54 protein-coding genes and 2 pseudogenes (1 of these 56 running past the window's edge) are annotated in these 56,267 nt (G+C 65.0%); 23 read left to right on the top strand and 33 right to left on the bottom strand.

Annotated features, from left to right (window positions below):
- On the top strand, positions 1–448 hold the final stretch of the coding sequence (locus FZ033_RS22695; RefSeq protein ID WP_210247942.1) for an NADP-dependent oxidoreductase. Its footprint begins 569 nt before the window's first position; only the last 448 of its 1,017 coding nucleotides appear in the window; its start codon lies off the left edge, out of view; it ends in the stop codon at positions 446–448.
- Positions 449–474: 26 nt separating this feature from the next.
- Here the strand turns inward: FZ033_RS22695 and FZ033_RS22690 are convergent, their stop codons facing one another.
- The 6 genes from FZ033_RS22690 to FZ033_RS22665 form a co-directional block, all read right to left on the bottom strand.
- Positions 475–816, bottom strand: coding sequence for a helix-turn-helix domain-containing protein (locus FZ033_RS22690; RefSeq protein ID WP_149578334.1), 342 nt, complete (start codon positions 814–816; stop codon positions 475–477).
- A gap of 124 nt (positions 817–940) precedes the next feature.
- Entirely contained in the window at positions 941–2,185 is a 1,245-nt protein-coding gene (locus FZ033_RS22685) for an acetyl-CoA hydrolase/transferase family protein (RefSeq protein WP_149578333.1), read from the bottom strand.
- A complete protein-coding gene (locus FZ033_RS22680) occupies positions 2,182–3,072 on the bottom strand; it encodes an HpcH/HpaI aldolase/citrate lyase family protein (protein WP_149578332.1) in 891 nt (296 codons plus the stop codon). The genes FZ033_RS22685 and FZ033_RS22680 overlap by 4 nt, the downstream gene beginning before the upstream one ends.
- A complete protein-coding gene (locus FZ033_RS22675) occupies positions 3,069–3,530 on the bottom strand; it encodes a MaoC family dehydratase (RefSeq protein ID WP_149578331.1) in 462 nt (153 codons plus the stop codon). The genes FZ033_RS22680 and FZ033_RS22675 overlap by 4 nt, the downstream gene beginning before the upstream one ends.
- 162 nt (positions 3,531–3,692) lie before the next feature.
- Positions 3,693–5,240: a long-chain-fatty-acid--CoA ligase gene (locus FZ033_RS22670; RefSeq protein ID WP_149578330.1), complete on the bottom strand. Its 1,548-nt coding sequence runs from the start codon at positions 5,238–5,240 to the stop codon at positions 3,693–3,695.
- Between the two features lie 244 nt (positions 5,241–5,484).
- Positions 5,485–6,171, bottom strand: a complete 687-nt coding sequence (locus FZ033_RS22665; RefSeq protein WP_149578329.1) for an OmpW/AlkL family protein — start codon at positions 6,169–6,171, stop codon at positions 5,485–5,487.
- 471 nt (positions 6,172–6,642) lie between these two features.
- Here FZ033_RS22665 and FZ033_RS22660 point away from each other — a divergent pair, with 471 nt between their 5' ends.
- Positions 6,643–7,752 carry an alkane 1-monooxygenase gene (locus FZ033_RS22660; RefSeq protein ID WP_149578328.1) on the top strand — a complete coding sequence of 370 codons (1,110 nt, stop codon included), beginning with the start codon at positions 6,643–6,645 and terminating at the stop codon, positions 7,750–7,752.
- Between the two features lie 42 nt (positions 7,753–7,794).
- The gene (locus FZ033_RS22655) at positions 7,795–8,949 is read left to right on the top strand and encodes an NAD(P)-dependent alcohol dehydrogenase (protein ID WP_149578327.1); all 1,155 of its coding nucleotides are present in this window, start codon (positions 7,795–7,797) and stop codon (positions 8,947–8,949) included.
- Positions 8,950–9,010: 61 nt separating this feature from the next.
- Here FZ033_RS22655 and FZ033_RS22650 read toward each other — a convergent pair whose 3' ends face one another.
- The 11 genes from FZ033_RS22650 to FZ033_RS22600 form a co-directional block, all read right to left on the bottom strand.
- Positions 9,011–11,806 (bottom strand): LuxR C-terminal-related transcriptional regulator, encoded by a 2,796-nt coding sequence (locus FZ033_RS22650; protein ID WP_149578326.1) that lies wholly within the window; start codon positions 11,804–11,806, stop codon positions 9,011–9,013.
- A 307-nt stretch (positions 11,807–12,113) separates the two neighbouring features.
- Complete coding sequence (locus FZ033_RS22645) at positions 12,114–13,217, bottom strand: 2Fe-2S iron-sulfur cluster-binding protein (protein WP_149578325.1); 1,104 nt, start codon at positions 13,215–13,217, stop codon at positions 12,114–12,116.
- 129 nt (positions 13,218–13,346) lie between these two features.
- Positions 13,347–14,789: a coniferyl aldehyde dehydrogenase gene (locus FZ033_RS22640; protein ID WP_149578351.1), complete on the bottom strand. Its 1,443-nt coding sequence runs from the start codon at positions 14,787–14,789 to the stop codon at positions 13,347–13,349.
- 282 nt (positions 14,790–15,071) lie between these two features.
- Entirely contained in the window at positions 15,072–15,872 is an 801-nt protein-coding gene (locus tag FZ033_RS22635) for an enoyl-CoA hydratase (protein ID WP_149578324.1), read from the bottom strand.
- A 31-nt stretch (positions 15,873–15,903) separates the two neighbouring features.
- Positions 15,904–16,692, bottom strand: a complete 789-nt coding sequence (locus FZ033_RS22630; protein WP_149578323.1) for an enoyl-CoA hydratase/isomerase family protein — start codon at positions 16,690–16,692, stop codon at positions 15,904–15,906.
- A gap of 19 nt (positions 16,693–16,711) precedes the next feature.
- Complete coding sequence (locus FZ033_RS22625; RefSeq protein WP_149578322.1) at positions 16,712–17,602, bottom strand: SDR family oxidoreductase; 891 nt, start codon at positions 17,600–17,602, stop codon at positions 16,712–16,714.
- An 86-nt stretch (positions 17,603–17,688) separates the two neighbouring features.
- A complete protein-coding gene (locus FZ033_RS22620; protein WP_149578321.1) occupies positions 17,689–18,615 on the bottom strand; it encodes a BKACE family enzyme in 927 nt (308 codons plus the stop codon).
- A gap of 124 nt (positions 18,616–18,739) precedes the next feature.
- A complete protein-coding gene (locus tag FZ033_RS22615; protein ID WP_149578350.1) occupies positions 18,740–19,519 on the bottom strand; it encodes an enoyl-CoA hydratase-related protein in 780 nt (259 codons plus the stop codon).
- A 41-nt stretch (positions 19,520–19,560) separates the two neighbouring features.
- Positions 19,561–20,031 carry a PaaI family thioesterase gene (locus FZ033_RS22610; RefSeq protein WP_149578320.1) on the bottom strand — a complete coding sequence of 157 codons (471 nt, stop codon included), beginning with the start codon at positions 20,029–20,031 and terminating at the stop codon, positions 19,561–19,563.
- A 3-nt stretch (positions 20,032–20,034) separates the two neighbouring features.
- The gene (locus FZ033_RS22605; RefSeq protein WP_210247941.1) at positions 20,035–20,811 is read right to left on the bottom strand and encodes an SDR family oxidoreductase; all 777 of its coding nucleotides are present in this window, start codon (positions 20,809–20,811) and stop codon (positions 20,035–20,037) included.
- Between the two features lie 92 nt (positions 20,812–20,903).
- A complete protein-coding gene (locus FZ033_RS22600; protein WP_232847625.1) occupies positions 20,904–22,118 on the bottom strand; it encodes an acyl-CoA dehydrogenase family protein in 1,215 nt (404 codons plus the stop codon).
- Positions 22,119–22,266: 148 nt separating this feature from the next.
- Here FZ033_RS22600 and FZ033_RS22595 point away from each other — a divergent pair, with 148 nt between their 5' ends.
- From FZ033_RS22595 to FZ033_RS22545, 11 genes are all read left to right on the top strand, one after another.
- Positions 22,267–23,700 (top strand): 3-oxoacyl-[acyl-carrier-protein] synthase III C-terminal domain-containing protein, encoded by a 1,434-nt coding sequence (locus FZ033_RS22595; protein WP_188079646.1) that lies wholly within the window; start codon positions 22,267–22,269, stop codon positions 23,698–23,700.
- Entirely contained in the window at positions 23,700–24,911 is a 1,212-nt protein-coding gene (locus tag FZ033_RS22590) for an acetyl-CoA acetyltransferase (RefSeq protein WP_149578318.1), read from the top strand. Before FZ033_RS22595 ends, FZ033_RS22590 begins: the two co-directional genes overlap by 1 nt.
- A gap of 210 nt (positions 24,912–25,121) precedes the next feature.
- Entirely contained in the window at positions 25,122–25,358 is a 237-nt protein-coding gene (locus tag FZ033_RS22585) for a hypothetical protein (protein ID WP_149578317.1), read from the top strand.
- Positions 25,355–26,539: an acyl-CoA dehydrogenase family protein gene (locus FZ033_RS22580; protein ID WP_149578316.1), complete on the top strand. Its 1,185-nt coding sequence runs from the start codon at positions 25,355–25,357 to the stop codon at positions 26,537–26,539. The genes FZ033_RS22585 and FZ033_RS22580 overlap by 4 nt, the downstream gene beginning before the upstream one ends.
- Before the next feature lie 69 nt (positions 26,540–26,608).
- Complete coding sequence (locus FZ033_RS22575) at positions 26,609–27,520, top strand: SDR family NAD(P)-dependent oxidoreductase (protein ID WP_149578315.1); 912 nt, start codon at positions 26,609–26,611, stop codon at positions 27,518–27,520.
- 4 nt (positions 27,521–27,524) lie between these two features.
- Positions 27,525–28,382 carry a MaoC/PaaZ C-terminal domain-containing protein gene (locus tag FZ033_RS22570; RefSeq protein ID WP_149578314.1) on the top strand — a complete coding sequence of 286 codons (858 nt, stop codon included), beginning with the start codon at positions 27,525–27,527 and terminating at the stop codon, positions 28,380–28,382.
- Positions 28,379–29,362, top strand: coding sequence for an NAD(P)H-dependent flavin oxidoreductase (locus tag FZ033_RS22565; RefSeq protein ID WP_149578313.1), 984 nt, complete (start codon positions 28,379–28,381; stop codon positions 29,360–29,362). Before FZ033_RS22570 ends, FZ033_RS22565 begins: the two co-directional genes overlap by 4 nt.
- 92 nt (positions 29,363–29,454) lie before the next feature.
- Entirely contained in the window at positions 29,455–30,804 is a 1,350-nt protein-coding gene (locus FZ033_RS22560) for an enoyl-CoA hydratase-related protein (RefSeq protein WP_149578312.1), read from the top strand.
- A gap of 31 nt (positions 30,805–30,835) precedes the next feature.
- Complete coding sequence (locus FZ033_RS22555) at positions 30,836–31,585, top strand: electron transfer flavoprotein subunit beta/FixA family protein (RefSeq protein ID WP_149578311.1); 750 nt, start codon at positions 30,836–30,838, stop codon at positions 31,583–31,585.
- A 1-nt stretch (position 31,586) separates the two neighbouring features.
- Entirely contained in the window at positions 31,587–32,522 is a 936-nt protein-coding gene (locus FZ033_RS22550) for an electron transfer flavoprotein subunit alpha/FixB family protein (protein WP_149578310.1), read from the top strand.
- 101 nt (positions 32,523–32,623) lie between these two features.
- Positions 32,624–33,769 (top strand): acyl-CoA dehydrogenase family protein, encoded by a 1,146-nt coding sequence (locus FZ033_RS22545; protein WP_149578309.1) that lies wholly within the window; start codon positions 32,624–32,626, stop codon positions 33,767–33,769.
- Between the two features lie 104 nt (positions 33,770–33,873).
- Here FZ033_RS22545 and FZ033_RS22540 read toward each other — a convergent pair whose 3' ends face one another.
- The 3 genes from FZ033_RS22540 to FZ033_RS22530 all read right to left on the bottom strand — a co-directional run bounded on the left by FZ033_RS22540 (position 33,874) and on the right by FZ033_RS22530 (position 35,539).
- Positions 33,874–34,311: a MarR family winged helix-turn-helix transcriptional regulator gene (locus tag FZ033_RS22540; protein ID WP_210247940.1), complete on the bottom strand. Its 438-nt coding sequence runs from the start codon at positions 34,309–34,311 to the stop codon at positions 33,874–33,876.
- A 331-nt stretch (positions 34,312–34,642) separates the two neighbouring features.
- Positions 34,643–34,987: a hypothetical protein gene (locus FZ033_RS22535; RefSeq protein ID WP_149578307.1), complete on the bottom strand. Its 345-nt coding sequence runs from the start codon at positions 34,985–34,987 to the stop codon at positions 34,643–34,645.
- A gap of 168 nt (positions 34,988–35,155) precedes the next feature.
- On the bottom strand, positions 35,156–35,539 hold the full coding sequence (locus tag FZ033_RS22530; RefSeq protein ID WP_149578306.1) for a hypothetical protein: 384 nt from the start codon (positions 35,537–35,539) through the stop codon (positions 35,156–35,158).
- Between the two features lie 340 nt (positions 35,540–35,879).
- Here FZ033_RS22530 and FZ033_RS22525 point away from each other — a divergent pair.
- The 4 genes and pseudogenes from FZ033_RS22525 to FZ033_RS24695 form a co-directional block, all read left to right on the top strand.
- Positions 35,880–36,044, top strand: a pseudogene (locus tag FZ033_RS22525) (IS5/IS1182 family transposase); the annotation flags it as partial.
- A 5-nt stretch (positions 36,045–36,049) separates the two neighbouring features.
- On the top strand, positions 36,050–36,265 hold the full coding sequence (locus FZ033_RS22520) for a hypothetical protein (RefSeq protein ID WP_149578305.1): 216 nt from the start codon (positions 36,050–36,052) through the stop codon (positions 36,263–36,265).
- 418 nt (positions 36,266–36,683) lie between these two features.
- A complete protein-coding gene (locus FZ033_RS22515) occupies positions 36,684–37,079 on the top strand; it encodes a site-specific integrase (protein WP_188079645.1) in 396 nt (131 codons plus the stop codon).
- Positions 37,080–37,371: 292 nt separating this feature from the next.
- Positions 37,372–37,680 carry a LysR substrate-binding domain-containing protein gene (locus FZ033_RS24695; RefSeq protein WP_149578347.1) on the top strand — a complete coding sequence of 103 codons (309 nt, stop codon included), beginning with the start codon at positions 37,372–37,374 and terminating at the stop codon, positions 37,678–37,680.
- A 225-nt stretch (positions 37,681–37,905) separates the two neighbouring features.
- On the opposite strand, the gene FZ033_RS24135 is transcribed toward FZ033_RS24695, so the two are convergent.
- Complete coding sequence (locus FZ033_RS24135) at positions 37,906–38,082, bottom strand: hypothetical protein (protein ID WP_188079643.1); 177 nt, start codon at positions 38,080–38,082, stop codon at positions 37,906–37,908.
- A 68-nt stretch (positions 38,083–38,150) separates the two neighbouring features.
- Between FZ033_RS24135 and FZ033_RS22505 the strand changes: the two genes are divergently transcribed.
- A complete protein-coding gene (locus tag FZ033_RS22505) occupies positions 38,151–38,330 on the top strand; it encodes a hypothetical protein (protein WP_131833504.1) in 180 nt (59 codons plus the stop codon).
- A gap of 72 nt (positions 38,331–38,402) precedes the next feature.
- Here FZ033_RS22505 and FZ033_RS22500 read toward each other — a convergent pair whose 3' ends face one another.
- The 12 genes and pseudogenes from FZ033_RS22500 to FZ033_RS22440 all read right to left on the bottom strand — a co-directional run bounded on the left by FZ033_RS22500 (position 38,403) and on the right by FZ033_RS22440 (position 49,828).
- Positions 38,403–39,155, bottom strand: a complete 753-nt coding sequence (locus FZ033_RS22500) for a hypothetical protein (RefSeq protein ID WP_149578303.1) — start codon at positions 39,153–39,155, stop codon at positions 38,403–38,405.
- A 472-nt stretch (positions 39,156–39,627) separates the two neighbouring features.
- Entirely contained in the window at positions 39,628–39,912 is a 285-nt protein-coding gene (locus FZ033_RS24690; RefSeq protein ID WP_408068506.1) for a thermonuclease family protein, read from the bottom strand.
- A 79-nt stretch (positions 39,913–39,991) separates the two neighbouring features.
- Complete coding sequence (locus FZ033_RS22490; RefSeq protein WP_149578302.1) at positions 39,992–40,969, bottom strand: LysR family transcriptional regulator; 978 nt, start codon at positions 40,967–40,969, stop codon at positions 39,992–39,994.
- Positions 40,970–40,976: 7 nt separating this feature from the next.
- On the bottom strand, positions 40,977–41,885 hold the full coding sequence (locus FZ033_RS22485; RefSeq protein WP_149578301.1) for an HpcH/HpaI aldolase/citrate lyase family protein: 909 nt from the start codon (positions 41,883–41,885) through the stop codon (positions 40,977–40,979).
- Positions 41,882–43,087, bottom strand: coding sequence for a CaiB/BaiF CoA transferase family protein (locus tag FZ033_RS22480; RefSeq protein ID WP_149578300.1), 1,206 nt, complete (start codon positions 43,085–43,087; stop codon positions 41,882–41,884). The genes FZ033_RS22485 and FZ033_RS22480 overlap by 4 nt, the downstream gene beginning before the upstream one ends.
- A gap of 10 nt (positions 43,088–43,097) precedes the next feature.
- Positions 43,098–44,231 carry a zinc-binding dehydrogenase gene (locus tag FZ033_RS22475; protein ID WP_232847624.1) on the bottom strand — a complete coding sequence of 378 codons (1,134 nt, stop codon included), beginning with the start codon at positions 44,229–44,231 and terminating at the stop codon, positions 43,098–43,100.
- A 19-nt stretch (positions 44,232–44,250) separates the two neighbouring features.
- Entirely contained in the window at positions 44,251–45,534 is a 1,284-nt protein-coding gene (locus FZ033_RS22470; RefSeq protein ID WP_149578298.1) for a TRAP transporter large permease, read from the bottom strand.
- A complete protein-coding gene (locus FZ033_RS22465) occupies positions 45,525–46,082 on the bottom strand; it encodes a TRAP transporter small permease (protein WP_188079642.1) in 558 nt (185 codons plus the stop codon). Before FZ033_RS22465 ends, FZ033_RS22470 begins: the two co-directional genes overlap by 10 nt.
- A gap of 28 nt (positions 46,083–46,110) precedes the next feature.
- Positions 46,111–47,115 carry a TRAP transporter substrate-binding protein gene (locus FZ033_RS22460; protein WP_149578296.1) on the bottom strand — a complete coding sequence of 335 codons (1,005 nt, stop codon included), beginning with the start codon at positions 47,113–47,115 and terminating at the stop codon, positions 46,111–46,113.
- 51 nt (positions 47,116–47,166) lie between these two features.
- Positions 47,167–48,615 carry an aldehyde dehydrogenase family protein gene (locus FZ033_RS22455; RefSeq protein WP_210247939.1) on the bottom strand — a complete coding sequence of 483 codons (1,449 nt, stop codon included), beginning with the start codon at positions 48,613–48,615 and terminating at the stop codon, positions 47,167–47,169.
- A gap of 105 nt (positions 48,616–48,720) precedes the next feature.
- Positions 48,721–48,882, bottom strand: a pseudogene (locus FZ033_RS24435) (DUF3363 domain-containing protein); the annotation flags it as partial.
- A gap of 301 nt (positions 48,883–49,183) precedes the next feature.
- Positions 49,184–49,828, bottom strand: a complete 645-nt coding sequence (locus tag FZ033_RS22440) for a hypothetical protein (protein ID WP_232847622.1) — start codon at positions 49,826–49,828, stop codon at positions 49,184–49,186.
- Positions 49,829–49,987: 159 nt separating this feature from the next.
- Here FZ033_RS22440 and FZ033_RS22435 point away from each other — a divergent pair, with 159 nt between their 5' ends.
- The 4 genes from FZ033_RS22435 (at position 49,988) to FZ033_RS22420 (ending at position 56,042) form a co-directional block, all read left to right on the top strand.
- A complete protein-coding gene (locus FZ033_RS22435; RefSeq protein ID WP_210247938.1) occupies positions 49,988–50,224 on the top strand; it encodes a helix-turn-helix domain-containing protein in 237 nt (78 codons plus the stop codon).
- A gap of 654 nt (positions 50,225–50,878) precedes the next feature.
- Complete coding sequence (locus FZ033_RS22430; protein WP_149578293.1) at positions 50,879–53,140, top strand: hypothetical protein; 2,262 nt, start codon at positions 50,879–50,881, stop codon at positions 53,138–53,140.
- Between the two features lie 312 nt (positions 53,141–53,452).
- Complete coding sequence (locus FZ033_RS22425) at positions 53,453–54,742, top strand: phosphoribosyltransferase-like protein (protein ID WP_149578292.1); 1,290 nt, start codon at positions 53,453–53,455, stop codon at positions 54,740–54,742.
- A gap of 160 nt (positions 54,743–54,902) precedes the next feature.
- Complete coding sequence (locus FZ033_RS22420) at positions 54,903–56,042, top strand: reverse transcriptase family protein (protein WP_149578291.1); 1,140 nt, start codon at positions 54,903–54,905, stop codon at positions 56,040–56,042.
- The last annotated feature ends 225 nt before the right edge of the window (positions 56,043–56,267 follow it).

Here is a 56,267-nt window from a genome sequence, read left to right as displayed (position 1 = left end):
CGAGGACTTCGGCTTCGATGCGGCCATCGACTATAAGGCCGGTCCCATCGATGCCGCGCTTGAGGCAGCCTGCCCGTCCGGTATCGATGTCTATTTCGACAACGTCGCCGGCGCCATCAGCGATGCCGTCTATCGTCAGCTCGCGCTGCGCGCCCGCGTCGTGGTATGCGGCACTGCCTCCGTCGCCGACTGGACCGACTGGCCGAGCGGGCCACGCGTGGAGCGTATCCTGCTGACGCAGCGCGCGCGCATGGAAGGCTTCATTATCTTCGACCATGCGGCCGACTATGAGGGCGCCGTCGCGCGCCTCGCCGGATGGGTCCGCGACGGCCGTCTCACCTATCGTGAGGACATTCTGGAGGGGATGGAGGCGTGCCCGGACGCGCTCGCCGGCCTCTATCGCGGCGAGAACGAGGGCAAGCGGCTGATCCGGCTGGTCCCGGCCTGATCCCCGCTGCCGGGATGCAGGTCCCCTCAGACCACCCTCAGGCGCCGGTGCCGCCCGTCCTGCCCCGGGAGCAGGGTGGAGGGGGTGACGCGCCGCACCTCGGCGAGGGCACCTTGCACCGGTGCGGTATCCTGCATCCCCCCGATCTGGCGGGCGACCTCCACGAGAATGTCGCGTACCGCCTTCTGGGTCGGCCCGAGCGGGCGGCTGTTCAGGCTCGCCACCGACATGATGCCACGCATGTCTGCATCAAGGTTGGACAGGTGCACGCTGAGGGCTGGTTGCGCGACATGGAGCCGTTCAGCAGCCTTCATCAGGCTGCCCGTCTCGGCCATGGCCACGAAATAACGCAGGTGGCGAATTTCCATCACTTCGAATATATCGTGAATAATATACGCCAGCGTTTCGGCTCTAAGCCCATTTTTTACGCGCGCGACGAGGAAAAATGAAGTAATACTTACCGTATTTCGTAAGGCGCCCGGGGCCTCAAGACTACAGCCGCTCGAGCATCTTGTGCCAAGACGCCTCCAGTTCCTCGCGGAACTGCGGTGCGGCGATGGAGGCAAGGGCGCCCCCTTTTTCGACAACAGAACAGCCGCGCAGATCTGCTGCGCCGAATTCGGTGACGACGATATCGATGTCGGTCCGCGGCAGGGTGGCGACCCCTGGAGCGGAGAGGGCCGGCACGATGCGGGAGCGCGTGCCGCGGGCGGCAGTCGCCGGCAGCGCGACCATGCTGGCGCCGTGCGGGCTCATCCGTGCCGCCCGGGCGAAATCAGGCGCCCCGCCCGCTCCGCTGATGGCCGCGCCGCCCGCATGCTCCAGCGCCGCCTGCCCCCAGAGGTCCACCTCGACGGCGGAATTGACGGCAAAAAAGGCCGTTAGCCCGGCGAGCGTCTCTGCCCCGTGCGTGATCTCGCATCCGGCGAGGCCGAGGCGGTTCTGCTGCCCAGCCCAACGATAGAGTTCCGGCTGCCCGACGAATACGCAGGCCCGGTGCGGCCAATCCGTGTCGAGCGCTCCGGCGCGCACGAGTTCGACGACGCCATCACCGAACATGCCACCGTGGAGGCGAAGGCCGCGGCGGCGGGTGAGGGCCTGCATCAGCGCCGCGGGAGTCTTGCCGAGCCCAACCTGTAACGTGGCCCCATCCGGAATGAAGGGTGCAATGTGCTCCGCAACGCGGCGAGAGGCGTCGTCGATCGCACCGGTATCATAGGTAGGCAGTGGAGTGTCGACTTCCGCGATGGCGACAAAATCATCCGCGGCCACGCTTTTCGAGGCGGAAAGCACCGGCGTCCCCGCATTGGCCAGCCCCACCACTTCCCGGGAACGGCGCAGGGCCAGGGGAAGAAATTCCACCGCCGGCCCCATGGAGCACCGTCCCTTTTCCGCGGGGGCGACCTGCGCGACGCACACGTCGAAAGTCAGGTCCTCGGCAAGCATGCGGGCGAAGCCGGCGTAGGAGACCGGCAGATGGCGGTATCGGCCCGCGCGCTGGGCGTTGGCAAACGCCGGCTGCATGAACAGGCCGGTGACACGCGCGGTGGGATGAAGGCTCTCCAGGTCGAGGCCGTTGATGCCGGGCACGGCGCTGGTGACGATATGGAGATCGCGCGTGCGGTCCGGGTCCGCGTTCCATGCGGCGAGCAGCGCGGAAGGCTCCCCTCCGGACCCAGCGACGAAAACGCGATTTCCCGGCCGGATCCGGTCGAGAACAGCGCGGATGCCACTCATGACGCGCCACGAACCTCTGCCGCGACGAGCACCTGGCGGGCCTGCTTCAGGTGGGGCATGTCCAGCATCTTCCCGTCCATGCCCACCGTGCCGGCGCCGCCCGCATCGGCGAACGCCTGCACCACGCGGCGGGCGAAGGCCACCTCTTCCTCGGACGGCGTGAAGGCCGCGTTGATGACCGGCACCTGGGCGGGGTGGATGGCAATGCGGCCGGAAAAGCCTTCCGCGCGCGCCGCGCGGCACGAAGCGGCAAGTCCGGCGTCATCCCGGAAATCCACATAGAGTGTCTCGATGGCCGCGACGCCCGCGGCATGGGCGGCGAGCAGCATCATCGAGCGCACCATTCGGAAGGTGAGGGCCCAGCGGCCGTCCTCGCCGAGATTCGTGCTTGCGCCGATGGCGGCGGACAGGTCCTCGGCTCCCCAGGTGAGGCCGGACAGGCGCGGTGGCGGGGCCTCCGCGTATGCGCCAAGCCGAAACGGCGCGATGGCGGTCTCGGTCGCCACGGGCAATATGCCGATAGCGCCGGGCGGCAATCCCGCGCCCGCTTCGAGGGCATCGAGATAATGACCGAGCTTGACGACATCGGCGGGTCCATTCGCCTTGGGCAGCATAATGCCGTCCGGCGCGCCGGCGACGATTGCTGCGAGGTCGGCGAGCGCAGCGCTCGTGTCGAGCGGGTTGATCCTCACCCAAAGTGCGCAGGTCCGCTTGTCGGCGGGACGTTCCGCCAGGAATGCGGCGACCTTCCCGCGGGCCGCCGCTTTGTTGGCCGGGGCCACCGCGTCTTCGAGATCAAGGATGAGCGCATCCGCGCCGGCACCGTCCGCCTTGGCAAGCTTCTTGTCGCTGTCGCCCGGGATGAAGAGGTAGGAGCGCGGGCTCATGCCGACACCGGCCGCTTTCGTTGCAGACCGGACCGGCGGCAGTGCGCCACCAGTTCACCGTGCTGGTTATAGGCGCGATGAATGAAGGTGACGACGCCCTGGTCCGGGCGCGAGCGGCTTTCGCGCAGTTCGAGCACCTCGGTTTCCACGCGAATGGTATCTCCGTGGAAGAGCGGCCTGGGAAACCTCACCTCGTCCCATCCGAGGTTCGCCACCGCCGTACCCAACGTCGTGTCGCCGACCGATATGCCCACCATGAGGCCCAAGGTGAAGGCGCTGTTGACGAGACGCCTGCCAAACTCGGTCTCGGTGCGGCAGTATTCCTCGTCGAGATGCAATTGCGCCGGATTATGTGTCATGGCACTGAACAGGACATTGTCCGTCTCCGTCAGAGTCCGCCGGATCGGATGGTGAAACACTTGGCCAACAGCCAGCTCATCGAACCATTTTCCCGCCATCGACACGCATCTCCCACTGTCCGCCGCTCGCCGCGCGTGACTTTTTTCCGTTCGTGAGCCTGAGCGACGCACGGACGACCTAACTCATAGGATTATGTTATTCCGCCAGAGCGCGCGGTTCGTTCAGCGCTTCATGGCGACGACCGAATAGCGCATCTCCGATCAGGCAATCGATCGTTGCTGCTCGTTCCAGTATTTCGCCCGCAACTCCTTCTTCGCGATCTTGCCGGTGCTGGTACAGGGCAGTTCCGCGACGATGTCGAAGCTCTTCGGAACCTTGTATCCGGCAAGCCTCGAGCGGCAGTGGTGGGTCAATTCCTGTACATCCGCGCTCGCCCCTTCCTTCAGAACGACGACAGCCTTGATCGCTTCCCCCCATTTTTCGTCCGGCACGCCGATCACCGCCGTTGCCGAGACGGCAGGATGGGTGGAGAGAGCATGCTCCACCTCCGCGGAATAGACGTTCTCGCCACCGGTGATGATCATGTCCTTCACACGGTCCACGATGTAATAAAGTCCCGCCTCGTCGCGGTAGGCAACGTCCCCCGTGGCATACCAGCCCTCCCGGAAGACCGCCGCCGTCGGCTCCGGCTTGTTCAGATAACCTGCGGAAATGGCAGGGGTGCGAATCAAAAGCTCCCCCGGCTCGCCCACAGGCATCTCACGCCCCGAAGGATCGACGATGCGGAATTCGATGAGGGGAAGCGGTCGTCCGCACGACTTGAGCTTGCTCTCGTCGGACAGGTCATGTTCCTCTGGCCGCAGCAGCGAGAGCGCGCCCGCAACTTCCGTCGCGCCATAGAATTGCATGAACCGGCAGGGCATCACCGCAATGGCGCGCTTGATGAGGCCAAGGGAAATCGGCGACCCCGCGTACATGGTCAGGCGCACGGAGCTAAAATCGGCCTTCGCCGCATCGGGGTGATCCAGCAGCATCTGGATCATGACCGGGGTCAGCACGAGCAAGGTCGGGCGGACAACCCCGAGGGCAGCGAGCGTCGCCGCCGGGTCGAAACGACGCTGGATGAAGAGGGTTAGCCCGTTATAGAGGCACTGCAGCGACAGCCCGATGCCAAGCAGATGAAAGTTCGGCAGGTTAAAAAGGAAGCTGTCGCCCTCCTCCCACAGGAAAGCGGGCTCAAGATGCTCGCACAGGCGCATACGGTTTAAGCTGCCATGGGTCAGAAGCACCCCCTTGGGATGACCAGTCGTCCCCGAGGTGTAGAGCAGGATCGCGACGTCGTCCTCGCCCACTCGTGGCAAGGGCCCGTCTTTGCCGCTCCCGGCCTGGTAGGCGTCGATCCGCCGACCCTCGCCAATGGGGATTGCGCAGGAGCCCGGCGCGACCGGTGGCAGAAGTGGCGCCAGATCCTCTTCGAAGATGATGAGACGCGGCCTTCCGTCCTGGATCACCTCGTCGATTTCCGGTGCGGCAAGACGCCAGTTCAGCGGCAGGAACGCAGCACCCGCCTTCGCGGCGCCGAACATGGCGATGAAGAAATCATCCGAATTCTTGCCAAGGTAGGCGACACAGTCCCCTCGGCCAATTCCTTCCGCAACAAGAAAAGCGGCAAAGCGTGCGGATCTTGACTCGAGTTCGACCCAGCTGGTTCCGTGCCCTTCGAACACCAGAGCAAGCGCCTCGGGCCGCCTCCGCGCGTAGTAGCTCGGAAGATCGCCCAGGGTTCGGATTTCCGGGTAAACCCACATCGTCCCGCCTCCCCGCGGCTTTTGTTCGTTCCGTCCGGCTGTTGGCTGACGCCGCGCATTGGCCGGGAACAGGCACGATATCGTTCTAAGTATTATAGTATGCTACCATACTATATGGACGGAAAAAGTCAACGCGACGACCGTCCATTCCCAAATTTCTCGATGGACCGCCTGGGCCAGAACCGAATCGGCGAAACGGCGCCATACCTGGCGGGGGATGCCGGGCACGCCCCCGCCGGGTCGCTCAGAAGCGGTAGGTGATGCCCGTCGAGACGATCAGAGGGTCCAGCTTGACGTCGGCCGTCGCGGGAAACCCCAGCAACAAGCCCGATGCATCGACCGTCAGCCAAAGCTTCTTCACGTCGACGAACAGGCCCCAGTGGCGATCAATCATGTAGTCGAAGCCGGCATGCACCGCGAGCCCCGGAGCGCCCGTGACCTTCAGGCCGGACACCGCGCCATCCATGGAATTGAAGATGATCGCATAGGTGAGACCACCACCGACATAGGGCTGGAAGTTGCCGAAATCGGTGAAGTGGTACTGCGCCGCCAGGACGGCGGGCCCGTAAGTCGCTTGGCCGATCACGCCGAACGGCGCAGCAGTTCCGGCCCCATGGAGGCTCGCGGTGGGCGGGTAGCCCCCCGTGATGGTGAAGGAAATGTTTTTGTTGAGATACCAACCCACCTCAAACATGGCTGTGTAGTTGTCATCGGCAAAAGCAGTCGCGCCCGGAACGGGTTGAGCGGCAAGTTTCAACGATGCACTCGAATCGAAGAAGACCCCGGCCGCGCCGAGCCTGATGAACCACGGAGAAGACGCCTCAGCGAGAGGGGCGGGCTCCAGCAAATCGGCAGCGCACGACAGGGATACACTTACCAACATCGTCGCCGCAGCAATGCCGGCACGAGAATAAATTAGTTTAACGCCCATTTCCCATTCCCCCCATTCCCATTTTCATTGTGGCGGACAGGTCCGCCCATGTGTCGCCGAGATCGCGCGCAATGGCCTCGATCTCGGCCCACATGCCCCGAACCCTCTTGATGGGGTCATCTTTCCGGGAAGGGCAGGACAAGCGATGCGCGGCTCCGCACCCTGGAACACGCCACAAGTCCCCGGCTCTTGCCCTGTACTTTGGGATGGGTCGGAGCAGGAAAAGCGCTCCGTGTTGTCCTGGCCACAGGCGTCGCCGCCCACCCAAGCGAATAGATTTCAGGACGAAGAAAGGCGGTGGGCGCGATTCAAATTCTCTTCGGCCAAACTTTCGTACAGTCGGCCTCCCCGCCCATCTTCCTAGACTGCACCCGTCCGCAGTGTGCCGGATCGAGGGAGGCCTATGCCGCCTCCTCCCTCGCACCTGGGCGACGGGCTCAAATATAACCTGAATATCGCGGAGGAGGCGTCATGTCGTATCTTCTTTATTACCTTCCATTCATGGTCCAACTCATCGCCGGATATGGCTTCTACATGGGCGGTGATTGGGTTTATGCGGCCATCCTCAGCTTCCCGATCCTGATGGTCATCGACATGTGCCTTCCTCGGGATCTCGCGGCGCGGAAGATCAAGAACCACTTCTTCGCGCTCGTCCCGCTCTATGTCTCGACCATCGCCGGCATTTCGCTCTATTTCATCTTCGCCTGGCGCGTGTCCCAGGGCATGACGGGATGGGAGATGCTCGGCTCGGTTGTCGGCCTCGCCTGGCTCTCGGTGGTGCCGATGGTTCCGGTCTCGCATGAACTCTACCATCAGCGCGGGGCGCTTTCGCGCTTCGTCGGCCGTGTAGCGCAGATCTGTTATTTCGACCTCACGCGTGACATCGCCCATGTCATCGGCCACCACATCGACGTGGCAACGGATCCCGATTCCGACACCGCGCTGCGCGGCGCGAACCTCTACAGCTTCACGGCCGGCGCACTGCTGGAAAGCACCCATACCTCGCTGCGGGCGGAGAGCGATGCGCTCGCGAAGCAGGGCAAGGGCCGCTGGTCCATCGGCCACCGCATCTACAAGATGATCCTCGGCCAAGCGATCATGCAGGGGGCCATCTTCCTGGTAGGGGGCTGGAAGGCGGTGTTCGCCTGCCTCGTCGCCATGATCGTGGGCCGTATCTGGGCCGAGTCCTTCAATTACTTCCAGCACTATGGCTTGATTCGCCTGCCGGGCGCTCCGATTCAGAGGCGCCACGTATGGAACCACCTGCACCCGCTGAGCCGCATCTTCGGCTGGGAGATCACCAACCACGCCGACCACCACCTCGACGCCTACAAGCCGTATTACGCGCTGGTCCCGGATGCCACCGCCGTGAAGATGCCGAGCGTGTTCGTGTGCTTCGCCGCCGCGCTGGTGCCCCCGGTGTGGGAGCATTTCATCGCCAAGCCGGCATTGCGCGAGTGGGATCTCACCAAGGCTTCGCCCGAAGAGCGCCGCCTCGCCCGGGAGCAGAATCGCACCGCCGGCTGGCCGGACTGGTTCGACGCCCCCACCAGCGGTGCCGCAGGAGTGGCCGCCGAGTGAGGCAGCCGTCCCCACGAACCAGAATCAAGGTGAGGAATGCAAATGGGTGACACGGATATCTTGTTCAAGGACGCGCCTCAGGTTGCGCCCGGGATCGCAGCACGGGCGGCACTTCTCTCGGAACCGAATGCGCCCTTCGACATCGCCGACGTGACGCTGCAGGCGCCCCGTGCCGACGAGGTGCTGGTTCGCATCGTCGGGGTCGGGGTCTGCCACACCGACGTGGTCTGCAAGGGCGCCTTCCCGTTGCCCTTGCCGGTGGTGCTCGGCCACGAGGGTTCGGGCGTGGTGGAGGCCATCGGTGCCGCGGTGAAGAACGTGAAGGTGGGCGACCACGTGGTGCTCTCCTTCGCCTCGTGCGGCGAATGTCCCAATTGCGGCAAGTTTGCCCCCGCCAACTGCTACAATTTCATGCGTGAGAACTTCTCTGCGCAGCGCGCCGACGGCTCCACGCCCATGAGCACGGACGCTCGAAGCATCAACGCCCGATTCTTCGGCCAATCCTCCTTCGCCACTCACGCCATCGCCAAGGAGCGCGACACGGTGGTGGTGCCGAAAGAGGCCCCCCTGGAGCGCCTCGGCCCACTCGGTTGCGGCATCCAGACCGGAGCTGGCGCCATCATGAACTCCCTTGCCGTCGGGCGTGGTGATTCGGTGGCAATCTTTGGCGGTGGCGCGGTGGGCCTGAGCGCGGTGATGGCGGCGAAGATCACCGGCGCAGCCAAAATCGTCCTCGTCGAGCCGCAGGCCGGGCGACGCGAACTCGGGCTGGAGTTCGGCGCCACGCACGTGATCGACCCGAAGGCGATCCCCGACGTGGCCGCGGAAATCGGCCGGGTCGCCGGAGGCATGACGCATGTGCTCGACACCACCGGCCTGCCGGTCGTGATCGCCGGCGCTCTCGATGCGCTGCTGCCGAAGGGCGTCGCCGGCATGCTCGGCTTCGCCGCGCCAGATGCCATGCTCCAGTTCAACATCATGTCGGTGCTGGCGCGGGGCATCACGATCAAGTCGATCATCGAGGGCGACAGCGACCCCCGGGCCTTCATCCCGGAACTCGTCCAGCATCACCTAGCCGGGCGCCTGCCGTTCGATCGGCTGCTGTCGATCTATCCGTTCGATGCCATCAACCAGGCGTTCGAGGACGTGGAGCACGGCAAGGCCATCAAGCCGCTGCTCAAGGTCTCCGACGTGTAAAGCTCGCCGAAAGGGGAAGCCGCATGACGGCTTCCCCTTTCTCCTGCGGCTGAACCGCAGCCTACTGCTGAAGCAGTCTCAGGGCGCGCGCCTTCGCCACGGCGGCAGTGCGGCTTTTCACGCCGAGCTTGGCGTAAAGGTTCGACAGGTGCCATTTGATAGTACGTACTGTCACGACCAGCCGCTCGGCGATCTGAGTATTGTCGTACCCCGCCTCGAGCAGGTGCAGGAGTTCGATCTCCCGCGGCGTCAGCGGTTCAACCAGACCCTCCAGGAGATCTCCGGACGATTCTTCCGATGGCGTCCCGCTGACGAGGCGCTGGATCTCCACGTACAGGGCCAGTTCCTCGCGACTGGTCAACCCGAGTTCCTTCGGCCGCGCATTCCCGATCAGATGCGCCAGGACTACCCGGCGCTCGAGAAACGGACCGAGCAGGTTGCGCTTGGCCGCCGCGCAGATGGCCCGCGACAGGTAACGCAAGGCCGAGCCCCGTGCGTTCATCCGCATATGGATCTCGGCGGCGAGCAGCAGCAGTTCGACCTGTGCCTTGCGCCGCCCTTTTTCCTGCGCCTGGCGCAACTCCGCCTGGACGAGTTCCGCAGCGGCCGCCAGATGGCCCAGGGCGGTCAGCAGGCAACCAGTGGTAAAGGCGGCCGCCGCCTTCTCCACCTCCGTGGCCGAAGCCAGGAGAGAACGCGGCCAACCGCTTCGCACATCCCATCCGAGACTGCTCGCCAGTTCCACCGCCTCTTCGAGATCCTCGCGGAGCAGATACTGGCGGACGAACTGCAGTTCGAGCATAAGACCGATGCGCTTGGGAAAAGTGCGCGCGATCTTCCTGAGGTCGCCCACCGAGAATGCGGAGTCGCCCGCGACCGCAAAGGTTGCTGCAACTTCAAGGGCAAGTCTGCTGGTGTCGGGAATCCCGTTGCGCGCAGCACGCTCCAGATTGATAGCCACCGCCTCCCTGGCTTCATCGAAGCGGCCGAGGTCGTAGAGGGCCGCAGCCCGCACCACCGCGACGATGGATGCGATGCTGGCTGTCGGGGCGATTTCTCGCCGCGCGATGCCCTCCAGCTCCAGCATCCGCTCTTCCGTAGCCGCCGGGTTGCCCTGGGCGAGGTCGGTCATCGCCGCGATCGTTTCCACCCAGCACCGCCCGTAAACGGTGGGGGAACGAGCGATCGTGCTGTGCGCCGTGAGAAGGATGTTGCGTGCCTCGGCAAACTGGAAGGCCGGCAGCAGGGCGAGCGCGCAGGCTCCAGCCGCCGCCGAGACGTCAAACGGATCGCCATCCGCATGGGCCTTCAGCCACGCCTCCGCATCCGAAAGCACGACACCAAGCGAATCGAGATGCAGGGCCGCGAGGACCGTCACGAGATCGAGCCGTGCCGCGAGGTCGCGGGCGAGGTCACTCGGGGGACCGAGTTCGACCTGCTGCAGCGCACGCTTGGCCTCGTCGCGCGCCGCCTCGTACCGCTGCTCGAACAGCAGCGACCAGACATACCAGAAGGTGGCGTGAACGCCCCGGACGACCCCCGCCTGATCGCTGCGCTCCAACCATTCAAGGAAGGCCGAGGTATCACCTTGGTCGCGCACCAGCAGGCAGGCCACCTGATCCAGCAATCCGCTGGCCATACCAAGATCATTTGCGCCGATGGCGAGTTCCAGGGCCCCGATGCAATCCCCCTTCTTGGCGAGCCATCGGGCGGCAGACAGATGGACCTCCACCCGACGCGACGCTGGCAAATGTCGCCGAGCCTCCTTGATGAGGAATTCCCGGAGCAGCGTGTGGAAGCGGTACCACTCGCGCCGCTCGTCGAGAGGGATGATGAGGAAATTGCGTTCCACCAGAAAGTCGATCCACAACGGCGCCCTTTCGTCAGCAGTCGCCTGGAACGCCAGAGCCCGCGAAAAGCGGCGGAACCCACAGATCTCGTAGAGGAACTGGACGAGATCCGGCTCGAGGGAGGCCATCAGCCGACGCGAGAGCAGGTCGGCCACGTGCACATCGTCGCCCGACAGCAGCTCGATGCCACGGTCGAGCTGCTTTTCATTGTCGACGATGAGTTGAAGCAACCGCACCGCCGCCGGCCACCCCTCGGTGCGCCGCACCACGGCCTCGAGGGCGGGCGTATCAATGGGGGGGAGACCTGCCTGAGCGAACAACTGCGCAGTGGCGCAACGATCAAAGGTCAGGTCGGCGGTCTTGATCGTCCGCACCAGACCTTCCAGTTGACCCCTGGCAGTATTGAAGGGCACCGGCGTCGAGGCCGAGGATACGAGAAGGATGACGTTTTCCGGTGTGTGGAACACCAGGTGGTCGATGAAATCCCCCACATTGTCGTGGCAGAAGTCAATATTGTCGATAAAGATAGCAACGTTGTCGACCTGCTGCTCCAGATGAGCGCGAATGCCGTCCATGCGATCAACCGCATCGGTTGCCGGCAGCGACGCAGTCAACACCCACCCGGGAGTGAGAACGCCGACAGCCGCTTCCATCTTACTCAGCACGGCACCGAGACTGGTGTCCCGTTCCTCCAGACCGATCCAGATGCACTCTATGCCCAGACCGCTATAGTGGTGATACAGTTGAGATAAAAGAACAGTCTTGCCATACCCTGGTGGCGCCACCAGGGTCGTGATCTTCCTTTGTTCCCATGGCGAAGACAGCGAGCGATACAGCGACGTTTCGACGGGCACGAATGTATAGATCGGCGCCCGGGATGCGCCCTTCGTGGTGCCAACCCGCCGGGCGTCCACTTCCAGCTTCGAACTCTGGCGGGAAGAGGCAATAGGCGGCCTTTCGCCCTGCGGTAGAGCGATGCTCTCCCGCCGGAAGGCGATATCCCTCATCGGCGCGTTTCCTCGTTATCCGGCTTTTTGCCGTTTAATCAATTATCTGCCTGAAATGTTAGGCCCAGCCCGGACTAAAGTACAGGGTCGCGCCACGGATCAAGGAACCGACGAGGCGAGCAGGTGGCCGCGCCGATCACGACAATGCCTCCACACGCCTCGCCATGGCGAGGCCCCACGGGATGTCTTCAAATGCCGTGCCCATGTGGACCCCAGGAGTTGCCGGGTTCCGCTCACAGGCGAAGACGTCCTCCCATGTCGGCGCCATTGCTTCACGCGACGCAGTACCCGCTCCAGCGGAAACGCGTCAGCGGGCCTGCGCCAGAGTTGGCTCCCCACTGGACGTCGGATGCGGGCGAGAATCGGTGAACTTGTCATAGTGGACGTTACCGATGTCGACCCCCGCTTTCGTGAGCACCGTCACCGCATGGTCGATCATGGGCGGGGGGCCGCACATGTAGGCATGGGCGCGCGGGCTATCCTCGCCCAGGACGGAGGGGAGAACGCCCTCCAGCACATCGGTGACGAAGCCGCGGTGCCCGGACCAAGTCGACTCCTCCGGTTCGGCGCTCAGCACGGGGACGAACCGAAAATCGGCGAGCCAGGTCTGCGCCAACGTCTCAATCTCCACCGTTTTGTAGAGGTCGGCACGAGTCCTCGCGCCGAACAGCAGAACGCAGGGTCGCCGGATGTTGTTCTTGCGCGCATCCAGCAACAAACTCATCAACGGAGCGAGGCCGCTGCCGCCGGCGACGCAAACCATGGGTCCGTCTCCAGGGCGGAGAAAGAAACCTCCGTGCGGCCCTTCCACTTCAATGGGAAGCGCATCAAACGCACCCGCGAACAGGGGTTCGGTGAAGGCGCCGCCCGGCGTCCGCCGGATGAAGAACGACACCTCCGAGCGCCCCGCGCGCTCGGGCGGGTCCGCAAAGGAATAGGAACGGGGTGGCACGTCGCCGACACGCAGGGTCGCGAACTGCCCGGCCACATAGCGCATGGGCCGGTCGAGCGCTACCGTTACGGCGAGAATGTCTTGGGTGAGAGGCGTCCTCGCCGTCACTTTGCCATTGAAGGTTTCCGGAGGGGGCGCATCGGCACCCGCAGCGTCCACCTCAAGCACGGCATCCGAGGTCAGCTTGGTCTGGCATGCGAGGATATAGCCCGCATCCAGCTCCTCCTTCGAGAGCGTGTAGCCGAAGTTCATGGCCGGCTTGATGGTGCCCGACACCAGGCGACACTTGCACGATGCGCAGGTTCCCACGGTACAGCTGTGCGGGAAGGCTAAACCCGCCGCGAGGGCCGCCTCCAGGAGTGTCTGCTGCGGCGGTACCTCGACATCGATACCGAAGGGAAGAAGCCTTGCAGTCTTCGCCTCGGCAGCCCCGAACCATTTTTTCCAGAAACCGGCCATGGCAACAATGTCTCTTGGCCACGCGCCGATCAGCTTGCATCGCAAGCTGATCGGATAGCGTGTTCTCTTTCTTAGAGTTGAGAGACGGATTCACCGATCAGGCCCGATCCAACCCGATCGGATCCGGCTCTAGCGGGAGATGGCTGCGGAGAGGAACTGCCGCATGGCCTCGCCGAACGGCGGGCGGATCATGTATTCAGCTTCGATCATCTTGCTCTGGCGGTAGATGGAGCGGGCGTGGCTGAAGTTCAGGAAACCCGCCTTGCCGTGATAGGCCCCGCTCCCAGACGGGCCGACCCCGCCGAAGGGGAGGTTTTCGGCGAAGGCGTGGGTCATCACGTCGTTCACCGTCACGCCGCCGGAGCGGGTGCGGTCGAGGACGCGCTGCTCTTCCTCGCCGCCACCGAAATAATAGAGGGCGAGCGGCGTGGGCTTGCCGTTGACGTAGGAAATCGCCTCGTCGATCGCCCCATAGGTACGCACCGGAAGCAGCGGTCCGAAGATCTCGTCCTGCATGATCTTCATGTCGTCGGTGGCGCCGATTACCAGCGTGGGCGGTATCCGGTAGGAATTCACGTCGAAGGATTCGCCCGCGGGATTCAGCTCGACGAGAGACGCGCCTTTCGCCCGGGCATCGGCCAGATAGCCCTGCAGGCGGTCGAAGTGACGCGCATTGATGATCGAGGTGTAGTCCGGATTGGCTGCGAGCGTCGGGTACATGGCCGCGATCGCCTTGGAAGCCTCCTCGACGAAGCTGTCGACGCGGCCATCCGGCAGAAGCACATAATCCGGCGCAAGACAGATCTGGCCGGCATTCAGGCTCTTGATGGTCATGATGCGCGCCGCGGCATCGGCGATCGACGCGTCGGCGGAGACGATCACCGGGCACTTGCCGCCCAGCTCCAGGGTCACCGGCACCAGATTGTCGGCCGCCGCGCGCATGATGTGCTTGGCCACCGAACCACCGCCGGTAAAGAGCAGGTGGTCGAACGGGAGGCTGGCGAAGGCCTGTGCCACGTCGGCGCCACCCGTCACCACCGCGATCTCGGACGGGTCAAAGGCGGACGCCACCATGCGAGCCATCAGCGCCGACGAGACGGGGGTGAACTCGGACGGCTTGATCAGGCAGCGGTTTCCCGCCGAAACGATGCCGGCGAGCGGAGCGAAGGTCAGGTTGAAAGGAAAATTCCAAGGGCTCATCAGGCCCACCACACCAAGCGGAACGTGCTCCACGCGGGCCTCGGCATCGGGGAAAATGCCTTCATGGAGCTCGGGCCGCATCCATTCGGCGACGCCGGCCTTGGCGAGCTTTAGGGAGCTGACGACGGCGAAGACATCCGCCATCAGGGTTGCTTCGCGACTGCGACCGCCGAAGTCCTCGTTCACCGCATCAGCGATCTCGGACTGGAAGTCCACCATCAGCCCGATGAGCCGGTCAAGCCAGTCCACCCTCTGCGCGGCGCTCAGCGCGCCCGCCGCGAGATGCGCGGCGCGCTGACGCTCAAGAAGTCGCCGCATGTTTTCATGCACATCCATCAGCGTTCCATTCCCCAACGTGGCGAGTACGTTCATCTTTCTTCCCTCGCTCGAATTATTGGCTGTCTGAAAATCCCCACCCGGCCTGTGATGACCCTCCAAACCTTGGCGGCGAAAGCTCAGCATCGCCCCTTTCGCCCGGCGTGCGGCATCGCCTTGCCGGGCGCGCGCAAACCTCCGCCCTCCCGAGGGGGCCGGCGACCGAACTCGAAGCGCCCGGCGATAGGGAATTATGACGGGGCGCGGGGGAATTCAGCCCCGGACCTAAGTACGGCTGGAACGGCGAATCCGTCTCTCATCAAAGAGGTGGAAAGCGCTTCAGGCGTGACGGAAACGCGCCGGCCGCTTCTCGCTAAACGCCAGCATGCCTTCCTTCTGGTCCGCGGTGGCGAACAAAGCATGGAACACCCGGCGCTCGAACAGAAGCCCGTCCGAAAGCCCGACCTCGAAGGCACGGTTGACGCTCTCCTTCGCCGCCAGGAGAGACGGCTTGCCGTAGCTGGCGATGGTCCGTGCCGCCTCCATCGCCTCCGCGAGGTGGCGCTCCACGGGCACCACGCGCGACACCAGACCCGCCTGATCGGCTTCCCCGGCGGTGATCATGCGGCCGGTGAGGATGAGGTCCATGGCCTTGTATTTGCCAATGGCACGGGTGAGGCGCTGCGAGCCGCCCATGCCTGGAATGACGCCGAGCTTGATCTCCGGCTGGCCGAACTTCGCCGTCTCGCTGGCAATGATGAGGTCGCACATCAATGCGAGTTCGCATCCCCCGCCAAGCGCGAAACCGGACACCGCAGCAATGAGGGGCGTGCGGCAGCGGCCCACCGCGTCCCATCCGGCGAACCAGTCTTCAAGCAGCATCTCGACGGCGCTGCGCTCGGCCATCTCCTTGATGTCGGCGCCGGCCGCGAACGCCTTCTCCGACCCGGTGATGACGATGGCGCCCACCTCGATGTCGCGGTCGAGCGCGGTGACGGTCGCCGCCAGGATCCGCATCACCTCCGAGTTGAGCGCATTGAGCGCCTTGGGCCGGTTGAGGCGGATCAACGCGACGCGCCCGTCGCGCGCGACGAGGACCGGCGCCTCCCCGACGGGGTCTGTGCTCGATGGATCGGACATGTCTACTCCCCTTTATCTGTGGCGGGCGTCTTCAGCGCCCTTCGAAGGCTGGCTTCGTCTTCCCCTTCACCGCGCCCATGCCGTTCCAGGCATCCTCCGTCTGCACGCAGCGCACCATCGCGTGCGCCTCCTGCTCCAGCTGGGCCTCCAGACTCCGGGTCGGGCTGTCGAGCAGCAGCGCCCTGATCTCGCCAAAGGCCCGGGTCGGTCCATCAGCCAGCTTCTGTGCCAGAGCGAGCGCCTCTATTTGAAGCCTGTCCTCCTCGACCACGCGGGTTATGAGACCGGCTTCTCGTGCGGCCTGTGCGCTCCAGGTCTCGTTCAGCATCAGAAATTCCGCCGCCCGCCGGGGGCCGACGCGCCGCGGCAGGTAGTGGGAAGTGCCTGAGTCGCCGCAGATACCGATCCCGGTGAAGGCGGCATAGAAGGCGGCCCCCGGCGCCGCGAGCACGAAGTCGGCCGCCGCCGCCAGCGCCACGGCCCCGCCGGCTGCCAGGGCATGCACGGCCATGACCACCGGCGCGCGCATGCGGGCGAAGCGTGCGACCCCCATGTGCAGGTTCGCCGTGGCGGAGAGAACGAAGCGCGGCAGGTCGGCCCGGTCCCGCGTCAGGGATTGCAGGTCGCCGCCGACACTGAAGAAGCGTCCCTTGGCGTCGATGAGCACTGCGCGAACAGCGGGGTCGCTCGCGCACGCCGTGGCAATCGCGTTGAATTCCGCGCAGAAGCGCTCGTCGAGCGGATTGCCCCGTTCGGGCTGGTTCAGCGTGATGTGCGCCACGCCGTCCTGAATTTCAAAACCGAAGGCCGAAAAGCTCATGACAGGTTCTCCCGCTGCATCAGGCCGTGCGTTGCTGCTTGTCACGATCGGACGCGGCGCGGATGGAGGTGCGAGCCCGCTCCCACTGTTCGGGGGTGAGCTTACTCAGCCCGGCGAAGGTGCTCGGCGCCGCCAGATGGTGCCCACCATCGATGGCGATGGTCTGGCCAGTGAGGAAGTCGCAGCCGTCCGCCATCAGGAAGGCGACGAGGTTCTGCAGTTCGTGGATGGCACCGTGTCGCCCCATGGGAATCTCGTCCGCCTGGGTCGCGCCCACCGAGGCTTCGGGGATGGGGTTCAGCTTCTCCCACGCTCCTTCAGTGGGGAAGGGACCAGGCGCAGTGGCATTGAGACGGATGCCGTAGGGCGCCCATTCCACCGCCAGCGACATGGTCATGGCGTGGAGCGCCGCCTTGGACATGGCGGAGGGCACCACATAGGCCGAGCCGGTCCACACCCAGGTGACAAGATTGCTGACGATGGAACCGCCGAGCCCCTGGGCGATCCAGCGCTTCCCCAGCTCCAAGGTGGTATAGAAGCTGCCATCCATGACGGTGGAGCGGATGGCCTCATAGCCGCGCGGCGACAGATCCTTGGTGGGCGCGATGAAGTTCGCGGCGGCGTTGTTGAGAAGCCCGGTGAGCGGGCCGTCGCGCCAGATCTCGTCGAGCATGGTTTCGATCTGCGCCGGCTCGCGCAGATTGCAGACCATGGGAACGATGGTGCCGCCATGAACCGCGCGAATGGCATCGGCGGCCTCGGTGAGCACCGCTTCGCGCCGACCGCAGATATAGACGGCGGCCCCGTGGGACACGAGGGCCTCGGAAATGGCGCGGCCAAGGCCCGTGCCTCCTCCGGTCACGAGGATGCGCTTGCCGTCGAGCACGCCTGATCGGAACGGTGTCGTCATTCTTTCCTCCCCTCCGCGACAGTGCGGGCCGCGGCGCCCGGCCTTTTTTCTCACCGGGCACGTCCAACGGAGCGTGCAATGCCGGGTCAGAAGGCCACCTTGTCGCCGCCCTTGAGCTTCAGGATCTCGCGCGCCTCGTCGGGGGTGGCGATCTCGAGTCCCAGCCCTTCGATGATCTGCCGCACCTGCCGCACCTGCTCGGCGTTGCTCTCTGCGAGCTTGCTGCGGCCGAGCCACAGGCTGTCCTCGAGGCCCACCCGAACGTGGCCGCCCATGGCGGCCGCCATGGCGGCAACCGGCATCTGGGCACGGCCGGCGGCAAGCACCGACCAGCGGTAATTGTCCCCGAAGAGGCGGTCGGCGGTGCGCTTCATGTGCATCACGTCGTCCGGATGGGAGCCGATGCCGCCCAGAAGGCCGAAGCAGGTCTGGATGAAGAGCGGCGCCTTCACCAGGCCCTCGGTCCAGAAATAATGCAGGTTGTAGAGATGGCTGGTGTCGTAGCACTCAAACTCGTAGCGGGTGCCGGTCTCGTTCAAGGTCTCCAGCGCGTAGCGGATGTCCTTGAACGAATTGCGGAAGACGAGGTCGTGGGAGCCTTCCAGCATGGCCGGCTCCCATGCGTGCTTGAAGTCCTTGTAGCGCTTCAGCATGGGGAAGAGGCCGAAGTTCATGGAGCCCATGTTGAGGCTCGCCACTTCCGGCTTCCACACGGCCGCGGGGCGCACCCGCTCTTCCACGCTCATATAGGGCGAGCCGCCGGTGGTGAGGTTCACCACCACGTTCGAGGCCTGCTTGATGGCGCGCAGGAAGGGCTCGAACGCCTCCGGCGACTGGTCGGGCCGCCCGTCCTGCGGGTTTCGCGCATGCAGATGGACGATGGCCGCCCCCGCCTCAGCCGCACCAATGGCGGATTCGGCAATTTCCGCTGCCGTCACGGGAAGATAGGGCGACATGGATGGGGTATGGATCGATCCCGTCACCGCACAGGAAATGACGACTTTCGCGGACATGCCGCTCCTCCCGATTGTACTGGTCTTCTTGTTGTCCGTCCGTGGCGGCCGCTTCCCCCGCCCGCCTCACCCGTGCCGAAAATGGCACCCCGTCCCCAAAGGAGGGGGACGGGGTGAGGAGGCCTCAGGTGAACTTGTGGAAGTCCGGCACGCGCTTCTCGTTGAAGGCGGCGACGCCTTCCTTGGATTCCGGCGTGTCGTAGTAGAGCTTCACCGCATGCAGCGCGAAGTTGCTGATGCCGCGGATGTTGTCGGAATCCGCGTTGAACGAGCGCTTGGCCAGCGCCAGCGCCGTGGGCGAGCGCTGGGCCAGCTTGTCGGTCCAGTCCTTCACCGCTGCGTCGAGTTCCGCCGCCGGCACCACCTTGTTGACAAGCCCCATCTCGTGCGCCTGCTGGGCGGTGTAGCGATCATTGATGAACCACATCTCGCGGGCGCGCTTGTCGCCGATGTGACGGGCGAGGAAGGCGGTGCCCCAGCCGGCGTCCACCGATCCGACCTTGGGGCCAACCTGGCCGAACTGCGCCGTGTCGGCTGCGATGGTGAGGTCACACAAGGTGGCGAGCACGTTGCCGCCGCCGATGGCGAAGCCGTTCACCCGGGCGATGACCGGCTTCGGCACGTCGCGGATCAGGGCCTGCAGCTCGTCGATGGGAAGGCCCACCACACCGCGCCCGTCATACTGACCCGAATGGGCGGACTGGTCACCGCCGGTGCAGAACGCCTTGTCGCCGGCGCCGGTCAGCACGATGCTGGAGACGCCGCGGTCGTTGGCGGCGAGGTGGAAGGCCTTGATCAACTCTTCCAAAGTCTGGCCGCGGAACGCGTTGTAGACCTTGGGACGATTGATGATGATCCAGGCCGCCCGATCGCGCACCTCGTAGATCACGTCTTCGAAGGGAATGCTCATCTGTCACGTTCCGGTTTTTGGGTGGGCGACCCGGCTCAGACGGCCGAGACCACACCCGGGGGAATGTCGAAGCCGAGATCGGCCCGCGGCCGGCCCAGCGTGAAGATCGCGTCGACGCGGGTGACTACCGCCCCGTCCACCTGCATGATCCCGTCGCCGAACAGGAGGCTCTTCGTCCGGCGCAGCAGCCGCCCATTGAGTTCCACCCACGACCCGAGGGGCACAGGGGCGAGATAGTCGATGGACAGCGTCACGGTCGGCGTGGAAAAGTCGGTCGCGCCAGCAACGTGCCGGACGATCACGGCGAGATAATCGGCAAAGGCCGCGAGCGCGCCGCCATGGCAGACGCCGGACGGGTTGAGGTGCCGCTCCTCCACCCGGAACCCGAGCACAGGCGCACCTTCGCCCATGCGGACGAAATAGGGTCCGGTGAGCCCACTGAAGCCGAGATGGCCGGCAAACAGGGGCTCGTAACCGTTCGGCGGAGCGGGCAATTGCGGTGCCATGCGTCAGATCATGTTCATGCCGCCGGAGACCGAAATGGTCTGGCCGGTGATGTAGGCGGCATCCTCCGACGCCAGGAAGGCGACGATGCCGGCATAGTCCTCGGGCTCGCCCATGCGTTTCAGCGGAATGCCCCGCACCATGGCGTCCTTCCACTTCACGGCCTGGTCTCCTTCTCCCAGCACCGCCGCCATCATGGGGGTGTTGGTGGGGCCGGGGCACACCACGTTGAGCAGCACGTTCTTACGGGCGAGTTCGCGGGCCACAGACTTGGTGAAGGAGATGAGCCCGCCCTTGCACGCGGAATAAACCGCCTCATCGCTGGTGCCCACGCGTGCGGCGTCCGAGGCGATGTTGACCACGCGACCTTCGCCACGCTCCGACATGCGGGCGCACACGGCATGGTGCAGGTTCAAAGGCCCGTGAAGGTTGATCCGGATGATCTTCTCCCACAAGGCGGTATCGGTTTTCAGGAACGGCATGGGGCGATCCCAGCCGGCGTTGTTCACCAGCACCCAGATCGGACCGAGATCCTGCTCGACCGCGGCGACCGCGGACTGGACGGCGCCATAATCACCCACATCGACGGAATAAATCTTCACCACCGCGTCGCCGGCGAGCCTGGCGGTCTCCTCGGCGGCGGCCGGATTGATGTCGAACAGCGCGAGCTTGCACCCCTCCGCTGCGAGCCGCAGCGCCAATGCGCGCCCGATACCCTGTCCGCCGCCGGTCACCAGCGCGACCTTTCCGGACAGGCCGCGCAGTCCCGTTGCCTCAACCATGAGAATGTCTCCCTTCGTGATCTTGGATCGTCGGCGCCTTATCGGCACCGTCGCTTCTTTTTCCGGATCGCTGAGCGTTCGGCGCAGCGAGGTCAATGTCCTTTGGGATGGGTCCGGCGATATTCGGCGAACATCTGCCGCGAGATGATGAGCTTCATGATCTCGATGGACCCGCCGGCGATCTTGACGATGCGCGCATCCGCATAGGCCCGGGCGATGGGGTATTCCCACATGTAGCCCCAGCCGCCGAAGAGCTGCAGGCACTCGTCCACGGTCTCGCAATGCAGGTTGGCCGTGTACATCTTGGCCATGGCCGCATCGACGGCATCGAGCCGCCCTTCCATGAACAGCTCGATGCACTTGTCGGTGAAGACGCGCGCCAGCGTCGCCTTGGTCTTCAGGTCAGCAAGCTTGAACTGGGTGTTCTGGAAATCGGCGATGGTCTGGCCGAACGCCTTGCGCTCCGCGGTATAGGCGACGGTGTAGTCGATCACCGTCTCGGTCACCATGGCGGAGCGGATCGCCTGCGCGAGGCGCTCCTGCGGCAGCTTCGTCATCATGAGCTCGAAGCCGCGCCCCTCCTGCCCCAAAATGTTGGTGGCTGGAATCCGCACGTTGTCAAAGAAGAGCTCGGAGGTGTCCTGCGCCTTCATGCCGAGCTTGTCGAGGTTGCGGCCGCGGGTGAAGCCGGGGCGATCGCCCTCCACCAGGAACAGGGTGACGCCCTTGGCGCCCGCCTCCGAATCCGTTTTGGTGGCGAGGACCAGAACGTCGCACAGCTGGCCGTTGGAAATGAATACCTTCTGGCCGTTGATGACGAAGTCGTCGCCGTCCCGGACCGCGCGGGTGCGAATGGCCTTGAGGTCGCTGCCGGCATGCGGCTCGGTCATGCCGAGGGACCCGATGGCCTCGCCACGCACCATCTTCGGCAGCCAGGTCTTTTTCTGTTCCTCCGTCCCAAAGGACAGGATGTAGGTGGCCACAAGATCCGTATGGATTAGAAAGCCGGGGCCGCTCGCGCCCACCCGCCAAAGCTCCTCGAACACGATCACGTCAAAAATGTAATCAGCACCCAATCCACCGTATTCTTCGGGAACCGTGCAGCACAGAAGTCCTTCCTTGCCCGCCTTGAGCCAAAGCTCACGCGGAACGATTCCATCCTTTTCCCATTTTTCGTGAAACGGAACGATCTCTCTTTCTACGAAACGACGGACCGTCTCGCGGAAAATATTGTGATCCTCCCCGAACAGGGTTCTTTCGATCATTATGGACCTCGCTCGAGGCGCTGAGGTGATGCGCAGGCCCACGCTAATCAGCCTCCCTCAGCGTGGCAAGGAAAAAATTACGTTAGCATATCGTATGCTATCGAACTATTTTCTTGCATACCGTCCTATGGCGGCCTATCGTCCTCGGCAATCCAGCGGAACAGCAGGCTTAGGGGAGGTTCGTCTCGGAATGATGGGTCGGTCAATCGCCGGCGTCGGGGGCTACCTGCCCCTGCTCCGGCTGAGCCGCAAGGCGGCCAATGCAGCTTTGAAATGGTCCGGCCTGTCCGGCCCGCGGGAGGGCTTCCGCGCCGTCGCCCGCTGGGACGAGGATCCGGTGACGCTCGCCGTCGAGGCGGCACGCGTGGCCCTCGACGGCGCACCGGCACCCGACAAGGTGATCTTCGCCTCCACCTCCGCCCCCTTCTTCGAGCGGAGCCATGCGGCCATGCTCGTGGATGCGTTGTCGCTGTCCCGCTCGACCGTCGCCTTCGACGTCGCCGGCTCCCGCCGTGGCGCGGTTTCCGCACTCCTGATGGCGCTCGAAGGCACAGGTACCGGCCTCGTCACCGCGGGTGAACGGCGCCCGACGCAAGCGGGCAGCGGCGCTCAGCTCGCCTATGGCGACGGCGGTGCGGCGTGCATCGTGGCAGACAAGGGCGCAGCCCGGCTTCTCGCCGCTGCCAGCCTCTCCCATGATTTCGCGGACATCTACGCCTCGCGCGAGCATCCCACCCCCTATGCCGCCGAGGAGCGCTTCGTCCGCGACGTAGCGGTGGCGGAGCTGATCGCCCCAGTGGTGCGCGAGGCCTGCCGCAAGGCGAAGATCGCGGCTGGAGAAATCGCGCTGAGCGCCGTCGTTGAACCCGCCTCCGGCGCCTACAAGGCCCTCGCGGGACGACTCGGACTCACCGCCCCGAACGTGGCGACGGATCTCGCCGCGCAAGCGGGGGATCTCGGTGCCGCTCATCCGCTCTTCGCGCTGGCCCTCGCCTTCGACCGCGCGAAGCCCGGCGATATTGTCCTCCTCGCCGGCTTCGGCAGTGGCTGCGACGCGCTGCTGTTCCAGGTGGAGCGGGAGGTGCCGGGCGCCCGGGCAGTGGCTGAAGCCCTCACCCACGGCGCCCCGTTCTCCGACTATGTCCGCTTCCTGAACCTGTCCGGTGCCGTCGATCTCGACTGGGGCCCGCGCTCCGAATTCGACCAGAAGGTCGCCGCGCCGGTGCTGGAGCGCTACGGGCGCGACATGATGGGCTTCGTGGGCGGCCGCGACGCCGAGGGTAACGTGCAGTTTCCGAAAAGCCGGATCCCCGTGTCGCCGCACGCCCACGGCCCTGAGCCCCTTGCCGACGTGCGGCTCGCGGACGTGCCCGCCCGCATCGTCTCCCTCACCTCCGACCGGCTGAATTATTGCCCCGACCCACCCTTCGTCTTCGGCCTCGTGCAGTTCGAGAACGGGGCGCGGGTGATGATGGAGTTCACTGATATCGAGGGCCCGCCCCCGGCGGTCGGCGACCCCGTCGCAACGCGCTTCCGCATCAAGGCCATCGACCGGCGACGCGGCTTCCGCACCTATTTCTGGAAGGCGGTGCCCACCGCGCGTCCCACCATGGAGATTCAGTGATGGCAAGCGGAATCCGTGATCGCGTGGTGATCGCCGGCATGGGCTGCACCACCTTCGGCGAGCACTGGAACAAGGGGGCCGAAGACCTCATGGTCGAAGCCTTCGAGGAAGCGGTGGCCGATGCGGGAATCGACCGCGAGGCCATCGAGGCCGCGTGGATCGGCAATGCACTCGACGACATCAACGTGGGCAACAGCGCCCTGCCGCTGGCCTTCGCCCTCAGGCTGAAGACCATTCCCGTCACCCGGGTCGAGAACATGTGCGCCACGGGAACGGAGGCGCTGCGCGCCGCGGTCTATGCGGTAGCGGCGGGCGCGTGCGACGTGGCGCTGGCGCTTGGCGTGGAGAAGCTGAAGGACACGGGCTATGGCGGCCTGCCGCTGCGCACCAAGGGCGTCGCCAACGACCTGTGGATGCCCTACGGCTCGGCGCCCGGCACCTTCGCGCAACTCGCCGGCGCCTATGCGGCGAAGCACGGCATCGATGCCGCAGACCTCAAGCGGGCCATGGCCCACGTCTCGTGGAAGAGCCATGTGAACGGCGCGAAGAGCCCCAAAGCGCACCTGCGCAAGGAGGTCTCCATGGAGACCATCCTCAAGGCGCCGCTCATCGCCGATCCCCTCGGCCTGTTCGACTGCTGCGGGGTGTCGGACGGCGCCGCCTGCGCCATCGTCACCACGCCGGATATCGCCCGGGGGCTTGGAAAGGGGCTTGGAAAGAGCGGCCTCGTCACCGTCAAGGCCATCCAGCTCTCCGCCAGCAACGGCTGGGAAAGCCAGTACGGCGAGTGGGACGGCTCCTATGTGCGCAACACCCGCGAGGCGGCGCGCCGGGCCTATGCCGAGGCCGGGGTGCGCGATCCCCGCGGCGAGATCAGCCTCACGGAAGTGCATGACTGCTTCTCGGTAACCGAACTCGTCACCATGGAAGACCTCGGCCTGTCCGAGGAGGGCCGTGCCCCCGCCGATATTCTCGACGGCAGGTTCGACGGCTCCGGCGCCATTCCCTGCCAGGTGGACGGCGGGCTGAAGTGCTTCGGCCACCCCGTCGGCGCCTCCGGGCTGCGCATGGCCTATGAGGTCTACAACCAGCTGCTCGGCCGGGCCGGAGCGCGGCAGCTCGGCAAGGTGGATTTCGGCCTCACCCACAATCTCGGCGGCGCTCCTTACAGCAGCGTTGCGGCGGTCTCCATCCTCGGTCGCCTCGGCTGAGGAACGGGCTTTCGGAGCGGACCCGAACTAAAGGACGGTTCTAGTCCCTCGAGGGCAGTATGATTCTCAGAATGGAAGGAAAGCGCCCGTGATGCTTTCCGCCCAGGAGGCGAGGGAACATCTATGAATACGTCTGCACGTGTCGCCTGTATTTTTATTATCGTCACCCTCACCATTTACTACATTTACTGTTGGATATTCGGTGAGGCATTGGGCAATGCTGTGTATACATGGCAGGTGCCGTGGGGCATATACGTCTGGCTGGATGTCTATTACGGCTTCATCCTGATGGCCACGCTGATCTATGCCTACGAGCGCCACCTCGGCCTGACGCTTCTGATCTTCTTCATCATGTGCTGGACGGGCAACATGATCGCCGCGGCCTGGCTGCTGTGGCGCGCCCCTGACATCTACGACCGCATCGCCCATCCGAGGACACCGGCATGAACGCGCATTCACCCGCCAAGTCCCCGCGCGAAGCGGACCTCGACGCCATCCGCGAAGGCGTCCGCGCCGTGGTCAGCCGGTTCGACGACGAATACTGGCTCGCCCGCGACGAAGACGGAAAGTTCCCCTTCGAATTCCACCGTGCCATGGCCGAGGGCGGCTGGCTCGGCATCACCATGCCGGAGGAGTTCGGCGGCGCCGGCCTCGGCGTGACCGAGGCGGCGGTGATGATGCACGAGGTGGCAAGCCACGGCGGCGGCATGAGCGCCACGTCCGCGGTGCACATCAACCTGTTCGGGCCCCATCCCATCGTGGTGAAGGGCACGCCGGAGCAGAAGGCGCGCTGGGTGCCACGGCTCATCGCCGGCCAGGACCAGGTGTGCTTCGGCTTCACCGAGCCGGATGCCGGCCTCGACACCACCCGCATCAAGACCTTCGCCCGGAAGGTGGACGGCGGCTACCGGGTGAACGGGCAGAAGGTGTGGACCTCCACCGCGCAGGTGGCCAACAAGATCATGCTGCTCACGCGCACCACCCGCTACGAGGACTGCGCCAAGCCCACGGACGGCATCTCCATCTTCTACACCGACCTCGACCGCACCCATATCGACGTGCGCCGGATCCCGAAGATGGGCCGCAAGGCGGTGGATTCCAACGCCATCTTCATCGACGACCTGTTCATCCCCGAGGAGGACCGGATCGGCGAGGAGGGCAAGGGCTTCGCCACCATCCTGCACAGCCTGAACCCCGAGCGCGTGCTTATCGCCGCGGAGGCCATCGGCATCGGCCAGGACGCGCTGCGGCGGGCAACGAAATATGCCAGGGAACGCGTGGTGTTCGGTCGTCCCATCGGCCAGAACCAGGGCATCCAGCATCCGCTCGCAGAGCGTTGGATGTATCTGGAATCCGCCTGGCTCATGGCCATGCGGGCGGCCGAGCTCTACGACGCGGGCCGGCCCTGTGGAGCGGAAGCCAATGCGGCCAAGTTCCTCGGCGCCCGCGCCGGGCACGACGCCGCCTGGCAGGCCATCGCCACCCACGGGGGCTTCGGCTACGCCAAGGAATATCACGTGGAGCGCCTCTACCGCGAAGTGGCGGTGACGCGCCTCGCGCCCATCACCGAGCAGCTCATCATGAGCTTCATCGGCGAGAAGGTGCTCGACCTGCCCAAGAGCTACTGAGCGCAGATGCCGCTGAGCCGGGCGCACCGAGCCGGCCAGCCCAGACGTAATCGAGGAGAGGACAACGCCATGGGTGTCATGGATGGCAAGGTCGCGCTGGTGACCGGCGCGGGGCGCGGCATCGGCCGCGGCATCGCGCTGGAGTTCGCGGCGGCCGGAGCGGCGGTGGTGATCAACGATCTCGGGGTTTCGCTCTCCGGCGGCGACACCGCGGACAGTCCGGCCGAGCAGGTGGCGACGGAGATCCGTTCCACCGGTGGGCAGGCGGTGGCCAACACGGATTCGGTCGCCTCGTGGGATGGCGCCCATGCCATGATCGATGCCGCCGTAAAGGCGTTCGGACGCATCGATGCGGTGGTGAACAATGCCGGCAACCTGCGCGACGCCCTGTTTCACAAGATGACCGAAGATGAGTTCGATGCCGTGGTCGCCGTGCACCTGAAGGGCACCTTCAACGTCAGCCGCGCTGCCGCGCCCCACTTCAGGGCGCAGAATTCGGGCGCCTACATCCACATGACTTCCACCTCCGGCCTGATCGGGAATTTCGGCCAGGCCAACTACGCGGCGGCCAAGCTCGGCATCACGGCCCTGTCCAAGTCCATCGCCCTCGACATGCAGCGCTTCAACGTCCGCTCCAACGCCGTGGCGCCATTCGCCTGGACGCGCATGATCGATTCCATCCCCACCGACACGCCGGAACAGCAAAGGCGTGTGGAGGGGCTGAAGAAGCTGGTGCCCGAGCGCATCGCCCCGTTCGTGGTGGCTCTTGCCAGCGATGCCGGGGCGGGGGTGACCGGGCAGGTCTTCGGTGTGCGCAACAACGAGATCTTCCTGTTCTCCCAGCCCCGCCCGATCCGCTCCGCCCACACCGCCGAGGGCTGGACGCCGGAGAGCATCGCCGAGCGCGTCTTCCCCATGTTCGAGAAGAATTTCTTTCCCCTCGATCGTTCCGGCGACGTGTTCACCTGGGACCCGGTGTGACGCCATGGCAATCGTGCCCGAGCGGATCCTTGCCCATTCGTTCCCCGAGGTCCGCCACGCTTATGTGGAACGTGACGCGATCCTTTACGCCCTCGGCCTTGGCCTTGGGACCGATCCGCTGAACGAAAAAGACCTCGACCACCTGTTGGAAACGCGGCTGAAGGTGCTGCCCACCATGGCGGCCACCCTCGCTTCCCCGGGCATGTGGGTGCGCGATCCGGCCCTTGGCATCGATGTGGTGAAGCTGGTGCATTCGGCGCAGGCCGCCACCTTCCACCGGCCCTTGCCCCCAAAGGCCGAGGTGGTAGGCCGGGCGCGCATCGCCGCGCTGGCGGATCGCGGCGCGGGGCGCGGCGCCGTGTTGGTGGTGGAGCGGGAGATCCGCGATACCACCTCGCAGGACCTCTACTGCACCCTTGCACAGACGCTGCTGCTGCGCGGCGACGGCGGCTACGGCGGCCCGCCGCCCACGAAGGAAGACGAGCCGGCCCGCCCCGAAGCTGCCCCGAATGTGCTGATCGAGCTGCCGACCTCGCCGCGATCCGCCCTCATCTACCGCCTGTCGGGGGACTGGAATCCGCTTCACGCCGATCCGGCCGTGGCTCGCAAAGCGGGCTTCGAGCGGCCGATCCTGCACGGTCTCGCCTCCTACGGGATGGCGGGGGTCGCCCTCTGCCGCGCCCTCGGGCGCAGGTCCGAAGCCCTCCGCAGCCTCGCAATGCGCTTCACCGGCGTGGTGGTGCCGGGCGACACGCTGTGCTTCGCCATCTGGCATCACGGCTCCACGACACACTTCGAAGCCTGCGTGGACGACCGGGTCGTCCTCGGCAAGGGACATGCGACCTGGGAGGACAATCCATGATCGGCGACGCCACACTTGGTGCGAAGTTGAAGGCACGCCTCAGCCTGCCGGTCTTCGGCGGCCCCATGTTCATCGCCTCGACGCCCGCTCTGGTGATCGCCCAGTGCACCGCCGGCGTCCTCGGCGCCATACCCGCGCTCAACCTGCGCTCCAGCGCGGCGCTCGACGCCGCGATATCCGACATCAAGTCGGCCCTGGCGGCCCATGATGCGGCCCACCCGGAGCGCCCCGCCACCCCCTTCGCGGTGAACCTCGTCGCCCATCCCAGCAACGACCGCCGCCATGCGGACCTGGAGGTGATCCTGCGCCACGAGGTGCCGGTGCTCATCGTCAGCCTCGCCGCTCCCGATGATGTGGTCGCCCGCGTCCACGCCTATGGCGGCCTCGTCTTCTGCGACGTGGCAGCCGACCGCCACGCCCGCAAATGCGCGGATGCGGGAGTTGACGGGCTGGTGGCGGTCTGTGCCGGGGCCGGTGGGCACACCGGCCGCCTCTCGCCCTTCGCCTTCGTCCAGGAGGTGCGGGAGTGGTGGCAGGGACCGCTCTCCCTCGCCGGCTGCATCGCCACCGGCTCCTCCATCCTCGCGGCGGAGGCCATGGGGGCGGATTTCGCCACCATCGGCTCGCCCTTCCTCGCTTCGGAGGAGGCGAACACGCAACCCGGCTTCAAGCAGATGGTGGTCGACAGCGCCGCCAAGGACGTAATCGTCACCAACTGCTTCACCGGGGTCGATGCCACCTTCCTGCGGCCGTCGCTGAAAGCCAACGGCCTTGATCCGGACCAGTTGGTCCGCCGGGCCGGAGACGCCGTCAGCATCAAGGACGGCGGATCGAACGCGAAGGCGTGGCGCGACATCTGGAGCGCGGGCCAGGGCATCGGAGCGGTGAGGCGGTCCGAGCCGGCGGCCGCCTTCATCGCGGAGCTCGCCCGCGACTATGCGGCCGCGCGCGCGGCCTTCGCCGCCCGGCTCAACGCCTGAACGGCCCATCGTTGAAGCCCCTTCCGCCGCGACCCGCGGGAGGGCCGAACCCATCAGAACGCGTCCGCAAGGGACCATCGCCGGGGAGAAACATGACGGAGCGGCCGAAGCTCACCCAATTCCGCATCGAGGACGGGCGCGAGGGGATCGTCCACCTGGTCTTCGACATGCCGGGACGATCCATGAACGTGTTCTCCAACGCGGCCATCGACGACATCGGCACCTTCGCCCGCTGGCTGGCGACGAGCGACGTGCGCGGCTGCGTGGTGCGTTCAGGCAAGGCCTCGGCCTTCTGCGCCGGCGCCGACCTGCCGGAAATCGAGGCCATGCTCGACACCATCCGCGCCACCCCGGTGGAGGAGCGGATCAAGGTGACGTTCGACCACTTTTTCCGCCTCAGCCAGGGCCTCAGGGCGCTGGAGACGAGCGGCAAGCCGGTGGCGGCAGCCATCGCCGGCCTCGCGTTGGGCGGCGGCTGCGAGCTCGCCCTGGCCTGCCACTTCCGTGTGATGACGACGGCGCCTGCCAGCGTGCTTGGCCTGCCGGAATCCCTGGTGGGCCTGCTTCCGGGTGCCGGTGGAACCCAGCGCATGCCACGTTTGGTGGGTGCGCACAAAGCCCTGCCAGTCCTGCTCGACGGCGCCCGCTTCGATGGCGCCGCAGCCGTCGCCGCCGGCGCGGCCCATGAGCTGGTGCTGCCCGGTGAGGAGGTGGCCGCCGCCGAGCGCTGGATCCTCGGCGCGCCGGATCCGCGCCAGCCCTGGGATCGGCCCGACTGGCAACCCATGGAGACGACCGCCGTTTCGGCGGCCATTGCCCCCCAGCGCGCGCGGCGCATGGCGGAAACGCATGGCCACGTCCCGGCCATAACCGCCATTCTCGACTGCGTTGAGGAAGGCCTGCCGCTGCCCATCGAGGACGCTCTGGCGAAGGAGATGGACATCTTCTCCCGCCTGGTCCAGCGGCCTGAGCCGCGTGCCATGATCCGCAGCCTCTTCGTCGGCCGCGTGGAATTCGAGAAGCGCCAGAGGAAGGATGCGTTGCCGCAGCTGCTGCCGCTGGTCCTCACCGCCGTGCGAGACGCCCTGGAAAGCGCCGAGGCGGCTGCGCGTGGCAGAGGCGCGAACGAAGCGCAGATCTCCGAAGCCAAGGCTTTCGCCGGCTTCACGCCCTCGTCCACGCCGTCAGCTCCGCCGTCCGCTCGAACCGCCGCCGAAGGCTTCTGGTTCGAGGCGCCGGGTCTTGGGGGCGAGCTTGCGCGGGCTGCCGAGATTCTCAAGGCCGCGGCACTGGCCACCAGGCCCTACCTCACGCTGGTGGATGGCGAAGCCGAGCGGATCATCGACTACGCGGCCATCACGCAGCTCGGCTTCCCCGCCTACACCGGGGGGCCGCTCTCGCTGGCAAGGCGCCTGATGGGCCATCGGCCCCCTACGCCTTGAGCGGCCCGGATTATCGATCAGGGAGGACCAAATGAAAGTGATCGTACCCGTGAAGCGGGTCGTGGACTATAACGTCAAGGTCCGCGTGAAAGCGGACGGTTCGGGCGTCGAGACGGCCAACGTCAAGATGAGCATGAACCCCTTCGACGAGATCGCCGTCGAGGAGGCCCTGCGGCTGAGGGAAGCCGGAGCCGCCGAAGAGGTGATCGCGGTTTCCGTCGGAACCTCGGCATGCCAGGAGACCCTGCGCACAGCTCTGGCCATGGGCGCCGACCGGGCAATCCTGGTGGAGACCGCCGAGGAAACCCAGCCCCTCGGCGTCGCCAAGGCGTTGCGCGCCGTGGTCGAGCGGGAAGCCGCTCGCCTCGTGGTGCTGGGCAAGCAAGCCATCGATGACGACTGCAACCAGACCGGCCAGATGCTCGCGGGACTGCTGGGCTGGGGCCAGGGCACCTTCGCCTCCAAGATCTCCGTCTCCAGCGGCACGGTGGTGGTGACGCGCGAGACCGACGCCGGGCTGGAGACAGTCGAACTCGCCCTGCCGGTGATCCTCACCGCCGACCTGCGCCTCAACGAGCCGCGCTACGCCTCACTGCCGAACATCATGAAGGCGAAGAAGAAGCCGCTCACTGTGGTGACGGCGTCCGATCTCGGGGTCGACATGGCACCCCGCCTTCAGACCCTCAAGGTCACCGAGCCGCGCCGCCGCGGCGGCGGGATCAAGGTGGCCGATATCGCCGCCCTCGTCGAAAAGCTGAAGACCGAAGCACGGGTGATCTGAGATGCCACTGACCCTCGTCGTCGCGGAGCATGATGGCTTCGTGCTCAAGACCTCCACGCTGAACGCCGTGGCTGCCGCATCCCGCATCGGCGGGCCGATCCACGTCCTGGTCGCCGGCGCCGGCGTCGGCCCGGTGGCCGCGGCCGCCTCCATGGTGCCGGGCATCGAGCAGGTGCTTGCGGTAGATGACCCGGCCTATGCCCATCAGCTGCCTGAAGACCTCGCGGCGCTCCTCGTTCCGCTGGTGCGCGAGGGCTACACGCACGTGCTCGCCGGCGCCACCTCCGCGTGCAAGAACCTCCTGCCGCGCCTGGCGGCGCTGCTGGACGTGGCGGCCATCTCCGACATCATCGGCGTGGTGGACGCCGACACGTTCGAGCGCCCCATCTATGCCGGCAACGCCATCTCGACCGTGCGCTCAAGCGATCCCGTCAAGGTCGCGACGGTACGCACGACGGCGTTCGACGCGGTAGCCGCCACCGGAGGCGCCGCGTCCATCACCCCCCGCCCGGCCGTGGCCCCGGCCGGCCTCTCCCGCTTCGTATCTGCTGAAGAGGCCAAGTCCGAGCGGCCGGACCTCAACGCCGCGCGGGTGGTGGTGTCCGGCGGACGCGGGCTGCAGTCGGGCGAGAACTTTCGCCTGCTGGAGGCTCTCGCGGACAAGCTCGGCGCGGCCGTGGGCGCCTCCCGGGCGGCGGTGGACGCGGGGTTCGCCCCCAACGACCTCCAGGTCGGCCAGACCGGCAAGATCGTCGCGCCGCAGCTCTACATCGCGGTTGGCATCTCCGGCGCCATCCAGCATCTGGCGGGCATGAAGGATTCCAAGGTCATCGTCGCCATCAACAAGGACGAGGACGCTCCGATCTTCCAGATCGCCGATTACGGCCTCGTCGCAGACCTGTTCGAGGCCGTGCCGGAGCTGACGAAGGCCCTTTAGAGCCGGGTCCGTCTCTATTCAAAGCGATAGAGCGCTTTCCGGAGGCGTCACCCGCGACGCCTCCGGCCCTTGCTTCAACCCCGAACACCGGAAGCTCCGCCATGCTCCCCCATCGTTCCGTCTACGACGAAGAGCACCTTCTGTTCCGCGAGACCGCGCGCCGCTTCGCGCAAAAGGAAATCGCGCCCCATTTCGACGGCTGGGAGCACGCCGGCATCGTCGACCGCAGCTATTGGACGAAGGGCGCCGAGGCAGGCCTGCTGTGTCCGCAGGTTCCGGAGGACTTCGGCGGCGCCGGCGGAGACTTCCGCCTGAACGCCATCGTCATCGAGGAACTCTGGTACGCCGGTTTCGCCGGCCCTGCCGCCGACTATTCCGTCCATAGCGACGTGTGCTGCGGCTACCTGCTGAAATACGGGACCCGCGCGCAGAAGGAGAAATGGCTTCCCCGGATGATTTCCGGAGAGGCCATCTGCGCCATCGCCATGACGGAGCCCGGGACCGGCAGCGACCTGCAGGGCATCCGCACCCGCGCGGACCGGACCGTCGATGGATACCGTATCACTGGCCAGAAGACCTTCATTTCCAATGGCCAACACTGCGATCTCATCATCATGGTGACACGCACCGACGCGACCGCGGGCTCAAGGGGCATGAGCCTGATCCTGGTGGAGGCGGATCGTCCCGGCTTCCGCCGCGGGCGCAATCTTCACAAGCTTGGCCACCTGTCCGCAGACACGTCGGAACTTTTTTTCGACGGGGTGGACGTGCCCGCCGAAAACCTGCTGGGGTCGGAAGGCGGCGCCATGGCAGCATTGATGAGCGAGCTGCCGCAGGAGCGGCTCACCATTGCCCTGCAATCCATGGCTTCGGCCCAGCGCGCCTACGACATCAGCCGGGACTATGTGCGTGAGCGCAAGGTGTTCGGCAAGGCGGTGGCAGACATGCAGAACACCCGCTTCGTGCTGGCCGACCTGAAGACCGAGCTTGCGGTCGGATGGGCTTTCATCGACCAGTGCCTGGCCCAGCATATGACGAACCAGCTGAGCACCTACGACGCCTCCATGGCGAAGCTGTGGGTCACCGAGATGCACGGCCGCGTCGTCGACAAATGCCTGCAGATGTTCGGCGGGTATGGCTTCATGCGCGAATATGAGATCTGCCGGCTCTATGCCGATGCCCGCGTCCAGCGGATCTATGGCGGCACTTCCGAAATCATGCGCGAACTGATCTCCCGGGACCTCTGAACCGCCAGCCGGCCGGCAACAGCGCAGGTCCCGTCCCAAGGGAGCGGGGCGAGAAGGCCGGCTCGCACCGGACTTCTCGCCCCGAGTTGGGAGGCACCTTCAAATCACTCGATGGGCGTGTCGAAAATGCCCGCGCCATCGTCCTGATCCGCTTTGCTGGTGCTGAGAAGAGCGAGAAGATTGGACTTCATGCTCCTCAGCGCGCGAACGGCAGCATCGATGTCCGTATCACCAATTCCTTCGATGATGCTCCGCTCGACTTCCGCGACATTGGCGCGGATGTCGCGAATGAGCTTGTCGCCGACCTGTGTGAGATAGATGCGCTTGACCCGGCGATCGCCCGGATCGTGCTGGCGCTCCACCAGCCCATGCGCCTCGAGCCGATCGATCAGTGCGCCGACAGCGACCTTTCCGATATCGAGCTGGTCGGCCAGCACCACCTGGGGCATCCCATCTCGCCGCGAGAGAAAGGCGAGAACCCACCATTTGGATCGGGTCAGCCCCATCGGCTTCAAAGCCCGATCAACCATGCTGCGGCGCATGCGGCTTACGTCGTGGACAAGAAATCCGAGCCGCAGTTGCTTCGAAACAGCCCGCCCCATTGTGAACTCAACCCCACAACGCCATCCTGCTCTTATGGAAGCCGACATGCGCCGCAAACGGTTTCATTGTTATTCTGTGTCGGCCGTTTGGAATCGGGCTCTCCGCGCCGGCCGGCTCAGCCCCGAGCGGATCCGACCCACCAGCGCGGCAACTTGACGTATACTTGAGTTGTTACACCACACAAGCGGATCGGAAGCCGGTCCTCCAATGCAGGCGCGGTCTCCCATTGGCGTGTCCATGGCGCACCCACCGATTGCACAATCTTCGCTATCAGAACGCGATACGGTAGAGCAGGAACAATCCGATCAAACCGACCAATCCGTGGCCGGCGATGAGAAAATGAGGGGCCTTGCGGGGATAGAGTACGCGGAAGAACAACACCCCGCCGAGAAGGCCTGCACCCAGGATAATGAGAGGCCACCAAAGATTTGGGGTTTCGCTCGGCATCCCGGCGAGTGCATAGGCCAGGAGGCCGATGGCAACCAGGCCCCCGAGGCCGTGCAGAATGGGTAGAACGGAAGGCAGGCGGATTTTCAACCAAATGGCGGTTGCGATGCTGGCGCCGCCGAAGGCGATGGCACAAAAGATATAGAATGCGATCTGCACAAGACTCATGCTTCCCCCCTGTTAGTTGACCTAGAGCGTTTTCCGTTCGCCTTGGCTCACGACAATCGCTCTAGAACCTTGTGTTGACGCATTTTTTCACGCGAACCGGTGTCCACTTCGCTCGAAAACGCTCTAGGTGACCGCATGCCCAGCGCATGCCGCACGCCCCGCCCCCGTTCACGCCCGCTGATCTTGAGGGATGAGGCGCATCGCTACCCCCATGAGGAAGACGAACGCCACGGCCGCCACCACGTGGATGAGCCGGGAGAGATCGTTCACATGGATGGCCTCGAAGATCATACTGCCATTGGTCAGCGCACCCGCCAGGGCCAGCATCGCGAAGATCAGAATGCCGAGGGCGAAGCCCGCGAGCGGCCGCCCAAGTATGCCGAGCAGCAACAGCACGGCCCCGACACCGAGATGAAGAATATCGTGGGCCGCATTGGTCGCGAACAGCCCATCATCGCCCAAATAGGGGTTGCCGACATACTGCCCGAAATACCAGGCCGCGATGAGCATCACGCCTATTGCTGCCAGAACAATCGAGAATAGCGAGCGCATTATTCCTCCAAGCTTCTTTTTGCGATCGCCCACCAGATGCCTGCGGCCGGCCGACCCGATTTAAAGATCCGCTCCCCGACCACCCGGGGACGCCACTTCGGGCCGCAACTGGATGGACAAGAGAGTGTCGCAGCTGCCGCGGGACTCTGCCCCCGACAAAAGTACGGCGGCCGTCCTGGACCATCGGCGACAGAGCGGTAATCGCACGGCAAGATGGCGGTCCACGCCACGGCCGACGCCTGCCGACCGCCGGAAGCTCCAATATCCCGCGGCCGCAATAGCTAGGATCCTGTCCGAGTAATGGGATCGACGGGGGCGTCATCTCTTGATTCATTGACACATGGCCAAGACGTTTCGCTCGTGGGAGCTTGACCAAAGCTGGCTTCTGCCGGCTTCGGTGCATGATTTCGTGCCGTCGGGTCACCAGGCGCATTTCGTTCGGGACACGGTGCGCGAGGGCCTCGATCTCTCCGCCATCCTCGACATCTACTCCGAGGACCGGGGCTAATCATGAGCGATGATCTCACCCAACCCGAAAGCGACCTTCTGCGCCACCTCGTGCACGGCACAACGACCAATGCAGACGGCTCCCCCATGACCGCCGGGCCATGGATGTACGAATGCGCCAAGCGCTTGGAGGCGCATGGCTACGTCGAGCGAGCGGGGAAGGCCTTCATCGCGACCGAAGCCGGGCGGGAAGCCGTCCCCGCCGAAAGCACTGCGTGATGGCAGCGGCCCCTACCTCCGCCCTCGCGGCCGAGCGCATCACGGATCGCCGCGGCTGGGCTCGCGGATCCACACGTTGGGCCGAGGTCCACAGCTGCGCGGCAAGGAGCTGGCGTCGGCAGAGGCTCGCGGCCGTGCGGCGGCCTTCGCTGAGGCCCGCGCGCTCTGCGACGGGCGGTTCGTCCCGCCACACGGATCTGCAGCCTACCGCCAGGGCGCCGAAGAGGTGCAAGCGGCGATCCATGGCGCGCTCAAGTCGATGAGGTGAGATATGGCCCACGCGCTGACATGCCACTGTTCCCGGACGAGGTGGATATCGCGCGCGCCGTGCTCGGCCCCGGCCGCGTGAGCGACTGGAAGCGCATCGCCCCATCGCTGGAGCGATGGGCTCGCCTTCAGCCACATCTCCGGCACGGTGTTGCGGAAGAAGACCAGCAAGACCGGGAAGGTCGTAGAGCACGATCTGGCACAGCTCCCCGATACGCGCGCCGAGTTGGAGCGCATTCCCGCCGGCCGTCGCATCGGTCCTCTCGTGATCAACGAGGAAACCGGCCTGCCCTACAAGCGACGGGTCTACACGAAGTGGTACCGCATCCTTGCGCGGAAGGCCGGCATACCAGACGAGGTGTGGAACATGGATGCGCGGGCCAGCGCCGTTACGGAAGCTCTCGACGCCGGGGCCCAGCCAAACGACGTGATGAACGCCGCTGGGCACACGCAGCTATCGACGACGCAAGGCTATGACCGGGGGATGCTCAAGAAAACCGCCCGCGTCGCCCAGCTGCGAGTCGCGAGCCGCAAGAACGAGGCATGAACCCAGCCGGGAACGGGATGGGGAATTTGATGGGGAACTTTCGGCCACGATTTAGGCCTAAGTGATGGCGCGCCGACCAAGGCGAAACTGCGAACACCTATGTTATTGAGTTCGAATGGTTTTAGTAGGCCTCGGAAGTGCAGGCAATTTTTGTGACGCACGCCACAGCCGCAGCTGCTACATCGCCGGCCAACGATCGTGATAGACGTCAAGATAGCGAAATGGGCTGGCACAAAACAGCATCAACACACGCTGACTTCGCCCGCCCCTACCCGCCGTACAGTCCCCTGTACTGCTGGAGCATGCCGGGGTCGTCAGCGTTCCCCCACTGAAGGGGCCAAAGCTGTGGCACGGGCATCTCGCCGTGGAGGCGGCAAGGCTAGGGCAAGGCGTGGCTCTGGTGAGCGATCTCATGGCCGGCGAGTTGCTCGCGTCCGGCGAGTTGGTCGAGGTATGCCGGGCCGATGTCCGGCTGGGCGCTTACTATTTCATCGCACCAGCCCGCCGATGGAATGACTCGGCCATCTCGGCACTACGCGACTGGCTTCACGGCTTTGTCCGGCAGTGCATGGTTGAACCTGTTGTTACACCCTCACGTTGAACGAATGGTTATCGCCGCGAGATGCCTGGACGAAATCCGCAGGGCCGCCAACAACTTTATAAATGTCCATAACGTGTGATTGCAAATATGCAGAAATCTGGAGATTATATTTCCGACATCGATAGCAACAAGAATTCTATAAATGTATTTATAAGGTGTGACCTCGGAAGGCAGCAGTTCGCGGCGTTTCATCTGGCGCACTGCGATTCGGAGCTTTGAATTTAATCAAAAGAAATCAAAGGCGGCACCCTGCGCAAGATTGCGCAGGGGTTCTGAATTCAGCATCGCGTAGGCGGTCGTCCCGAACGCTCCCACGTCCGTATCCCTGCCAGTTTCTTCGAGAAGGAGCATCAGATCCTCGGCGACGTTCTCGATGAGCTGTGGGCGACGGACGCGCGACATGTTCGCTGCCAACGCTGGTATAAGTTGGCCGAATCGCCGAGGTCGGGCCCGGCGGAATAGGAGCACCTATGGCCGAACGATTTGAACGGCACCGTCAGCCTTGGACCTATGAGGAGTTGGAAAAGCTGAAGCTCCTTGCCAAGAAAGGCATGGCGCTCAGGGCGATTTCAAAAGCGATGACGCGTAGCGAAGAATCCATCAAGGACCGCGCGAAGCTCGATGGCATAGGGATCGCCAAGCTCCGGTGAATGCCACGACCGTAGGGTCAGCGGAGCTTGGCTTCGCGCCAGCCCTCTTCGCACGCGCGCCGCCACCGGTGGCTAGCTTCCCGAGGCCTTCTGGGCGACGTCGATCTGATGCACGTCCGACCCCACCACGACGGTCATTCGGTACTCTTTCCCGGCCTCGTTGTTGGCGGGAGGAGCGATGTGCACCTGTCCGCCGACCCATTCGCCTGGCATGACGGTGTTGTCCTTCAACACTTGGTTCTCAAGGGCTGCCATGTTCTGCTGACCGCGCTCGATCACAGCGGATGTCATCGCCGCGTTTTCGTAGGCCGCAGTGGTGCGAGCAATCGATGCGGCAGCGGGGCTATATCCCGATGTGTAGACCGTCGCCGTTCCGCGCGGCGTGTAGACCGTCGACTGACTATTGTAATAGCCGGCATTGGAAGCAGCCGCTGAGTTTGCGCCAGCGGCCACACCTACCAGGATCGCCGCCATGACTTGGCGCGCCTGCTCTTCACGTACCAAATCCTCGTAGGTGAAGACTTTAAGTTCCCCGATTGGTTGGCCGTTGGCCATCTGCTCGACCGTGATACCGCTCACAGACAACAAGGTCGAATTTGGACCGTCATTATATGCCGCGACGACATAAACCGGCCGACCACCTGGGGTCATCTCGCGCTGCGCCGGTCGAACCATCACAATGGAACGGGGCTTCTTTGAAACGATAGCGGCGTTGCCATCCCTAACAATCGCCTCTTGACCAACCGAGGGCTTGAAGTAAGCCTTCTCGGTAGTGACGCACCCCAACAGCGCCAGCGGTGCCGCCAGCACGAACGCAAATCTCATCGAACTCTCCCCAACCCGAGCGAGATGCTGACCTATCTGCAATCGAGAGTCGAGGTGCTATGAGTAGGCGAAGTTGCCTTTGGGGAAGATGGCGATACGCATCCTGTTGAACGTCGGAATAATGTTGGCGCTGATGCAGGTCGCCGCCGCGCACGGGGGCGGCTGCCGGAAAGGCTCGCCGCCAGGCCAGTGCTCCAACATGGACCGAAGAGCCGGCACCAGTCATTGCCACTGACGCACCACGAAAGCGGCAACCACTATGAGGGCTACCAGCAGGACAACAGCCCGCATGCCGCTCCACCCCGGTTCGGGACCACCATAGTCGTCGGAATTCTCGTATCCGCTCGGCATTGCTAACGCGCCCCCTGGCGCCATTCCCAAGGCATCACAAAACGGCCCTGCCAGACGCCGCGCCCCGCCACTCTCGCGGCCCCTTCATCCGCGACATACTCGAGACTGTAACGCCTGAAGGCTAGCGCGTGCCCAGACGTGACGAGCCATGCGCCACGTCCTCCCCGCGAGCGGTGCAGACTGCTATCGCCCGCTTCCATCGGTCAACGTCTGTCTGTCGGCAGGAGACCGCCGCGCGGGCGAGCCAATCTGCCAGGGCGAGAGCTGCGACCTGGCCACAGCGGTACTCCGTGCCGTTGGCTCGCTGGCAGACTTGGCTACTCTCTGGCGCATCGATCCCGTGCAGGCGGATACGCTCAGCGTGGATCTCCAGGGTGCCGCCGTCAATTGCGGTCGCCTGCCCCAAGTGCAACGACCTGCATAAGGGCGGAGAAGAGGCAAAGCCTCTCGGCGGCCCAACACATAAGTGTCTTCCCAGGGCTGCTCTAAAAGCCTGAAGCGCCGTTCGGTATGCGCCGGGCTTTCCATTCGTCGGATGCGGCGGACGCCAAGAGTGTTTCCACCGCCAGCTGGGCTACGGCGAGGGTGGCGCGCGACGAGGGGCGGTTGAGGGGCGTGGCAAGATACACGGTGCGCCTGAAGCCGGGTTCGACGACCCGGAAGGTGTGGAGTTGCCCGTTATCCGCCGAACTCACCATCGAACCGGGATGCCGGGCCGCCAGCGAGCAGATCGTGGCGCCATGCCCGCGACGGATGAGCGCGAAGATCTGTGGCGATGCATCGACTTCCATCACCACGTTGAGCGGCACGGAATGGCGTCGCGCCGTGGCCTCAACCAGAAGCCGAAGCCCATGCTCCGGACCTGGCATGACGAGACGCAGATGTCGGACATCGCGCATCCGAATCTCGCCCTTGTCGGTCAGATACGGGGCAATGGACGGCACATCATAGGTGCCGATATAAAGGTCCTCTTCGGCGATCGCCTGCAGCGAGGCGCTCCGGTCATTAGCAGCGCCACCGCCGAAGATGATCGCCGCGTCCAGCGTGCCTTCGCGCAGCCAATTGGCGATGTAGCCCGACATACTCTCCACGACCCGCAGCCGCACCTGGGGCAGGCGATCTAGGCAGGATTCGATCAGCCGCACCGTTAGGAGCCCGACCAGCGAGCCGGGTACGCCGAACCGGACCGTGCCGATTGGCGGCTTGTCGCGGCTGAGCATGCTGGCCTTGGCATCCTCCGCCTGCTTCAGGATAGCATAGGCGTGGGTCTGGAACTCACGGCCCTGCTCGGTCGGCATCAGCCCGCGCGCCCAGCGCTCGAACAGCACGGTGCCCAGCTCGTCCTCAAGGTCCTTCAGCCGCGCGCTAAGCGAGGGCGAGCTCATATGCAGCACCTTGCCGGCCGCAGCGAGCGAGCCGGTTTCGGCAATGGTCACGAAGACCCGGAGATCGCGTAGGTCCATGGCACCGTCAGGCCTGCAGGGCGACCTCCGCCCTGTTCGCCCTCATCTGCGCCACCGCGTCGCTGCGGGCAAGGATGGCGCGGGCGCGATCGGCCACCGGCAGGTCGAGCATGGCGCCGCGATAGGTCACGGCGCCGAGCCCCTTGGCGAGCGCCTCGTCGAACACCTCCAGCGCGCCGCGGGCCCAGTCCACTTCCGCCGGCGAGGGCGCAAACACCTCGTTCATGATCGGCACCTGGCTCGGATGGATGCAGAAGCCGCCGGTGAAGCCCATTTCGCGTGCCTGGGTGATGGTGCGCCGGAACTTCTCGGTATCGGCATAATCGGCCACCGTGCCGACGAAGCCGATGGGGTGGATGCCGGCCGCGCGCGCGGCCACCACCGCCTGGGCGTTGTGGATGTACAGCGTGTCATAGGTTGGCGCGGCGCCGAGCGACAAAGCGAGGTCCTCGGCACCGACGATCAGGCCGGCGATGCGGGGATGGGCGGCGGCGATCGCGGCCATGTTGAGCAGCCCCTCCGCCGTCTCGATCATGACGACGAGGCGCGTATGGCCCACGGGCAGTCCGCGCTCGCGCTCCAGCTCGTCGAGGATCTCGGCGATGGTGCGCACATGCGAGGCGTCGGGCACCTTGGGCAGGGTCAGGCAGCACACATCCGGCCCGACCGAGGCCTCAATATCGGCCAGCGCCTGCCGCCAGGGGCGGTTGATGCGCACGACCACGTCCAGCCCCTGCCGCGCAAGGCGCGCGGCGGCGGCGGGAACGGCGCTTCGGGCCTCTTCCTTCTGGCTTGGGGGGATGGCGTCCTCGAGGTCGAGCTGGATCGCGTCGGCGCCGCGCTCGGCGGCACGGGCGAGGAAGCGCTCATTGAGCACGGGAACGAACAGCATGGAGCGCCAGGCGGGGGCATTCATGAAGAGACCTCGACAGCCTTGGGACGGGCACCGAGGCCCAGCTCGCGCCGGATTTCCTCATTGTGCTCGCCGATATCGGGGGCCGGCCGGCGGAAGGCGCCCGGCGTGGCGGAGAAGCGGGGAATGATGTTGTGCATCGGCAGCGAGCCGAGATCGCGGTCCGCGACCTCGACGATGGCCTCGCGGCCGAGCACATAGGGGTGTTCGAGCAGGTCGGCGACCGAGCAGACCGGCCCCACCGTGACGCCGGCGGCCTCGAACAGAGCGAGATTTTCGGCCTGGGTCCGCGTCGCGATGAAGGCGGCGATGATGGCGTCGAGCGCATCGCGGTTGGCGACGCGGGCGGCATTGTCGACGAAGCGCGGGTCCGCCTTCAGCTCGGGATGGCCGATGGTCTCGAAGATGCGCTCCGCCATGGACTGCATCGAGCCGGACATGGCGACATAGGCGTCGTCCGAGCACTGGTAAACATTGCGCGGCGCGGTGTGGGACGACTGGTTGCCCGCGCGCGGGGTCGGCGCGCCGGTGAGGCGGATCTGCGCGGCCTCGGCGCCGATCATGGCGTGGATCGGCTCGAACAGCGACAGGTCGATCACCTGTCCCTTGCCGCCGCCCTGCTCGACCGAGCGCAGCGCGGCGAGGATGGCGGCGGAGCCGTAGAGGCCGGCGATCATGTCGGCCAGCGCCAGCGGCGGCAGGGTGGGCGGCTTGTCGGCATGGCCGTTCATGAAGGCCCAGCCCGACATCGCCTCGACCAGCGTGCCAAAGCCCGGCCGCAGGCGCCACGGCCCGGTCTGTCCCCAGCCGGAGACCCGCAGGATGACGAGGCCGGGATTGCGGGCGTGCAGCGCCTCCGGGCCGATGCCCCATCGCTCCAGCGTGCCGGGCACGAAGTTCTCGACCAGCACCTGCGCGGTGTCGATGAGGCGCAGCAGCACCTCGCGGCCTTCCGCGTCGTGGATGTCGAGCGCCATGCTGCGCTTATTGCGGGCATAGACCTTCCAGAACACCTCGACGCCGTCGACCCGCCAGTTGCGCAGGTCGTCGCCCTTGCCGGGCCGCTCGATCTTGATGACGTCCGCACCATAGTCGGCGAGGACGTGCGTGGTCATGTTGCCGGCGACCAGCCGGGACATGTCGACGATGCGCACGCCGTCGAGCGGGCCGCGCCGGTCGGGGGTGAAGGGATGCGTGTGTGCCATCACCCCCTCCTCACGCCATCACGATGAGCGGCTTAATCTCTTCGAGCCGATGCATGCGCTCGAGCGCCACGTTCACCTCGTCGAGCGTGTAGCGGCCGGTAATCATCTTGCCGAAGGGGATGTGGTCGATATGGGCGGAGGCGAATTGCAGCGCTTTCCAGTAGGACTTCACATCGCCCGAGAAGGAGCCGAGCACGCGGATGTTCTTCTTCACGATGGTGGAGGGGCTGAAGGTGGTCGTGCCGGTGCCGAGCTGGCCGACGGTGAGGTAGCGCCCGCCCTTGCGCACGATGTCCAGCCCCTGCCCGAAGGCGTCGGGAAAGCCGGTGAACTCCATCACGATATCAGGCCCGCGCCCGTCGGTGAGCGCGCGCAGTCCCGCCACCCGCTCGTCATGGGTGGTGCCTTCGATGGTGAAGGTGTGGGTGGCGCCGAAATCGCGGGCGAGGGTGAGGCGGGCTTCCGGCGCGCCGATGACGCTGACCGTGCGCGCGCCGGCGACGCGGGCGACAGCCGCGGCTAATATGCCGAGCGGACCCGCGCCCTGGATCGCGACATGCTCGGACGGGTCGATGGGGCCGAGATTGTCGAAGGCGTTCATCACCGAGCGGAAGGCGCAGCTGCACAGGCTGGCGACGCCGTCGTCGAGATTATCCGGCACCCGCACGCGGCCGGATTCCGGCAGGACATAGCCGTATTCCGAAAAGCCGCCGAGCAGATAGGGCGGCTTCTCGATGTTCTCGTACATATAGGCGCGGCGGTTCTCGCACAGCGTCGGCTGGCGGGCGACGGTGCAGAAGAAGCACTTGCCGCAAGCGGTGTGGGTCCACAGGATGCGGTCGCCGATGGCGAGCTTCTGGCCGACGCTGTCGCGCTCCGCTCCCGCGCCGATGGCAACCACGCGCCCCACCATCTCATGGCCGAGGATGATCGGCAGGTCGACGGCGAGCGAGAGGTTGCCGCGCGAGAGGTGCACGTCGGTGCCGCAGATCGAGCAGGCGGTGGTGCGCACGATCAGCGCGCCCGGTTCCGGGGCCGTAGGGACGGGCACGCATTCGATCTTCACCGGCTCGCCGAACCGCCGGACGACCGCGGCGCGGGAGAATTCAGGAAGCGTGGCGAGGTCGGTTGTGTCACCGGACAAGGGCATGAGTCACACGAGGCTAGAGGTAGCGGAACCACAGCGTGGCAAACGGGACGAAGGTGATGATCGCCTGGCCCAGCAGCGCCGCGCCGAAGAACCAGCCGAGATAGGGCATCATGTCGGCCAGCCGGGCATTGGCGGCGCGGGCGGCGACATAGAGATTGGCGGCCATGGGCGGGGTGAGCAGGCCGATTTCCAGATTGGTGGCGAGGACGATGCCGAAATGCACCGGATCGATGCCGAAGCGTTCGGCGGCCGGTGCCAGCAGCGGCCCCATCAGCAGGATGGAGGCGTTGGTCTCCATGAAGGTGCCGACCAGAAGCAGCACCACATTGACCATCAGCAGGAAGGCGACCGGGCTCTCGATATAGGTCGCGACCCAGATGGCGATGTCCTGCGGCACCTGGTTCAGCACCATGGCGCGGTTGAAGATGCCGGTCATGGCGATGATGATGAGGATGCCCGAGCCTGTGATCGCAGCCGCGCGGAAGGAGCGGGTGAAGCCCTCCCGGCTGATCAGCCGGCGCCCGACCGAGACGCCGATCGCGTAGAGGCAGCCGATGGCGGCGGCCTCCGTAGGGGTCATGATCCCCCCATAGATGCCGCCGAGGATGACCACTGGCAGCAGCAGTGCCGAGGTGGCGTCGAACACGACCCGGGCCGGCGATTTGCGGGGATCGAGCACCCCGTCGGTTTCGGGGCGTCCCTCGACGCCGCCGCGCAGGACCTTGCGCGACAGGCGGTTGTGCACGAACAGGAACAGCGCGCCCATCAGCAGCGCCGGGACCATGGTGGCGATGAAGAGCTGGGAGATCGAGACGCCGACCGTCGCGCCATAGAGGATCAGCGGGATGGAGGGCGGCACCAGCACGCCGAGCAGCCCGGCGGAGGCGGTGAGCGAGGCGACATAGCCCTTGGGATAGCCGCGCTTGATCATTTCCGGCGAGACGATGCCGCCGACCGCCGCGACGGTGGCGACGGAGGAGCCGGTGATGGCCCCCATCATCGCCGAGGCCGCGACGGTGATGTAGCCGAAGGCGGCGCGGATGCGGCGCAGCAGCAGGTCGGCGAGCGCGATCAGTTCCGCCGCCATGCCGCTGCGGTTCATCAGCTCGCCGGTGAGCATGAAGAGCGGGATCGCCACCAGCGGGTAGCTGGAGATTTCCTCATAGGGAATGTTGCTCAGCCCGGCGATGGACAGGCCGTAGCTGCCCATCTGCAGGAAGATGACAAGTCCGAAGGTGACGGCGAGCGGCGCGCCGAGCACCAGGAACAGGGCCATGAGGCCGAAGGTCAGTGCCACGGGTTGAACCCTCCCGGCTCGCGTCCCACCAGCGCCCGCCAGATGTCGAGCGCCGAGTGGAAGGTCATCAGGGCGGCGCCGGCGAGCATGAAGCCGGCGGGAATGGCGACGGGAGTGCCGAGGTCGATCAACGTCTCGCCGGAGGAGCGGGCGTAGTCGAACAGGTCCCAGGCCAGGGCGATGAAGAACAGGCCGAACACCAGGCACAGCACGGCGGCGATGGCGTCGAGGCCGCGGTGCAGCGGGCCCGGCGGCAGCATCTCGACGATGTCGGCGGTGAGGTGCTTGTGCAGATGGCTGCACAGCGCCGCGCCGATGAAGGTGAGCGGCGACATCGCCACCATCGCCCATTCCCCGGTGTCGGAGAAGGGCAGGTCGAAGGTGCGGATCGCCACCGACGCACCCACGGCAAGGATGGCGACGACCATCGCCGTGATGACGACGGCATTCTCCATCCGGGCCAGCACCCGCTCGACACGCATCAGCGCGTCGAGCACCGCGTACCGCCGGGGCGCGGCCTCGGCGGAGGCCGGTTCGTGACCGCTCATGGCGGCCGTCCCGTCGCGGGCCATGGCCTCACTCGCCCCGAGCCGCGGCGATTTCCTTCTTCAGCTCGGCGATGCGCTCCGCGCCATAGATCGGCGTCAGCTTCTCCCAGCCGATCTGGCCGATCTTGGCGAATTCCGCCATCGCTTCCGGCGTGGGGGTGATGACGGCGACGCCGCCGGCCTTGATCTTGTCGAGGAAGGCGCTGGTGGCGGCGCGATTGCGGGCGATGCCCTCGCGCGCGGCTTCCTGCGCGGCTTCAGTCACGATCTTGCGCTGGGCCTCGTCGAGCCCGTCCCAGAAGCGCTTGCTGACCGTGATCGCGCCCATGGCGTACACATGATTGGTCAGGGTCATGTATTTCTGGGCTTCGAACAGGCGCGAATTATAGGTGATGCTGGCGCCGTTATCCTGGCCGTCCACCGTTCCCTGCTGGAGCGCCACGAACAGGTTCGGCATCGGCATGGTCACGGTCTGCGCGCCCGCCGCCTCGAAGAAGGAGCGGATGGAGGCCGAGCCCGGCACGCGCAGCTTGAGGCCCTTGAGGTCCTCGGCATTGTTCACCGGGCGGTTGGAGTTGGTCACCGCGCGGAAATCCAGCTCGAAATAGGCGAGCGCGACCATGTTGTGCTTGGCCAGCGTGTCGGAGAGCGTGCGCTGGAGGATGCCCTGCGGGTTGTAGAAGATCTTGTCGACCTGCGCGTAGTCGGTGGCGATGTAGGGCAGATAGTGGATGTCGAGCAGCGGATCGAGGCCGGTCAGCGAGCCGATGTTCAGGAAGGCGAACTCGACCGCGCCGCGGCTGAGATCGCGCCCCAGCGCCTCGTCACCGCCGAGCTGGCTGTTGGGGAAGACGGTGATGTCGATCTTACCGTCGGTGCGCTCCTTGACCAGGCGGGCGAAGATCTGGCTCGCCTCGTCCGCCGCATTGCCCTGGGCGAAGACGTGCCCGAGGCGGGCCTTTTCGGCCGACGCCACCTGCGGCAGGGCAGCCAGCGTCACGGCGGCCAGAGCCGCCACGATGAAGTTCTTCATGATTTTCTCCCTAGAGATGAATTTGTTTTTGTTGTCGGTGCCGACTTTGCGTCAGCTTGAGTGGTCGATGACCACGGTTTTGGCGACCGTGTATTCCTTGAGGGCCTCGAAGCCCTTCTCGCGGCCGTGGCCACTCTTGCGGAAGCCGCCGAAGGGCAGCTCGACGCCGCCGCCTGCGCCATAGCCGTTGATATAGATCTGGCCGGCGCGGATGCCCTTGGCCATGCGCATCTGGCGCCCGCCGTCGCGGGTCCATACGCCGGCAATCAGACCGTAATCCGTGCCGTTGGCGATGCGCAGCACGTCGTCCTCGTCGTCGAACGGGAGGGCGGCGAGCACCGGACCGAAAACCTCCTCGCGCGCCAGCTCATGCTCGCGCGGCACCAGCCCAAACAGCGTCGGCGGCACGAAATAGCCGGCCTTCGACGCCTCGGGATGGATCTTGCCCTGCGCCACGACCTCGACCCTGTCGGTGAAGGCGCGCTCGAGGAAGCCCATCACCCGGTCGCGCTGCACCTGGTTTATGACCGGGCCGCATTCGAAATCCTGCTCGGGAAAGCCCACGCGGACCGTGGCCATGCGCTCCGCGAGTTTCCGCATAAAGGGCTCATAAATGGCGCGCTCGATCAGCACGCGCGAGCCGGCCGAGCAGGTCTGCCCGGCATTCTGCACGATGGCGCCGATGATGACCTCGCAGGCCTTCTCCTGGTCAGCGTCGGCGAAGACGATCTGCGGCGACTTGCCGCCGAGTTCGAGCACGCAGGGAACATGGTTCTTCGCGGCGGCGGTCTGCACCAGCGTGCCGACCTCCGGCGAGCCGGTGAAGGACAGGAAGTCGAGCCCGGGATGGCTCGACAGCGCGGCGCCGGCCTCCTCGCCGAGCCCGGTCACCACATTGATGACGCCGGCGGGGAAGCCCACTTCCTCGGCGAGTTCCGTGAAGCGCAGGCAGGAGAGCGAGGCCTCTTCCGCCGGCTTGAGGATCGAGGTGTTGCCGGCCGCCAGCGCGGCGCCGAGCGTGCGGCCGAACATCGAGGCGGGGTAGTTCCACGGAATGATGTGGCCGGTGACGCCGCGCGGCTCGCGCAGCACGATGACCTGGTAGCCGGGCAGGAAGGGGATGGTGTCGCCGTGGATCTTGTCGGCGGCGCCGCCGTAATATTCGAAATAGCGGGCGGTTACCCGGATGTCGTTGCGCGCCAGCTTCATCGGCTTGCCGGTATCGGCGGCTTCAAGCTGTGCGAGTTCCTCCAGCCGGTCGAGGATGAGCAGGCCGAGCTTGCTGAGCAGGCGCCCGCGCTCCAGCGCCGCCATGGAACTCCACACCGTCTCGAAGGCGTGGCGGGCCGCCGTCACCGCGCGATCGATGTCGGCGGCGCCGCCGGCGGCGATCCGGCCGATGGTCTCGCCCGTGCTCGGATTGACGACCGGCAGAAACGTCCCCGACGCTGCCTCCACCCACCGGCCATCGATGAAGAGCTGATCCCGACCCATACGCATCCTCCCAGAACTTTGTTTTTAAGATTGGCGCGATGCTTCTACGGCGGGGCGCGTTAGACAACTCTGAAAACTCGTAAGGCCCGTTAGGCTCAGCCTAAGGCGCCGCTAGTGGGTCGACAGCCCCATTGCACGGTTCCGGCCAAGGCTCCACTCGACGCTGCCGTCGCGAGAGACCGCCGAGATGTGACGGCCGATTTGCTTCTCCAGCACGAGCTGCCAGGGCACGAGCTGGAAGCCAAGGCCTTCGTCGATCATGGCGAAGCGCCCGCTGGGAGGTTGACCGAGCCGGCGAGCCGGCCGGTCGCATACTCGCCCGTTTCGCTAGGGGCGTAGGAAAAGTCCGCGCTCAGCAGCCATCGCCCGGCCGACGCGATTCACGTGCCGCGCACTGCATGTTCGACCGGGGGCTGATCAATCCGACGGACGATCTCGACGTGCTGATCTCCCGGCACGCCAGATCCCGATGGCGTGCGTGCTTTCATCAATCGGAGCGGACGCGCCATCGCCCAGCAACGGGCGTTTGAGCGTCCGCGTCCGTACTTTCTGCGTTGGCATCGCGAGTACTGCTTCAAGCAGTGAGGCCGATTGAATCGTGACGCTGCAGCTGCATCAAGCGCGCAACATCCCGGCGGATGCGCCGCAGCTCCGGCCACGGGAAATGCCGCCCCTCTGCGCCATCCGCGCCAACGGCAATCAGCACGTCGAGCTTCCCTGAAAGACCGCGCAGTGACGCGGCGTCTGCCGCGAAGAGCCTCGCGATCAGTCGCTCTTCATCGACGGATGCCGCCGCCTCTTCCTGTCGTGTGGCCGAGTAGCCGATGGCGCGGTCCGCGTCGTCCCAGAGCCGTTGATGAGTGCGCAGCGCGGCGACCACTTCGTCACGGCGCGCGCAAAGCGACGGCAGATCGGCCGCAAGCTCATCGAATTGCCGCAGGGAGGCGATCCGCATTGGTGACGGCAATTCGTCTGCAGCAAGAACCGCCTGCGGAAACCCAACCGTCCGCGCCAGTTCGGATTCCAATCTCTGCTGTTTCCGGCACAGAGCGAGCGTGCGCCGATGCGCGGCGCGCCACGCCTTCCATGCAAGGACAGCCGCATCCGTTGCGCCGCCATCCTGCGGCGCGGCTGCAGCCGCACTGTTGAAGGAGGTGCCGCCGATCGTAACCAGGGCGGCAGAGAGAACGTCCCTCCGGGATGGCTGGGACAGACTCATGCTAATCTCAGAATCAGCCATGATCCGAGCTCCACGCAGCTTGGGTTGTGGTCAGGCCGGATACGTGGGGCAAACACGTGTCCGGCCGCCTAAGGCGCAGAAGGATAGCGACGACATGAATCAACAGCAATCAAAAATCACTACAGTGTCGTGATTCATATGAATGCTGCGCAATGCAAAATGGCCCGCGCCGCTCTCGGTTTGGGCGTGCGCGATTTGGCGAACCAGGCTGCCGTTTCCACACAAACCGTGACCCGTTTCGAGCGCGGTGAGGCATTAAAAGCGGCAACGGTTGAGCGTATTCAAGCGGCTCTCGAAGGCGCCGGCATTGAGTTCATTCCGGAGAATGGCGGCGGCGCAGGTGTGCGCTTCCGCAAGCCGTCAGCGCCGGAATAGCCCTCGTCCGTAATTCCTGCGCAAGATCGCTGCGGCTTCAGCGCGGTTCGGCCGCAGTTCCTTTGCAGTTTCTGTGCACCGAAGATCGACGGTCTTACGCGGGTCGGTTGCGCGTAACCGACAGCCGCGTGGCGTCGGGCATGACGATCCATGGCGAACTCGCCGCGCACTTGGCGGCTCCCTGCACCAGTCTGGTAGCGTATTTCTGGACGGTTTGACGGACTGCCAGTAGCGATCGGCGTCCATGGCGTGTCTTCTGCCACTCCGTCATAGTATCGCAGCGATGTGACGTGATCTCGTTTGGACCCGACGGGGCGGGGCAACTTGATGGCAGGATAAAAGCGCGCACATTGCGCGGCGGTCGGATGGTTGATTTCGTAGAATATTTGGTGGATCTAGACACATTGCGCTGCTCGCCTGCAATGTGCGCGCTTCTCGGGAATCTTGTTGCTTGAACGCTTAGCCGCACATTGTTGCCGTCTGATGCCGGCCTGAGGACCATCACCCCTCGGTTTTGGATCGCGGGGCCTGCCACTTCTGGATTGTGGCCGAGAGGAGGGCTTCTCGGCAGAAACGCCGCCCCTGATCGAGGCGAGTCGCCTCTCCATAATGTGCCTGCACTGACCGCCGATGCCCCGTACGAGCTTCGCGCGCATGTTGGTGAAATTCTGCCAGCAGCGTGCCACGACCGTCCTATCGCCCCGCGACGCCGATCTCTTCCAGCACTGGCTCCTTGATCTCCTCGCCGTGCGCATGCCACCGCCCCTGACGGAGCGCGACTACGACTGGCACGCAATCGCTCATGCCTGCGATGTGGATCATGCCGATCTGCAGCGCGCAGGCCCCGTGCTTGCGCCCGGCCTTGATGCGTTGCGCCGTGAACTGGCGCGCCGCGGCCACGTCACGGTGAAGCGTGCCGCGGCGCGCCAGGCACCGTCCCGCTTGGAGAGGGGCACGCTTCAGCGTGATGCTGAGCGGCTCGACGTTGCGCCGCGCCGACGCGGCACTCGGGCGAAGCCCATTATCGAGTTCCCTGAGAGCGACGGCCGGTCTTGGACGGACCCGCCCTCATTCGCCGATGCGCTCGATCTTCACATGCGCCGCCATGGCGACACCGCAAACCACCTCGCCCGCGCCCTTCAAGCAAGCGCGGCCCAGGTCGATGCCACGGCACTTAACCTGTGGCGCCGCGGCGTGAAGGTGCCGCGCGCCTCCCGAAGTCTCGCGGCGCTGGAGCTCATCGAGCAGCGCTACCGCCTCCCGCCGGGCTACTTCCGCTCGAAGCTGCCGAATGGAGACCGCTGCACCTCGGCGGGAACCATTGCCGGCATCAGTCGAGCCGAGCGGCGACGCCTCGCCTGGCACCTGCCGCATGATTTTGATCGCCGCCCATTGAAGGAGCGGGAGGAGATCCTTGAGTGGGTACAGCGCGTGGTGATCTCGGGAACGACCGACTATCGTCGCTTCCAGGCCGCCGCCATGAAGCAGCGCTACTCGATCCGCTTTCCAGGCCTGCTCGACCAGTCCTCCCGTCCGCGTGGTCTCTATCGGTTTTGCCGGGAGGAAGATGGATCGCTGCCGGATCCGGACCTTGCAAGTGCGGCGCTCGATGCGCCGCCCCAGCTGGCCGAGGAGATGGCCGATCTCGTCCGGTTCAAGACGGCGACGCTGACGGCCTTCGGTTATCAGCGCAATGGCGTCTGGGGTGAGGAGACGGCATCCCAGAAGGTCGAGCATCTCGGTCTGATGTTCGGTGCGCTGGCAGCCTCACCCAGCGGCGCGGTCCATGGCTTCGGCGTGCCGCTGGAGAATCTGAGCTTCAGTCTGCTGGTCTTCCCGATCGTTTGGGACTGGTACATCCAATGGCGGGAGCGTCGGCGCGGCTTCTACACCGCGTGGGAGGTCGACATGCTGCGGATCGCTGCCGCGCTCACTCGCGCCGAGACAGGCTGGCTGCGGCAGAACCCGCAGTTGGCCGAACGCATCCGTCCTATTCCCAATCTGATCACCGAGCGCGACGTTGCCGCTGCCCGTGCTGACTGGGACGCAGCCTGCGAGCAGATGCATCGCCATGGCCTCGCCCGCGCACGGGAAGTGCAGCGCGTAGCCCGTATCCATCGTGACCCCTTCGAGCCGATCATCGCGGTTCTGGAGGCGGACAGTCCGGTCGCCGAGTATCGCAAGATCACTGAGGAGATCCTGCGGCTGATGCCGGACGAGAAGCGCTACCCGCGCGCGGCCGCCGAGGCGGTGCGGGCCTTCCTCATGCTGCGGCTCGGCCTGCATCTCGGGCTGCGGCAGAAGAACCTGCGTCAGCTACTCGTCTGTCCGCGCGGCCGGCTACCAACCTCGGAGCGCCGCCTCGCGGAGATGAAGCGCGGCGAGCTGCGCTGGAGCGAGCGCGATCATGGATGGGAGGTGCTCATCCCTTCGGTCGCCTTCAAGAACGCGAACTCGTCCTTCTTTGGCAGCAAGCCATTCCGGCTGATCCTGCCGGACCTCGGCGGCTTCTATCACTATCTCGAGGCCTATATCGACCGGCACCGCCGGGTGCTGCTCAAGCATGCCGCTGATCCTGGCACGCTGTTCGTCAAGACGGTGAAGTTGACCAGCAAGGATGCCGCCTACTGCCAGAACACCTTCTATGAGGCCTGGCGCCTAGCGATCCAGCGCTATGGCATCCACAACCCTTACACCGGCCGCGGCGCCATCAAGGGCCTGCTGCCTCACGGGCCGCACAATGTCCGCGACGTGCTGGCGACGCATATCCTGAAGAAGACCGGCTCCTATGAGCAGGCGAGCTACGCCATCCAGGATACGCCGGAGATGGTCGCCAAGCACTACGGGCGATTTCTGCCGCAGGACAAGGCGGCTCTCGCGGCCCAGATTCTCAACAAGGTGTGGGAGGCGGCGTGAGAGTAGAACGCCCCATGCGCGAATCTCTCGCCGCCCGCGCTACGCGATGGCGTGTTCCCACGTTGGCAATCCGCTTCAGCAGCAGGGCCGGAAGTGCCGTAGGGGCAGATTGACGAGCCGCTCACTCAGGAGGGGAACGGTGCAATCGGGGCCGGAAGCGGACTGACCGGTTGTGGCTGCCGCTATGCAGATTGCAGCCGTTCTGCAACCGACCCATTATGGCCATTCTGGCTGGTTTCGTCGTAACCTGAAGGCTGTCGTTCTTTCAGCATCTGCTGCTTTAGGATTTAGGGCCCAACGCGGGAGATAGAATTGAAGCGGGTTCCGGCACTCTCCGAGACGGCAGTCGGCCAGTCATGGCTGCATCAGTTCGCTACGGGAGCCGACCATGCAGCCGCTACGGCGATGCTGGACGCGATGGTGCTGTTGGATCACGAAGAGGTTGCCGCTGCACAGCGGGCTGGACTGATCGCCATGCAAACAATGCCTCATCACAGACCATTCATTAAAAGTCGGATCGGGCTTTACGCCGAGCGAGAGTTCGCTGCAGGCAGGATATTCACCGAAGAATGGGTCGCTGGCCGCCACGGCAAACTAACGGAACGGTCCACCGGCCCCAAGCGCGTCGCACCGATTGCGCCTCGTCGGGGCTCTAGTCGAGTCGGAAGTGAAGGGCCCACAGCAAATGTGATCGCTCAGATAATTAAGGGCAATCAAAGGTCTTTCACCAGTCATCCTGGTCCTGACATTGTCAGGCAAACCGGGGTCAGATTGATCTGTATTGTAACCGACTTTATTGGGTCCGGCACGCGCATCAACAAGATGTTGGACCTGTTCTGGAAGTCACCCTCGGTACGCTCTTGGTGGCAGTTAGGATGGATTAGGTTCGCGATCGTGACCGCCTGTGGCACACGACGCGGAATTCAGGAGGTCATGCGGCATAGGGTCAATCCAGAAGTGAAATCGGCATTTACCGTGCCATCAGTGGGTGACTTCGAAGCCGATCTCGTTGCACGTTGGACCGATATCATGACGCGTTACGGACCTCCTGGTGCGACCGCTGAGGATAAAAGTGGCTATAAGGGTAGTGCTGCTCTTGTCGCCTTCACGTATGGCTTGCCGAACAACACACCCTTGATCGTGCATGGTACCGGCGGCGGATGGCAGGCCTTGTATCAAGGCTCAATTCCGCCTAACAGCAAGCACGCCTTCCATCCGCTCACAGATGGGGAGCGAGCAGAGAATGCAATCGAACGCGCCGGGCTTGCGATCGACCTAACCATAGGAAGCGACTTAGCGACGATGCACTTGGTCTTGTCTCAAATTCGCGGAAAGTGGCGACAAGGCGCGGAGGAAGAGATCAGCGAACGAACAGGGCTCACTTCCGATCAGGTGCGCATCGCAATTGCCCGGGCCAAAGCTAGAGCATTGGTGGCAATTGACGGTCACCTAACCGAAGCAGGTCAGGCTGCAATCAAGGGACTTCGGACGCCTTGGCGACGTCCGGATATTCCCACGAACGTAAATCCGTACTATCCATGGCAACTGAGAGACCCGAGGGTGTCATCTAGTAACCGCCGCCTTACGAGGCGGCCAAGGTGATCCGCTTAAGGCGGGTCGCCGTGGCGGCAGGGTTTCCGGTCGCCGTAGATGGAGCTGTCGCATACTGGTATCCCATCCGGCAGGTCAGTCGCGAGCGACACATTCGGCTTGCGTCGAAATTGCCCCGCCGGATGGGTCACCCCACAGGGGTGTAAGGTAGATGCTACACCCTTGGGACTCTCAGGCTTTTATCGAAGGCGCCAAGAACGCTGGGCGATCTGACGAAACAATTGCCAATGCTCTCGCTGCCGCTGACAGCATAAAAAAAGCTAACATAGATTTGCCGGTGATACTGTCACTAGGGCATCTCGCACATTTGGTAGACGTTGGATTGCCTGTGCTGCGAAACTACGTCGAGAGATCAGATGATCCATATCGCGTTTTCCAGGTCAAAAAGCACCGAGTTGGAATGAACGCGCCGCGGAGACATCGTACAATCTGTGTACCTGAGCCCAGCCTCATGCGCGTCCAGCGTTGGATTGCTCAAAATGTACTGAATGCAGAAAAACCCCACCCTCGCAGTTACGCGTTTGCACCACATCGCAGTCTAGTCCAAGCGGCTGAACGCCATGCGGGCTGTCGGTGGCTCATTAAGATGGACCTCCAGGACTTCTTCGAATCGATCGATGAGCGACAGGTCTATCTCGTCTTCAGGTCGTTGGGGTATAGCTCCCTTCTGTCCTTCGAGATGGCACGCCTGTGCACTCGACTTCCAGGCGCCTATATCGCGGAGCCCCAGAATTTCGAGGCACCATCAACATGGTACCGATCTCGAGGAGCTGGACATCTTCCTCAAGGTGCCCCGAGCAGCCCCATGCTGGCAAATCTGGTCGTTAGGGCACTGGACCGCAGGCTTGAAAACGTTGGGCTGAAATCTGGCTGGGTCTACTCTCGCTATGCCGATGACCTTGCCTTCTCAACGAAGGACCATACCGGGCGAGGGGCCGCGATTGCATTGGTCAAGCGGGTGGAACGCGAAGTGCGCGATTTTGGTCTACGAGAGAACCCAGCAAAGACCACAGTCACCCCACCTGGAAACCGTAAGGTTCTACTTGGACTTTTGGTGGACCGCGATCAACCAAGGCTTACCAAGAAGTATCGAAACAATATTGAGACACATATTTTCGCGCTTCGCCATCCTAAGCTGGGCGCAAAGGCTCACTGCGCTGCAAGAGGCTTCCGGTCAGTGACAGGTTTAAAACGGCATGTGGCTGGGCTTATAGCTTTTGCGCACGCTGCCGATAAGCCATACGCGGCTCGCCTTTATGAAGACTTCAATAAAATTGACTGGTCCCGATAGCGCAGGGAGGTTCTTCGGAAAGCGCAATACCGGGCTGACGTCGCCGCGCCTTTTCGGGCAGAGCCACGTGCTGGACAGTATTTTCCGTTTTTCTTCCAGAACCCGCCAGTCCGCTTCCCACGCCATTGCGGTCATCGCTGCGGGAGATCCTGACGTTGCCCCCTATTTGCCCTCGTTCATAACTGGACTCTGTTCTCGATATGGTCCGTCCTGGACCGGGTTGCA

This window comes from Xanthobacter oligotrophicus, from assembly GCF_008364685.1.
GTDB lineage: Bacteria > Pseudomonadota > Alphaproteobacteria > Rhizobiales > Xanthobacteraceae > Xanthobacter > Xanthobacter oligotrophicus.
The sequence above is the reverse complement of the archived record's forward strand: the minus strand, read 5'-3'. Positions and strand labels throughout refer to the sequence as shown.

Bases quoted from the DNA above. Each gene is read 5' to 3' on its own strand.
- FZ033_RS22690 (WP_149578334.1), bottom strand. From the start codon at position 816: ATGGAAATTCGCCACCTGCGTTATTTCGTGGCCATGGCCGAGACGGGC.
- FZ033_RS22685 (WP_149578333.1), bottom strand. From the start codon at position 2,185: ATGAGTGGCATCCGCGCTGTTCTCGACCGGATCCGGCCGGGAAATCGC.
- FZ033_RS22680 (WP_149578332.1), bottom strand. From the start codon at position 3,072: ATGAGCCCGCGCTCCTACCTCTTCATCCCGGGCGACAGCGACAAGAAG.
- FZ033_RS22675 (WP_149578331.1), bottom strand. From the start codon at position 3,530: ATGGCGGGAAAATGGTTCGATGAGCTGGCTGTTGGCCAAGTGTTTCAC.
- FZ033_RS22670 (WP_149578330.1), bottom strand. From the start codon at position 5,240: ATGTGGGTTTACCCGGAAATCCGAACCCTGGGCGATCTTCCGAGCTAC.
- FZ033_RS22665 (WP_149578329.1), bottom strand. From the start codon at position 6,171: ATGGGCGTTAAACTAATTTATTCTCGTGCCGGCATTGCTGCGGCGACG.
- FZ033_RS22660 (WP_149578328.1), top strand. From the start codon at position 6,643: ATGTCGTATCTTCTTTATTACCTTCCATTCATGGTCCAACTCATCGCC.
- FZ033_RS22655 (WP_149578327.1), top strand. From the start codon at position 7,795: ATGGGTGACACGGATATCTTGTTCAAGGACGCGCCTCAGGTTGCGCCC.
- FZ033_RS22650 (WP_149578326.1), bottom strand. From the start codon at position 11,806: ATGAGGGATATCGCCTTCCGGCGGGAGAGCATCGCTCTACCGCAGGGC.
- FZ033_RS22645 (WP_149578325.1), bottom strand. From the start codon at position 13,217: ATGGCCGGTTTCTGGAAAAAATGGTTCGGGGCTGCCGAGGCGAAGACT.
- FZ033_RS22640 (WP_149578351.1), bottom strand. From the start codon at position 14,789: ATGAACGTACTCGCCACGTTGGGGAATGGAACGCTGATGGATGTGCAT.
- FZ033_RS22635 (WP_149578324.1), bottom strand. From the start codon at position 15,872: ATGTCCGATCCATCGAGCACAGACCCCGTCGGGGAGGCGCCGGTCCTC.
- FZ033_RS22630 (WP_149578323.1), bottom strand. From the start codon at position 16,692: ATGAGCTTTTCGGCCTTCGGTTTTGAAATTCAGGACGGCGTGGCGCAC.
- FZ033_RS22625 (WP_149578322.1), bottom strand. From the start codon at position 17,602: ATGACGACACCGTTCCGATCAGGCGTGCTCGACGGCAAGCGCATCCTC.
- FZ033_RS22620 (WP_149578321.1), bottom strand. From the start codon at position 18,615: ATGTCCGCGAAAGTCGTCATTTCCTGTGCGGTGACGGGATCGATCCAT.
- FZ033_RS22610 (WP_149578320.1), bottom strand. From the start codon at position 20,031: ATGGCACCGCAATTGCCCGCTCCGCCGAACGGTTACGAGCCCCTGTTT.
- FZ033_RS22605 (WP_210247941.1), bottom strand. From the start codon at position 20,811: ATGGTTGAGGCAACGGGACTGCGCGGCCTGTCCGGAAAGGTCGCGCTG.
- FZ033_RS22595 (WP_188079646.1), top strand. From the start codon at position 22,267: ATGATGGGTCGGTCAATCGCCGGCGTCGGGGGCTACCTGCCCCTGCTC.
- FZ033_RS22590 (WP_149578318.1), top strand. From the start codon at position 23,700: ATGGCAAGCGGAATCCGTGATCGCGTGGTGATCGCCGGCATGGGCTGC.
- FZ033_RS22580 (WP_149578316.1), top strand. From the start codon at position 25,355: ATGAACGCGCATTCACCCGCCAAGTCCCCGCGCGAAGCGGACCTCGAC.
- FZ033_RS22575 (WP_149578315.1), top strand. From the start codon at position 26,609: ATGGGTGTCATGGATGGCAAGGTCGCGCTGGTGACCGGCGCGGGGCGC.
- FZ033_RS22570 (WP_149578314.1), top strand. From the start codon at position 27,525: ATGGCAATCGTGCCCGAGCGGATCCTTGCCCATTCGTTCCCCGAGGTC.
- FZ033_RS22565 (WP_149578313.1), top strand. From the start codon at position 28,379: ATGATCGGCGACGCCACACTTGGTGCGAAGTTGAAGGCACGCCTCAGC.
- FZ033_RS22560 (WP_149578312.1), top strand. From the start codon at position 29,455: ATGACGGAGCGGCCGAAGCTCACCCAATTCCGCATCGAGGACGGGCGC.
- FZ033_RS22555 (WP_149578311.1), top strand. From the start codon at position 30,836: ATGAAAGTGATCGTACCCGTGAAGCGGGTCGTGGACTATAACGTCAAG.
- FZ033_RS22550 (WP_149578310.1), top strand. From the start codon at position 31,587: ATGCCACTGACCCTCGTCGTCGCGGAGCATGATGGCTTCGTGCTCAAG.
- FZ033_RS22545 (WP_149578309.1), top strand. From the start codon at position 32,624: ATGCTCCCCCATCGTTCCGTCTACGACGAAGAGCACCTTCTGTTCCGC.
- FZ033_RS22540 (WP_210247940.1), bottom strand. From the start codon at position 34,311: ATGCGCCGCAGCATGGTTGATCGGGCTTTGAAGCCGATGGGGCTGACC.
- FZ033_RS22535 (WP_149578307.1), bottom strand. From the start codon at position 34,987: ATGAGTCTTGTGCAGATCGCATTCTATATCTTTTGTGCCATCGCCTTC.
- FZ033_RS22530 (WP_149578306.1), bottom strand. From the start codon at position 35,539: ATGCGCTCGCTATTCTCGATTGTTCTGGCAGCAATAGGCGTGATGCTC.
- FZ033_RS22520 (WP_149578305.1), top strand. From the start codon at position 36,050: ATGAGCGATGATCTCACCCAACCCGAAAGCGACCTTCTGCGCCACCTC.
- FZ033_RS24135 (WP_188079643.1), bottom strand. From the start codon at position 38,082: ATGTCGCGCGTCCGTCGCCCACAGCTCATCGAGAACGTCGCCGAGGAT.
- FZ033_RS22505 (WP_131833504.1), top strand. From the start codon at position 38,151: ATGGCCGAACGATTTGAACGGCACCGTCAGCCTTGGACCTATGAGGAG.
- FZ033_RS22500 (WP_149578303.1), bottom strand. From the start codon at position 39,155: ATGAGATTTGCGTTCGTGCTGGCGGCACCGCTGGCGCTGTTGGGGTGC.
- FZ033_RS22490 (WP_149578302.1), bottom strand. From the start codon at position 40,969: ATGGACCTACGCGATCTCCGGGTCTTCGTGACCATTGCCGAAACCGGC.
- FZ033_RS22485 (WP_149578301.1), bottom strand. From the start codon at position 41,885: ATGAATGCCCCCGCCTGGCGCTCCATGCTGTTCGTTCCCGTGCTCAAT.
- FZ033_RS22480 (WP_149578300.1), bottom strand. From the start codon at position 43,087: ATGGCACACACGCATCCCTTCACCCCCGACCGGCGCGGCCCGCTCGAC.
- FZ033_RS22465 (WP_188079642.1), bottom strand. From the start codon at position 46,082: ATGAGCGGTCACGAACCGGCCTCCGCCGAGGCCGCGCCCCGGCGGTAC.
- FZ033_RS22460 (WP_149578296.1), bottom strand. From the start codon at position 47,115: ATGAAGAACTTCATCGTGGCGGCTCTGGCCGCCGTGACGCTGGCTGCC.
- FZ033_RS22455 (WP_210247939.1), bottom strand. From the start codon at position 48,615: ATGCGTATGGGTCGGGATCAGCTCTTCATCGATGGCCGGTGGGTGGAG.
- FZ033_RS22440 (WP_232847622.1), bottom strand. From the start codon at position 49,828: ATGAGTCTGTCCCAGCCATCCCGGAGGGACGTTCTCTCTGCCGCCCTG.
- FZ033_RS22435 (WP_210247938.1), top strand. From the start codon at position 49,988: ATGAATGCTGCGCAATGCAAAATGGCCCGCGCCGCTCTCGGTTTGGGC.
- FZ033_RS22430 (WP_149578293.1), top strand. From the start codon at position 50,879: ATGTTGGTGAAATTCTGCCAGCAGCGTGCCACGACCGTCCTATCGCCC.
- FZ033_RS22420 (WP_149578291.1), top strand. From the start codon at position 54,903: ATGCTACACCCTTGGGACTCTCAGGCTTTTATCGAAGGCGCCAAGAAC.